The sequence below is a fragment of the Collinsella sp. LCP21S3_C7 genome (genome assembly GCF_052118485.1).
GTDB lineage: Bacteria > Actinomycetota > Coriobacteriia > Coriobacteriales > Coriobacteriaceae > Collinsella.
In genome coordinates, this window is sequence record NZ_JBQKHC010000014.1 from 1 (window position 1) to 54,686 (window position 54,686).

A 54,686-nucleotide genomic window follows, 5' to 3' on the forward strand; every position below is an offset into this window, starting at 1 on the left:
CCTCGCAGTATCCGGTTCTCAAGGTGCACGCCTGCGCCGGTTCCCGGTTCGACCGGGCCGCGCGGCAAGGAGATATATTGCCAGACCGGAGGGGCCCGCGGGGCGGGAATCTGGTTGCACACAACTCCTACACATTTATACCCGCAGCTGACGCTTGCCAGTCGTTACCTACCACTCGCCGAGCATATCTTTATATTGAGCAGTCCCATGGCTAAAGCCGATATGCGCCCCGAGACAAAGCGCAGCCGGCATCAAGCAACTCGTCGCGCTCCTCCACCGAAAAGCCCTCGGCGTACACTCGCACCACCGGCTCAGTGCCACTCGGGCGAACCAACAGCCAGGTATCATCCTCAAATGCCAAACGCAAGCCGTCCATGTGACTTACGCTCTGCGGCGCCTTGCCGCAAATCGACTTGGGATTCACACCGGGAAGCAGCGTGCGCAGCGACTCGGCATCTTCTGCCTCAAGTCGTAAATCTCGACGGCCATAACTTGTTTTTCCAAAACTCTCCTCGAGCTGATCGACCAGCACGCCCAGCGAAGCCCCCGTCTTTGCCATGAGCTCACACAGGAGTAGGCAAGCGAGAATGCCGTCACGCTCGGGCATATGCGCGGCAATGCCGATGCCACCGGCCTCCTCACCGCCCATAAGCACCCCGTCTTTTTTCATCTCGGCGGCTATATATTTGAAGCCAACCGGTTTTACGGTCACACGGCAACCGAGTGCCTCGGCAACACGACGTACAAGCGTCGAGCACGATAGATTGACGACGACTCGCCCCTTCAAATTGCGAAACTGAACCAATTCGCCCATTACGAGCGCCATGATCTGATGCGGATGTATATATCTACCGCGCTCGTCGACCGCGCCAATACGGTCAGCATCGCCATCGGTCACCAGGCCGGCACACGCACCGTCTTCGATAACTGCACGCTCGCAGGCATCCACCCACGGCTCTACGGGATCGGGACAGATATCCCCCCAATCCGATGCTTGCCCCGCATGAATCTCATGGACCTCAACACCCAGCTCGCGCAGCAAATCGGCAAGATAACCTTGAGCCGCTCCCCCCATGGGATCGACCACCACGCGCAGACGAGCGGCACGAATGGCATCGGCATCGACAAACGATGCTACCGCTCGCATATAGTCGGGAATGATATCCGCCGTGCGATACTGCTCCTCGAGCCCCAGAGGTTCGGCGGCCATCGTTGCCTCGAGCTCTTCGATGACGTCCTGGCTTGCCGTGGAACCATCGCCCATGCGCAGTTTGAGACAGAGATAGCCCTGCGGATGATGTGAACCGGTCACCATGAGCGCCCCGCACGCCTCGCCATCGTATGCGGCAGCCCACGTGATGGCAGGCGTGGGTACAAAACGGGCCGCGAGCACGGCATCAAGGCCATGGGCCGCAAGCACGCCAGCTGCAAGTTCTGCAAACTCGCGCGCCCGGGGACGGGTGTCATACCCGATATATACCGTCTTGCCGGGATATGTCTTTTGCCAGAGCTCGCCGGCGGCATCAGCGATACGGGCAACATTGTCAGCGTTAAAATCCTCGCCGACGCGAGCGCGCCAGCCATCAGTTCCAAAATGAATTATCGCGCACACACGCAGACACCTCGCAGTGTTTGGATCATGGTACGCAAGTGGTATACCCGCAACGAGCGCCCGGCAAGCCGCCGGCGCACGCATTCACCGTTTAGGCAAAAGCCATCGAGGGCGCATATAGACAAAAAAACCGCCCCGGTTGGGGCGGTAATTCGAATGTGCTTTTCTTAGGACTCTATATATCGAGCGCGTCTGCCATAGCAGCCGTCGTGATCGCCGTGGTTCCGCAACACCCACCAACCATTGCGGCGCCAGCCCGCTTCCACTCGACGCATGCGCGCGCGAAAGCTTCGGGGTCCTCGTGCCACACGGGCCCATCTTGCGTTTGGACCGGATTTCCCGCATTGGGACGTACAGTAACGGGCGTCGTGGCCATCTTGACCATTCTTGGTACCGCAGCGGTAGCCGCTGTCAGGGTGCAGCAATTGACCCCAACCGAGCTCGCACCGTGCTTCTCGGCATACAAGATGGCACCTTCGATGTTTAGGCCATCGCCCAGCAGGTCGCCCTTGTCATCAATAGCAAAGCTCACCAGAACGGGCATGCCATCAGCGGCATCATGGACACCGGCGAGCACGGGCTGCAGATTGCGGATAGACGTGATCGTCTCGACCAGAATCCCGTCGACGCCGGCGTTGAGCAGGGAGGACGCCTGCTCGCGAGCATTTGCGCGAATCTCTCGATACTCGGAAGAATCCTCGACAAACCACTCAATCGCAATAGGTCCCATGGACCCCAGCAATAGCTGAGGATTTGCCTGGCGGGCATCGTCGACCGCCCCGCGATTAACCTCTGCCATAGATGGAGCGATTTCATCGCGATCGAGCGCAAAACCCGATGCCTGGAACGTATTGGTAATAAGCACCTGTGCACCAGCGGCGGCATACAGTCGGTGGATGCGAGAAACCGTCTGTGGTTCGGCGAGGTTCCAAAATGCCGGCGGAATATCGGCAGCACCGTATTCACTCAGCAGCACACTGCCCATCGGACCCTGTGCCAGCAGCGTCTCGCTGGCAAGTCGGCGCATAAGCTCCTCGCCGCCGAAGCGATTGTAATAACTCGTATCCATATATATGTTTCGCTATTCCTCGATGCTGATTCCCTGCTTTTCGAGATAGGCGAGCCAACGGACCATTGTGTCCTCGGAAAGCGCGTGCTCCATCATGCAGGCCTCGGCATCGGCGCGCTCAAAGTCGACGCCGAGCTCCTGGACCAAAAATGTGCGAATCAGGCGATGGCGATACCAGATAGCCAAACCGACCTCGCGCCCACGGTTGGTCAGGATAACCTTGCCGTAGTGAGACTGCTCGACAAGTTCGGATGCCTTGAGAGCCGAAACCGCCTTGTTGACCGATGCCTTCGAAACGCCAAGGCGCTGTGCGATATCGACCGACCGCACGCCATTAGTCTCCCCATCCTCGCTTTCGATGCGAACCATGCACTCCAAGTAGTCTTCGTTCGCCACCGTTAGATGTAGCTCGCGCGAGCTATTTGTCGTATCCATGAACATCCGTCCCTTCTGCATTCAATGGCTGATTCTACCCCATCCAAGCGTCGCGGTATGCCGCGGCATACCGTGCTAGAGTTCTTGATGCACACGACAACCAAGATTGGAGCGGTCTCTATGGAAAACACCACCACGAACCCCGACGTACTCGAGCGTTTTTTGCGCTACGTCCAGATCAACACACAGTCCGAGGATGCCAACTGTGACCAGGTGCCGTCGAGCACCGTCCAGTTTGATCTTGCCAATGTGCTTGCCGAGGAATTGCGCGAGCTTGGTGCAACCGATGCCCATGTAACCGAAAACGCCTATGTCTGCGCTCACATTCCCGCGAGCGCCGGCTCTGAGAATAAGCCCGCCCTGGGCCTGATCGCGCACCTCGACACCACCGAGGTCGCACCGGGCGCCGGCGTAGCGCCGCACATCGTGCACTACGAGGGCGGCGACCTGGTTTGCGGCATCGTCGACGGCAAGCCCGTATCCATGAGCACCGCCAAGCTCCCCGCCCTCAACAACCTTTTGGGCGAGGACCTGGTTTGCACCGACGGCACCACGCTGCTGGGCGCCGACGATAAGGCCGGTGTCGCCGAGATTATGGCGCTCGTCGCACGCATTGCACAGGACCCCAGCCTGCCCCACCCCACGCTTGGTATTTGTTTCTGCCCGGACGAGGAAATCGGCCACGGTGCCGAGCTGTTGGATATCGAGGACTTTGGCTGTAAGTATGCCTACACAGTCGACGGCGGTCCGGTTGGCGAGCTTGAGTGGGAGTGCTTCAACGCCGCCGAGGCTACCGTTAGCTTTGAGGGCCAGTCCATTCACCCCGGCGACGCCAAGGGCCGCATGGTTAACGCGGGCAATCTGTTCTGCGACTTCAATGCCCTGCTTCCCTACGTGCAGCGTCCGGAATACACCGAGGGCTACGAGGGCTTCTATCACCTCGAGGGCGTTTCTGCCACAGTCGACCATGCCACGGCGCGCTATATCGTCCGTGATCACGATGCCGCCAAGTTCCAGCAGAAGCTCGATCTGATGGATGCTGCCGCCGCGCTGCTCAACCAGCGTCTGGGCGAGGAGCGCGTAACGGTCGAGATCAAGCACCAGTACCGTAACATGGCCGAGATTGTCCGCGACTACCCAGAGCTGATCGATGTCGCTAAGGAATCCTTCCTTGCCTGCGATGTTGAGCCCCAGGTGCTGCCGATTCGCGGCGGCACCGACGGCGCACAGCTGTCGTTCCGCGGCCTGCCCTGTCCCAACCTTTCGACGGGCGGCTACTGCTACCACGGCGTCAATGAGTTTGTTCCGGTCAGCTCGCTCGTTAAGATGACCGACGTCCTCCAGGAGCTCGTCGCCCGCTTCGCATAAGGAACTCGAATAATCTAGGTAAGCAAAATCGCCCCGTCCTCAAAACCGAGAACGGGGCGATTTTTTGGTGCAAGGGGAGTAGTCGGCATCGCTGGTTGAATCAACGTCAGCGAGCGACGTCCAGGGCGAACAAGTTGGCATGAAAAAGGCAGGACATTGATTCTGGTCATGCCCTGCCTTTTGAATGACAAATTGTCGCTCTGGGCGGCGCGCAACGTCGAGCCGTTGCGCGGACTGGCAAGCCCGCGCAACCCTAGTAGTTGGCTTCGTAACCGTTGCCGTCGCCAGTGGGCTCCTCGTAATAATATGAGCTGTAATCCGAATTGTCCGAATAGCTCGAATCGTCCGAATAGCTCGAATCGCCCGAGCTTTCCGACGAACCGGCCGTACCGTAGGCGTAATCGTCAGAAGTATGGTTGCTCAAATCACCGATTGTGGAGCTGGTTCCGTCGGATAGGCCCATGGTGTTTGGTCCCTTAGGATCCTTGCCGGCATCGACGCGCGCCATCATCTCCTTAAGCTCGTCCTCGTAGACAAAGACATAGCTCTGGCCGTCGATCATGGTGGTTTCATCTGCGTAGGAAGGCAGATTCGCCGAATAGATGCCATCGACATCCATGCCGCGCATAGCATTGACCGTAGACACGATGTCCTGAACGCTCATATCGGTCACAAGCATATCGGACAGCGAATTAACCAGGTCGAAGACCTTCGTAGCATCAAAGTTGTTGAGAATCTGGTTGGCAAGGGCACCAAGCACCTGGCGTTGGTGACGCATGCGCGTATAGTCGCCGTCGGCATAGGTATAGCGGCAACGGGCATAGGTGAGCGCGGTAGCACCGTCCATGTGCTGCTGGCCTGCCGTAATCTTAATGTCCAGATGCTCGGGGTCGTCGACATCGTCGGTGGCGTTGATGTCGATACCGCCCACAGAGTCAATCAATGATTGCATACCGTCAAAGCTAACCTCGGCATAGTGGGAAATCTGCACGCCGCACAGCTCATTGACCGCTTGAACCATGGCCTCGGCACCGCCATAGGTATGGCAGGCGTTGACCTTCATGGTTTCGCCGTTATAGACAACCTTGGTATCACGTGGAATGGATATAAGCGTAGCCTGCTTTTGCGTAGGGTCGATGCGCGCCAAGATAATTGAATCGGCGCGATACGTGTCCTCGCCCGGACGACCATCGGTACCCAAAAGAAGCACGTAGAACGGATCCTTGGCCTCATTGGTATCCACCAAGATATGGCGCAGATTGTCGGTAATGACATTGGAATCGCCGAGCTTGCCCATAATGTTGGCGAACCACAGCCCGGCGGCAGTCGTAGCGCTCAACAGCACGCCAAGCACGGCGATAAGCGCAACGCGACGGATTGTCTGGCCGCGGCGGCGCTGACGAGCGCGCTCGGAGTAGCGTGCAACATTATCGCGACTGTAGATCTTGGCCTGTGCGCCGGTTGAAGGTCTTCGACTATCCGCTAAGGGCTTCTTATTATTAAACATAGGCAACCTGCATTAGTAGATGACGGGATCGGGAACAGTGGCGTGCTCGACGTTTGCACCAAGTGCCTGCAGTTTTTCGACAAACTGCTCATAGCCACGTTTGATGTGATGGATGGCCGAGACCTCGGTAACGCCGTCGGCGATAAGGCCAGCAACGACGAGCGCGGCGCCGCCGCGCAGATCAGGCGAGGTAACCTGTGCACCCGAGAACCCCTTGACGCCATGAATCATGGCGTGATGGCTTTCGATGCGGATATCCGCGCCCATACGGACCAGCTCCGACGCGAACATGAAGCGGTTCTCGAAGATATTCTCGGTAATCACAGAGCTGCCATCAGCAAGAGCGGAAAGCACCATGATCTGCGCCTGCATGTCCGTCGGGAAGCCCGGGAACGGAAGTGTCTGAATATCGACCGGCCTGATGCGCTCGACACGACTCACGTGAACGCCATTCTCGATTCGCTCACACTCGATGCCCATGAGCTCCATCTTCTTGAGCACCATGCCCAAGTGAATGGGGCAAAAGCCCGTAACGTCGACACCGCGGTCATCGGCCATCAGGGCACCGGCAACGATAAAGGTGCCGGCCTCGATGCGGTCGCCCACCACGCGATGGGTAACGGGATGCAACTCGTCCACACCTTCGATGGTCACGACGGGCGTGCCGGCGCCAACAATCTTGGCGCCCATCTCGTTGAGCATGTTGGCAAGGTCGACGATCTCGGGCTCGCGAGCCGCATTATCGATAACCGTAGTGCCTTGTGCGCGCACGGCCGCCATGATGAGGTTCTCGGTAGCGCCGACGCTGGCAAATTCGAGCGTAACCGTGGTACCACGCAACCCCTGAGGAGCGTTGGCATTGATGTAACCGTGTGCAGTGTCGAATTCTACGCCCAGCGCCTCAAGACCCAAGATGTGCATGTCGATCTTACGGGCACCCAGATTGCAGCCACCCGGCATGGCAATCTTGGCACGATGGAAACGGCCCAGCAGGGGACCCATCACGGCCGTGGAGGCGCGCATCTTGGCGACAAGCTCGTAGGGAGCCTCCCAGGAATCAACCTGAGAAGTGTCGATCTCGAGCGTATGCTCATCGAGAACGTCAATCTTGGCGCCCATACCCTTGAGCACCTTGCCCATAACATGGACATCCGAGATATCGGGCACGTTCTGCAGCGTCGTCTTCCCCGGTGCCAGAAGCGTTGCCGCCATGAGTTTGAGTGCAGAGTTCTTTGCACCCGAAACGGGCACGGAGCCTCCGATGGTGTGGCCACCTTCAACACGGATAATATCCAAGGTCTACCCTTTCAAAAAGCATGCCCGGGATGGCTGGGCCATCCCGGGCATGATGTGTTCGCAAATGGTCGAACGCCAAATCGTTTGACTATTGGGCAAGCATGAGCTTACACCATGCGATTTCATTATAGAGGTAGGCGCGGCGTGCATCATCCTCCGACAAATTACCCAGCTTCTCTTCAAAACCTTGAATATCAGCTTTAAGCTTGTCGGCATCGACGGTCGCCAAATCGCAAGCGCGCTCGGCGAGGACAATCACGACATCGTCCGCAACCTGGGCATAGCCGCCGTCCACAGCAAACGTGTGGTCGACGGTGCCCATTTGCTTATCACAAACGCGAACGTAGCCGCGATCGATCGTGCAGATCTCGCTAGCGTGACGCGGAAGAATGCCGAACTCGCCGTCCGTGGAAGGCAGGGCGACAAATGCCGCCTCGCCTTCATAGGCGCAGCTCTCCGGACACACGATGCGGATTTGCATAGCCACTACTTCTCCTCCATCTTGGCGGCGCGCTCGCGCACGTCGTCAATCGTGGACGCATAACGGAACGCCTGCTCGGGCAGGTCGTCGCACTCGCCGTCGACAATGGCGGCAAACGAGCGGACCGTGTCCTCGACACGGATGTAGACACCGGGGTTGCCGGTGAACTGCTCGGCGACGTGGAAGGACTGAGACAGGAACTGCTGGAGCTTACGGGCACGGTTGACCGTAAGGCGCTGCTCCTCGGAAAGCTCGTCCATACCCAGAATGGCGATGATGTCCTGCAGGTCGGAGTACTCCTGGAGCAGCTCTTGGACTGCGACGGCCACACGATAGTGCTCCTCGCCGACAATCGAGGGATCCAGGGCGTCGGAAGAGGAAGCCAAGGGGTCGATTGCGGGATACAGACCGAGCTCGGCGATGGAACGCGAAAGAACGGTCGTGGCGTCGAGGTGCGTAAACGTCGTGGCGGGAGCCGGGTCGGTCAGGTCGTCTGCAGGGACGTAGACAGCCTGAACGGAGGTGATGGAACCCGTCTTGGTCGAGGTAATGCGCTCCTGGAGGTCGCCCATCTCGGTAGCCAGCGTGGGCTGGTAGCCAACAGCGGACGGCATACGGCCCAGAAGGGCGGAAACCTCGGAACCGGCCTGGGAGAAGCGGAAAATGTTATCGATGAACAGCAGGACGTCCTGGCCACGATCGCGGAAGTACTCAGCGGTGGTGAGGCCGGCCAGACCAATGCGCAGACGCGCTCCAGGCGGCTCGTTCATCTGACCGTAGACCAAGCAGGTCTTGTCGATAACGCCAGATTCGCTCATCTCGAGGAACAGGTCGGTACCCTCACGGGTACGCTCGCCAACGCCGGTGAACACCGAGGTGCCGCCATGCTCCTGGGCGAGGTTGTTGATGAGCTCCTGAATCAGAACGGTCTTGCCGACGCCGGCGCCACCGAACAGACCAGTTTTGCCGCCACGGATGTAGGGCTCGAGCAGGTCGACGGCCTTAATGCCGGTCTCGAAGATCTCGGTCTTGGTAGTGAGCTCGTCGAAATGAGGTGCCGGGTGATGGATGGGATAAAACTCATCGATCTGGGGCATGGGCTTGCCATCGACAGGCTGGCCCATAACATTCCAAATGCGGCCGAGGGTCTCGGGGCCGACGGGCATCTTCATGGGTGCGCCGGTGTCGACCGCGACGACGCCGCGCTGCAAGCCGTCGGTCGACGTCATGGCGACGGTACGAACGACACCGCCGGGAAGCTGAGACTCAACCTCCAGGATGGTGCTGATGTGACCCATCGGCGTATCGGCCTCGACCGTGAGCGCGTTGTAGATCGAGGGGACAGCGCCATCGAACTTAACGTCGACAACTGCGCCGATGATACGGACGATACGTCCCTCACCGGCCGTCTGACGTGCCGTGGCCTCCTCGACCGCCGCTTTAACGGTGGTATCTGCCATTAGTGTTCCTCCAATGCTGCGGCTCCGCCCACGATCTCGTTGATCTCCGTGGTAATGGAAGCCTGACGCACGCGGTTATACGTACGGGTAAGAGTCGAGATGATCGACGACGCGTTCTCCGTGGCGGAGTGCATGGCCTTACGGCGCGCACCCTGCTCGGCGGCGGCCGAATCGATCAGCGCCTGGTGAATGACGGTCAGGATGTAGCTGGGGACCAGCTCAGCCAACACATGCTGGGCGCTCGGCACGAACTTGAACGAGGACGAGACGCGCTCGGGGCCCTCGTCTGCGTTCTTGCGCGGGCCATGTGCCATGGCGATCATCTCGGGGTCGAGCGGAAGCAAATGCTCGGTACGAAGAACCTGATCGACGCGGTTGCGAGCGTGATGGTACACGATCTCGACGCGGTCGAGCTGACCCTTGGAGTACTCGTCGCAGATATAGCTCGCGATCATGCGGGCATCCTCGAGGCTCGGGTCGGCCGAGGAACCCTCGAAGTGCATGACCGTGTTGGCACGGCTGCGGAAATACTCGCTCGCCTTGCGACCGCATGCGATGATCTCGCACTCGGCGCCATCATGTGCCCATTCGCGAGCGATTTTCTCGCAGGTGCGCTCAACGTTGACGTTGAAGCCACCCGCCAGACCGCGATCGGACGTGATCGCGATGATCAGACCGCGCTTGAACTCCTCATGCGTCTTGAGCATGGGGTTGTCGCCGGCAGTCTCTGTATCGCTCGCAACGGTGTGCATGACGTCGGTGAGCGCCTTCTTGTAGGGCTCAGCCTGCGTGGCTCGATCGAGCGCGCGACGGATCTTGGCCGTAGAGACCATCTCCATCGTGCGCGTGATCTGCTTGGTGCTCGTGACCGAGGAGATTCGCTTCTTAATGTCGCGAAGGTTAGCCATAGAGCTTAGTTCTCCTCTGCGCCCTCAGCTGCGCTCGCGGTGGAGGCATGCTTGGAGGCGTACTCGTTCTTGAAATCGGTGATGGCCTGAAGCAGCTGCTCTTTGGTCTCGCCGTCGATCTTGTTGGTACGGACCTTCTGCAGCAAGCCGCCAAAGCCAGCATTCATGTACTCGAGCAGCTCGGCGCGGAACGGCAGCACCTCGGAAAGGGGCAGGTCGTCGATAAAGCCCTCGTTGCCGGCGAACAGCGTAACGATCTGCTCGGCGACGTCGAACGGCTTAAAGCGCGCCTGCTTAAGAAGCTCGGTCATGTGCGCACCGTGGGTAAGCTGCTTTTGGGTGGCTGCATCCAGGTCGGAACCGAACTGGGTAAAACCGGCGAGCTCACGGTAGGCGGCAAGGTCCAGACGGAGGTTGCCGGCGACCTGCTTCATGGCCTTGGTCTGAGCGGAGCCACCGACGCGCGACACCGAGATGCCGACGTCGACTGCCGGGCGCTGGCCCTGGAAGAAGAGCTCGGACTGCAGGTAGATCTGACCATCGGTAATGGAAATGACGTTGGTCGGAATGTAGGCCGAAACGTCGCCGTCCTGGGTCTCGATGACCGGCAGGGCCGTCATGGAGCCGTAGCCGTTCTTCTTGGACATCTTGACGGCACGCTCGAGCAGGCGAGAGTGCAGGTAGAAGATGTCGCCAGGATAGGCCTCGCGTCCGGGCGGACGATGCAGCGTCAGCGACATCTGACGATAGGCGACAGCCTGCTTGGATAGGTCATCGTAGATGACGAGCACATGGCCGCCGGGGTTGGTCTCGCTGGCTGGCTCGCCGTTCTCGCCGTTGTACATAAAGAACTCGCCGATAGCGGCACCGGCCATAGGGGCGATGTACTGCATAGGGGCCGAGTCGGCAGCGGTAGCCGAGACGATGATGGTGTAGTCGAGTGCGCCGTGCTGGGCGAGGGTCTCACGGATGTTGGCAACCGTAGAGGCCTTCTGGCCGATAGCGACGTAGATGCAGACCATGTCCTTACCGCGCTGGTTGAGGATGGCATCGATCGCGATGGCGGTCTTGCCGGTCTTACGGTCGCCGATGATGAGCTCACGCTGGCCACGGCCGATAGGAACCATGGAGTCGATAGCTAGCAGACCAGTCTGAACCGGCTCGCAGACCGGGGTGCGGTCGATAACGCCGGGGGCCTTGAACTCGATGGGGCGACGGTGCGTGGCGACGATATCGCCCAGGCCGTCGATGGGCTGGCCCAGCGGGTTGACGACGCGACCGAGCATGGCGCGGCTCACGGGAATATCCATGACGCGACCGGTGGTACGGCACTCGTCGCCTTCCTTGATGACGTTGACGGCGCCGAACAGAACAGCACCGACCTCATCGCGGTCGAGGTTCTGGGCAAGGCCGTAGACGGTCTCGCCGGTCTCGGAGCTCTTGAACTCCAAGAGCTCGCCGGCCATGGCGTTGCGCAGTCCCGAGACGCGCGCGATGCCGTCGCCAACCTCGTCAACATGGGAAACCTCTTGCGTGTCGACGGTAGCCGCCAGGCCATCGAGCTTCGCCTGCAGGGCGCGGGCGATGCTTTCGGCATTGAGGGTATCGGACATAACTAGGCTTCACCTCCGTTATTCAAAATCGTGGAACCGAGGGCCTCACGCGCTGCGCGCAGCTGGGTCTTGACGGTAACGTCGCGACGCTGGCCGCGGGCCTCGAGAATCAGACCGCCGATGATGGACGGATCGACCTTCTCGATCAGGAACACCTTGCGCTTTAGATCGGCCTCGCATTTCTCGGTAATCGTGCGGCGCAGCTCGTCATCGAGCGGGACAGCCGTGGTGACGGTGACGCCTACGACGTCCTCGTCGGTCGCGGTTACCATCCGATAAGCCGATGCAATCTGCGGCAGAAGATCGAGCTGGCCGCGCTCGAACACGGTACCGAGGACAGCAAGCACCTCGGGGCTGGCGTTCGCGATGACCTCAAGCTCGTGAAGATCGCGGAACACACGGCCCTCGGCCTTAGCGGCCTCCAGGAGGGTGCGTGCATAGGTCTCGAGAACCCTGTTCTCCATGCGGCTGTTAGGCATTCAGGCTACCTGCTTCCTTGATGTAGCGCTCGATCAGACGACGCTGCTCGTCGTCGTTCTCGAGAGCCTCGCCGACAATCTTGGTCGCAACGGAGACGGAAAGATCGGCGATGGAGCCGGCAGCGGCGGCATAGATGGAGTTGCGCTCGTCCTCGGCGTTGGCGTGGGCCTTGGCAATGATGTCCTCGGCCTCCTCGTGAGCCTTGGCGATAATGCGGGCGCGCTCGGACTCGGCGTCCTGACGGGCGGCGGTCACGATGTCGGCAGCCTGACGACGGGCGTCGGTGAGGAGGGCGTCGGACTCCTTGCGGGCCTCGATGGCCTTGCGCTTGGTGGTCTCAGCCTCATCGAGGCTGTCCTTGATGCGCTTGCCGCGCTCTTCCATCGTCTGCAGAATCTGCGGCCAGGCGAACTTGGCCAAAACGATGAAGATGATGAGGAAGGCAATGAGTGCAGGGACGAATTCCGCCATCTTGGGGACGAGGATCTCGGCCTTGTTCTCAGACTCCTCGGCGAATGCCGACACCGGCATGGCGAGCATGGCGCCCGTCAGCGCAGCAGCGACTTTCGCGTGGTTGAAATGCTTCATGGCGACTACCTTCGTGCTCAATTACGAAATCAGCGTAACGACGAAGCCGATCAGGCCCAGAGCCTCGGTGAATGCAGATGCAAGAATGAAGACGGTGAAGGCACGGCCCTGGACCTCAGGCTGACGAGCCATAGCGCCCGTAGCACCGAGTGCTGCAAGACCAATTGCGAGACCGGCACCGATAACGCCGAGACCATATCCGATAACTCCCACGATTCCTCCTTTGTCGTGCGCGTGTGCGCAGGATAAATACCTATGTTGTAGAGGCGCACGCGGGTGCCGCGCCTCCGAACACCAAATAAATGCGACCGCTAGTGGGCGTCAGCCTCTGCGATCTGAATGTACACGGCCTCGAGGACCGTAAAAACGTATGCTTGAACAAAGGCAACGATCAGCTCGACGGCGTAGATTACCAAAAGAATCAAAACCCACGCCACGCTGGGCAGGGCGCCCACGGCGTTCATGGCCGTAAAGTGCTCCAGCATCGGCTGGGCAAAGAGCGTGGCCATGATGGCGAACGAACCCATGACGATGTGGCCGGCGAACATGTTGCAGAACAGACGGACGGCGAGCGTGACCAGGCGCAGGCACAGCGAGAAGAGCTCGATGACCCACACGAAGACGTTCATGGGGAAGGCGACGCCCGCAGGGGCGAGGCTCTTGAAGTACCCAAAGAAGCCGTGCTTCTTGATACCAAAATAGATGAAGTACACAAACGACACGAGTGCGAGGGCGGCGGTACAGCCGATGGCACCGGTGCCGGGCTTCATGCCGGGGATGAGGCCGATAAAGTTGTTGATCAGGATAAAGAAGAACAGCGAGGCCAAAAACGGGAAGTGCTTCTTCCAGTTGTCGCCAACGACACCCTTGGCGATATCGTCCTGCACGTACTCGATGACCCACTCGACGCCGTTAACGAAGAAGCCCTCGGGGACAACCTTCTGCTTCTTAGTAAACGCGAAAAAGACCACGAACATGACGACAGCGGCGATAAGCAGCCAGAACGAGTACTGCGTCAGGCCCGCGTTAAGGTCACCCACGACCGGAGCCGAGGAGAACTCAGCGACGAGCTCGGCGATCGCGCTGGGTAACTTGGCAAATGCGTCCAAGATTCCACCTTCCCTGTTTGCCCGCACCAAGGTGGGGCAACGCCTTTAATCCTTCATAATCACCATGCAGGCGATCACGATCCAACAAATCAAAAACCCGGCGAGCTCGCCGCACAAAAAGGCGATGAGCGCCACGGGGGCTACCAGGTGCACAATTACGACGCCCATAAAGAGCACCGCAAACGACACCATGATACCCAACATGCCTACCGTCATGTTGGCATCGCGTCGATGCGCCAGCACCGAAGCAAGCGCAAGGTACAACGGCAAAAATGCAACAAGACCGACGACGAATCCCGTTGCGATGAACGGCACGTGGCCTGCCAGCTCAACCGGCATGTGCGTTCCCTTCTCGCGACATATAACCCACATGGAGCCATACCCCGCTCACATCGTCCTAGTATTTTAGGGCGCGTGATTGCAAAATCAATGCACTGTCACCCAACCTTAATCGCGTCTTTAGCCCCTTGGGGTGTCAAACGGACAAAAGGCCGAGCACTGAGGACGAATGGGTCGCGATGGCCGACGAGCGTACTTGACAAACGCCGCCGCACCCGCGTAAGCGCAGCACGACAGCGTTGTTGACTATTGTACGAACCGAATACGCGATGACAAGTGGGAAAACGTAAGTTAATACACAACTGTACATTTTCTTAAGACACTCTTTATACCGTACCTACGGTATAGCGCGTTTTGGGCCCTCGGTGGCTGCGACGACACTCATAAATATGCGTGCAGGCGTCACTCGTACACCCGCACGCACCAATCATGCACGAATGAGCACGTGCAGCTGCCCATGCCCAGCGACTAGAGCGTGCCGTAGATGCGGTCGCCGGCGTCGCCGAGGCCGGGAACGATGTAGGCAGCCTCGTTGAGATGGTCGTCGATGGCGCAGGTATAGATATGCACATCTGGGTCCTTCTCGGTCAGCGACTTGAGGCCCTCGGGGGCCGCGACGATGCACAGCATGCGGATGTCCTTGACACCGCGCTCGCGCAGGTAGCTGATGGCCATCTCGGCCGAACCGCCCGTGGCGAGCATGGGGTCGACAACCAGGCAGATGCGCTGGTCGATATCCTTGGGCATCTTACAGTAATACTCATGCGGTTCGTGGGTAACCTCGTCGCGCTCCATACCGATGTGTCCCACGCGAGCGGAGGGCACCAGGTCGAGGATGCCGTCGACCATGCCAAGGCCCGCACGCAGGATGGGCACGATGGCGAGTTTCTTGCCGGCGAGCTGTTTGAACGTGGCGGTAGTGATGGGGGTCTCGACCTCGACGTCCTCCATAGGCAGGTCGCGCATGGCCTCGTAGCCGTCAAAAAGCGCGAGTTCGCGCACGAGCTGGCGGAACTGATTGGTGCCGGTGTTTTTGTCGCGCAGGATCGACAGCTTGTGCTGGACGAGCGGATGATCGACAAGCGTCACACGGGACGCATCGTAGGTAACGGTCATGAGTTGATTGCCCCTTTCGTTGCGGCCGTAAAACGACCTTGCTGGCATGGCGCGCAGCGATGTTGCCGCCGCGCGCCATACACAAGTTTAGCGGTTTGCTGTATCGAGTGGCCCGTCGCAGCCCTACTGTGCGGTACTGAGCGAGCGCCTGACCGCATCGCGCCAGCCCGCAAGGTTTTGCTCGCGGCGCTCGGCGGACATGTGGGGAAGGAAGGTCCTAACGATCTGGGCATTTTGCTCCAGCTCTTCCAGGTCTTCCCAATAGCCGACGGCAAGGCCCGCCAAGTACGCGGCACCGATTGCCGTGGTCTCCACCGTCTCGCATTGCAGCACGGGGATATCCAGCAGGTCGGCCTGGAATTGCATGATGAACTCGTTGCGCGACGCGCCGCCATCGACAGACAGGCGTTCGATCGAAAGCCCCACGTCCTGCTCCATGGCGCGCAGCACGTCGTAGCTCTGATATGCCATGGATTCGCAGGCGGCACGTACGATGGTCGCACGGCTCGAGGCGCCGGTCAGACCGCACACGATACCGCGGGCACGCGGGTCCCACCAGGGGGCGCCCAAACCCGCAAAGGCGGGAACGAAGTAGCAGCCCTCGTTGTCGTTAATCGAAGCGGCGAGTTGTGCAGACTCGCTCACGCTCGAGATGATGCCCATGTTGTTGCGAAGCCAGTTCATGGTGGAGCCGGCGGCAAAGATGGAACCCTCGAGTGCATAGCTGATCTTCCCGTCCGCGGCGATACCGATGGTGGAGACCAGACCGTTCTTGGATTCGACGACCTCGTCGCCGGTGTTCATGAGCATAAAGCAACCAGTGCCATAGGTGTTTTTGGTCTGGCCGGGATGGAAACAGCAGTGGCCGAACAGCGACGCCTGCTGGTCGCCCGCCACACCCATGATGGGTGGCATGTTGGTCATGATGTCGCTCGCGACGCGGCCGTAGTCGCCCGAGCTCCAGCGAACCTCGGGCATCATGGAACGCGGAACGTCAAAGAGCGCCAGCAGGTCGTCGTCCCAATCGAGCGTATGGATATTAAAGAGTGCCGTGCGGCTGGCATTGGTGTAGTCGGTGGCAAAGACCTGGCTGCCGGTGAGGTTGTAGATGAGCCAGGTGTCGATGGTGCCGAACATGAGGTCGCCCGCCGCCGCGCTCTCGCGTGCGCCGTCGACGTTGTCGAGAATCCACTGCACCTTGGAGGCCGAGAAATACGGGTCGAGCGTAAGCCCCGTGCGGGAGCGCACCAGCTCTTCTGCGCCCTGCTCAACCAAATTATCGATCAGAGACGCAGTGCGACGGCACTGCCATACGATGGCGTTATAGATGGGCTGGCCGCTCACGCGGTCCCAGACCACCGTGGTCTCACGCTGATTGGAGATACCGATGGCGGCGATGCGATCGGAATGAATCCCGCTCTTAAACTGAACCTCCATCATGACCGCAATCTGGCTGGCAAGGACCGCCATGGGGTCTTGCTCCACCCAGCCGGGACGCGGGAAGCTGGTTTTGACACTGCGGCGCGCTTGGGCGACGATGCAGCCGTACTCGTCGACGATGGTCGCAAGTACCGAGGTGGTGCCGCAGTCGAGCGCCATGATGTAGGAACCGCCAAAGTCAAACGAGGCATCTTCCATGCCCAGGCTGCCCAGATTCAACGACATCGCTTACACCTTTCTATGCATCGGGTCGGACAGGACCCGCTCAATCTCTGGCGCGGGAAGTGCGCCTTGGCGCAGGATCTGAAGCCCGCCGTGCTGGAACGACACGATGGTCGAAGCGTCGCGGCACGGCGTCTCGCCCGCGTCGACGGCCACGTCGACCCCTTCTAGAATGCGGTCTTCAACGTCGGCAAAGCTTGCCGGCGCGGGCGCGCCGTGTGTATTGGCGCTCGTACAGGCAAGTGGGCTGCCACAGGTGCGAATGAGCGCCTGTACCACGGGCGATGCCGACGCGCGAAGAGCCACCGTGTCGTCGGCGGCACGCATAAAGGTCGGCACGCAGGGAGCCGCCTTGACCACAATAGTCAGGGCGCCCGGCCAGCATCGTCGGGCAAGTATGCGTGCCTCTTCTGGGATATCCACGCCGTAGCGGTCGAGGGCCTCGGCATCATCGACCAGCCAGGCGACCGTTTGGGTGAGCTCGCGCTGCTTGAGGGTAAAGATGCGACGGTAGCCGGTACCGAGCGCGGGCACCGCGGCGCCGTTGACGGCAGCCTGCGGATCGCGCGGCCACGGCAGAGATTCGCTTGTATCTTGGGGCACGGCGTCCGAGAAGGCGTTGACTGCCACAGCGACGCCATAGACGGTCTCGGTTGGGATCAGGGCCAGGCCGCCACGGCCGAGCACCTCGGCCGTACGCTCGACGGCGAGCCGATGCGGCTCGCGCGCTCCCTCGAATACCCGATAGACCGTCTGCATGTGTATGCCAGCCCCTTACGCTCTGGTGAAAGTTTGTTTACTGAGGGGCATTCTCGCACGAAACGTTTAACCTATTTGTCCACAGCGCATGTTGGTTTGGTGAGCGGCTATAGCAGTCGGTGAAAGTGAAGGGTAATTGAGCCGTGACAAGCCTCTTTACATTTCCGGCGCAGCGCTCCCGCCGCCGCGCCGCCAATACGCTTCGTACTTTACTGACGTTGTATGGGCTCGGTGACGATAGCTCGAACGATGCGGGGACGATCGGTGAGGTCACGGACGATGCGTACGTCCGAAAGGCCCGCCTGGCGGCAGAGCTCGGCCGCGGCGTCGAGGGCGCCCTCATAGAGCTCGCAGGCAAACAGGCCGCCGGCGCGCAGCATATAGGGCGCCGCATTGAGCAGGCGGCGGAAGATATCAAGGCCATCGGCGCCGCCCTCGAGCGCCAAATCGGGCTCAAAGTCCTTGACCTCGTGCGGCAGCGAGCGCATGACGTCAGTCGGGATATAAGGCGGGTTGGAAACGAGCACGTCGAAGGTGCCCCACTCCTCGCGGGGGATAGAGCTCACCAGGTTCGTGAGGCTGAAGGCGACCTCATCGGACGTCAGCCCGAGTGCATCGCGGTTTTTGGTGGCCAGGTCGATGGCGCGCGGCTCGATATCGGTAGCGGTGCAGGCGACATGGCCGCGACGCTCCCAAGCAAGGGAGAGCGAGATGCAGCCCGTGCCGCAGCCGACCTCGAGAACGCGGGCAATGCGGGGGTCGGCAGGCACAGACGCGGCGGCATCCTGCACTAGGGCCGTCTCTTGGTCGACGCCTTCGATGGCAATGCCGTATTCGTCGAGCTCGGGCTCAGCGACTTCCGCGGTCTCGGCCTCAGCTGCCTGCGCGGCGGCTTCCTCGGCCTCACGATCGGCCAGCTCCTCGGCATAAGCTCGGCTGCCCAGCACGTCTCCGCCCAACGCCGCCTCATCGGCAGCCGTGAGGTTGGCGGCACGGCGCTCGGCAGTCGCGCGTTCGTCAGCCAATGCAACTTCGGCTTTACGCGCCTGCTCGACCTCGTCGTTCCATGGCAACTCTACGCGCTGGCGGGTGGCAGCTTCGGGGCTCAGAACCTCGGCATCCAGATAATTGAGGACTTCCTCGACGAGCATCTCGGTCTCGGGACGTGGAATGAGCACGCCGGGGGCGCACGCGACGTCGATCATGCGGAACTGCGTGCTGCCGGTGATGTACTGCAGCGGCTCGCCCTTGGCGCGACGGACAACCGCCGCGTGCATGGTCTCAAGCTGCGCTGCATCGAGCGTTTCGTCCATACGCATATATAAGTCGATGCGCGCTAGGCCCGTGGCTGCGCACAACAGCCACTCGGCAGAAAGACGGGGGTGCTCTTCGCCGCGCTCGGCTAGGTACTCCTTGGTCCACTCGAGACAACGCCTGATGGTCCAGATCTCGTTTGCCATGGGTCCTCCCCTCTTAAGCGCCGGGCGGCGCGCGAATGTCGGAGCAGATTGTACGCGAGGGCGGCACGCGGCGAGAGACGATTGGAAGCGATTATCGAGAATCAGCCCAGAATTTTGCACCGGGCTCGCTCAAAGTGTTCATTCGCCGACGTCTAGATTTGCATTCGTCAAGCTTTTGGCAAGGTTGCCCCAAAACTAACCAATATCTAACCAAGAACTTGCCAAATCACTTGACGTGCGACGCACCAAAAAGGGCCCCGCGACTTCTTGGACGATTTTTCGAGCAATATTTTCAATAGCGGATGCATACCGTTAATTGCTTTAAGCAGGCAAACAGCCTAAAGGCCATCAAGACAGATTGAATAACATCTCAAAGCAATGTGCCCAACCCAGTCATTTAAGAACATCCCCAATGACTACATCAAGGCGCCGCAGGTTGAGCATGCCGCATCAGGAGCAAGGCAACGCCGCAGGTAGAGGACGGACAGCGAGCGGGTCGCATTTGAGACAAGGTGACGTGAAACGAAAGGGCGCTGACCTTCTGGTCGCGCCCTTGAAGTTGAACGTCAGATTGTCCAAATGCGGCCCGCGCAGCGTCGGCTGGTCCGCCGTTCGGTAGAACGGCGGAACCTAAACAGCCTGTGCTAGCTTCTCGGCACGCTCGGCGGCGGCAAGTGCCTCGATGACGGCACCGAGTTGGTCGCCCAGAAGGACGCCGTTGTAGGTGGAGTTGAAACCGATACGGTGGTCGGTCACGCGGTCCTGGGGCTGGTTGTAAGTACGGATCTTCTCGGAACGGTTTCCGTGGCCAATCTGGCTCTGGCGCTCGGCGCCGAGCTCGGCCTGCTGCTTCTCGAGTTCCATCTCGTACAGACGGGCACGCAGCATCTGCATGCAGACCTCGCGGTTTTGAATCTGGGAACGCTGCTCCTGCGACTGCACCACGGTATTGGTGGGCAGGTGGGTAATGCGCACGGCGGAGTAGGTGGTGTTAACGCACTGACCGCCAGGACCGGAGGCACAGTAGGTATCGATGCGCAGGTCGGACTGGTTGATCTGAACGTCGATCTCCTCGGCCTCGGGAAGCACGGCGACAGTTGCCGTGGAGGTCTGGATGCGGCCCTGGGACTCGGTCTTGGGAACGCGCTGGACACGGTGCACGCCGGACTCGAACTTCATGACGGAGTAGACACGGTCGCCCTCGACCTTGAACTCGATGGACTTAAAACCGCCGGCCTCGCTGGGGCTGGAGTCGAGCACGGTGGTCTTCCAGCCACGCGACTCGCAGAAGCGTTGGTACATCTTGTACAGGTCACCGGCGAAAATGGCCGCCTCGTCGCCACCTGCGGCGGAGCGGATCTCGACGATGGTGTTCTTGTCGTCATTGGGGTCACTCGGGATGAGCATGTACTTGATGTCTTCCTCGAGCTGGGGAAGCTTGTCCTCGTTCTCGGAGATGTCCATCTGGAGCATCTCCTTCTCGTCGGCATCGGTAGTGTCACGGAGCATTTCTTTGGCAGCCTCGATGTCGTCGAGCGCGCCGATGTACTCGCGCGCAGCGGCAATGAGGTCGGACTGGTGCGCGTACTCCTTGTTGAGACGCGTGAACTCCTTGATGTCGGAGGCGACGGCCGGGTCGGAAAGCTTCTTCTCGAGCTCCTCGTAGGCCTTGATGATCTTTTCGAGCTTGTCGCGCATGGCGGAACTCCTTTATATGCGTGAAGGTGAAAATCGGCGGAATTGATGGGGCGCATGGCGCCGTTGCGGGGTAAGCCCAGCTAGAACATGTCGATTTTCAGATACATGCGCATCCCTTCGCGTATAGGGTACATAGTTGCGGTCTAACCCATATATGATATCGTGCGCAGGCAAACCTGCATATAACCCGCACGGAATGAGTGGACGTAGTCGTTGGGGACGTTCCTTAACGACGAGTCGTTTAAGAACGTCCCCAACGACTACAACGGCTAACAAAGGGACTGTCGCTTTGTCACATTCTAGAGCGTTTGAAGCAGAGCGATGAAAAAGTGGACACCTTGGAGGTAGGCACGGCGGGTAATGCGCTCGTTGGTGCCGTGGACACCGCGATCGCACTCGTCATCGTCGACCACAAACGCCGAAAAGCGAATGCATTCAGAGCAAATACGCTGATAGTTAGCCGCATCGGTGGCACCGATCACAGTTGAGGGCACAATGCCGACAGCAACCCCGCCCGCCGCATTCGGTACGTTTTCCTCCGCCCCCTTTTGATCACGAAAGTAGCGGGCGGCAATAGCGCGAACGGCCTCGAGCCCCGGTCCGCCAACACGTGGGGACGGCGAAGGTTCTGAGCTGCCGGGGCCAAGTTCGACCTCCACGCGCCCGGTAAGGCCCGCAGCGGCAACGGCCTCGCGGCAACGGTCAACAACATCAGCCACGCCCGTGCCCTCGAGCATGCGGAAGTTAATATTGGCCCACATATCCTGCGGCATCACGTTGGCGCCAGTGCTGCCGCCCTCAATCTGCGTGGGCGCACAGGTAGTGGTCACGAGCGGATAGAGCTTGTTGCTAGCGAGGCAGTCGCGAACAATGACGCCTCCGTTGGCGGCAATCTCATCCGCCGTGTAGAGCCCCAACTCGACAAGCTGCGCGGCAAGCAGATCGGTCACGCGCGTCGGCCACTCGATATCGCAGATTGCGGCGATAGCGCGGCTCAATACCTCGAGCGATGTGCCGCCGTAGGGGTTGGACGAATGTCCGCCTTCGCTCTTCGTCTTGAGCACGATATCGGCATAGCCCTTCTCGGCAAGGTCGGCATGCATAAGCCAGCCCTCGCCCGCGCCGTACTCGGCAGCCGAAACAATACGGTAGTCACCCTCGTCAATCAGGTATTCAAGTTCAACGCCGCGCTCCTCGAGCACGCGGCCGATGGCCCCCGCTCCATACTGCGTGGTTTCCTCGTCCTGGCCAAAGGCGAGCAGCAGCGTCCGCTCGTGCTCCCAGCCGTGCACCAACGCATACTCAACCGCCTCGAGAATACCTGCGACCTGGTCTTTCATGTCGATAGCGCCGCGACCCCAAATGTAGGTGTCGTCCACGTGACCGCTAAAGGGGGCATGCGTCCAGTCGGCCTCGGTGCCGGGCACCACGGGAACCACGTCCATGTGGCCCATGAGCATAACGGGCTTGAGGGCAGGGTCGGAACCGCCAAGTGTCACCAGCAGCGAGTGGTCGATGAGTTCGACCTCGCCCGCCGCGAACACATGTGGCCACGCCTGCTGCATATAGGCGCGCAGGTCATCGAACGGCTGCCAGTTCACCGCCTCGGCATCCATACTCGAAACGGTCGGAAACGACAGCACGCGCCCCAGGCGCTCGCACGCGCCAACTTCGTCCAAATCGGCAAAATCATCCTCATGCGCAAAGAAGCGCCAAACCTCGGCCATGGCATCCTTTCGATTGTGATGACGAGGGCCGCCCCACCGGAACGGCCCTGCCATGCAAACATTTGCGGTTGGTTATTTGTCCTCGAGATAGCGCGAGAGGAACTCGCGGGTACGCTGGTGCTTGGGGTTGCCAAAGAGCTCCGCCGGCGCGGCGTCCTCGAGGACCACGCCCTTGTCCATAAAGACCACGCGATCGGACACGGTGCGGGCAAAGGCCATCTCGTGCGTGACGACGACCATGGTCATGCCGTCGGCAGCGAGCTTGCGCATGACCTCGAGCACCTCTCCCACGATCTCGGGGTCGAGTGCGGAGGTCGGCTCGTCGAACAGCATGATCTGCGGATTCATGCATAGGGCACGAGCGATGGCCACGCGCTGCTTTTGACCACCGGACAGGCGACCCACGGCGGCGTGCGCGAACTTTTCGAGTCCCACGCTCGTCAGATGCTCCAGCGCGACCTTTTCGGCCTCGGCCTTGCTCATCTTTTTGAGCGTGACGGGCGCAAGCGTGCAGTTATCGAGCACGTCCATGTTGTTAAACAGGTTGAAGCCCTGGAACACCATGCCGATGTCCTCACGCAGCTTGTTAATGTTGCAGCGCTCGGCCGTGAGGTCCTGGCCATGGAACCAGATATGGCCCGCGTCCGGGGTCTCGAGCAGGTTGAGGCAGCGCAGAAAGGTCGATTTGCCCGAACCCGAAGCGCCGATAATGGTAACGACCTCGCCGGGGTTAACGGACAGGTCGATGCCCTTGAGCACCTCGAGCGAGCCGAAGCTCTTGTGCAGGCCCTCGACGCGGATGAGCGGCTCATTGGTCTGTGCGGCGGCCGCAGCGCCGGTAGTGGCGGTATCTGCCATGATGATTCTCCTCGTCTTGAGCCTAGTTGGAGCTGGGCAGCGTGGCCGGGGCCTCGGCGCCGAGCTTTTTGCCAAAGGCCTCGAGCAGGCGGCTCGCCACGAGCGTCAGGATTAGGTAGACCACGAGTGCCACGCAGTAGACCTCCATCTGGCGGTAGTACACGCCGGCGACGGTGGTAGTGGCGTACATGAGGTCGAACACGCCGATGACAGAGAGCACCGACGAGTCCTTGATGTTGATGATGAGCTCGTTGGTGAGCGCCGGAATCGCGTTTTTAATGCCCTGGGGAAACACGACTTTACGCATAGCCTGCCACTGCGACAGACCCAGCGAGCGCGCCGCCTCGGCCTGACCGGGATCGATGGACTCGATGCCGCCGCGCAGGACCTCCATCATGTAGGCGGTGGAGTTGAGCGAGATGGTGACGAGGCCGGCGGTAAAGGTACTCCAAATCTGGTTGGCCTGGGCGGTCTCGAAGCCCATGCCGCGCAAAACGGTGAAGCCCGCGTAATAGATGAGCAGGCCCTGGACCATCATGGGCGTACCGCGCACGATGGTGGAGTAGACGGTCGTAAAGCCGCGGCCGATGCTCTTAAAGAAGCGCACCAGGTCGTTGTCCACGCGATCGAAGGTCTGAATGCGCAAAAACACAAAGAGCAGTGCCAGGAAAAAGGCGATGACGGTGCCGAAGGTGGCAAGCGCGATGGTGATCTCGATACCGCGAATGAAGAAGTCTCCGCTTTTGTAGGTCATGTAGACCAGGCTCGACAAAAAGTCGCTGGGGTTGGAATCCGAGACAATGCTCACCTGCACCAGGTCGATAAACGACATGACGCAGCGGTCGATAAAGAAAACTGCCGCGATGGTGACCGCGACGTAGCTGCCCAAGCGTGCTCCACGACGGAAACGCTCGGATGCGAACGGCGACTTTTCGCGATAGTCGCTCCAGTGCATAAGCTTGGTGACCAGCGCCGCCGTCGACACGACGAGCCACGCCCACAGGATCGCCCAAAGGCAATCTTGGAACACGCCCGTGGGGGCCAGGAAGCTCAGCGGCGTGGGGTTGCGCTGGCTAAACGCCAGTCCGAGCGCCGCGATGACGCTCGTGCCCAGGTACACATAACGATGGTCGGCTTTGATAAAGGAGACCAGACGATTGATGGCTTTCATGCTGCCTCCCTATGCCGGCTGACGGTCGAGGCACGCGTCCCACATCTGGTCGCGCTCCTCCTGGCTGACGCCCTTGAGCGTCTTGTCGATGAGCTTAAGCAGCTTGTCCGAGCCCTTGCGGCAGCCGACGTTTGCCGCGACCTCCTGCTTAAAGCCCTCGCCCTCGGCAAAATGAATGGGGACGATACCGGGATTTTGGGCCATGTAGCCCTTTTCGTTTTCGGTGTTGTACGTCACGGCGTCGCAGGTGCCCTGCAGCAGGTTCGAGAACACCGTGGGGACGGAGTCGACCGGGTTTTTGTGAACGACGCCCGGGATCTCGTCGATGACGGTATCGAGCATGGTGTCCTTTTGGCCGAGCACCGTGGCGCCGCTGAAGTCACTGAGCTTGGTGGCGTTTTGGTAGGGGGAACCCTCTTTTACGAACAGGCCGAAGTAGCCAATAAAGTACGGGTCGGAGAAGCCGACCGACTCCTCACGCTCGGGCGTGGCGCTCATACCGGCGATGATGAGGTCGATCTGGCCGTTGTTGAGCGAATCGATAAGGCCCGAGAAGCTCTGCTTGACGGCAACGGGCTCGCCACCGAGGGCCTTGCAGACGATCTTGGCGATCTGTACGTCGTAGCCATCGGCATAGGCGCCTTGTACGTTGTCGATGGGGATGGTGTACTCACTGGCTTCGGAAACCTGCCAGTTGTACGGGGCGTAGGCCGCCTCCATGCCGATGCGGATCTTATCCTTGCCGATCACGGAATCGGACAGGTCGTCGCGACCGCCGCCCGTCGTGGGCTGAACCACCTTGAGCGTGGACGGGCGCTGACAGCCGGCGAGCGCGCCGGCGACGACGGAAGCGCTCGCGGCAAGAGCGCTACCCAAGAAGATGCGACGGCTGCACACCGGCTGTGGACGCACGTCGCGCTGATGGGGAGAATGCATAATCTGCCTTCCCTGTTGAATCGTATGCTGATGACTTAACAGGATACCGCTCAGCGTTACCTCCAGCAGATGCATATATACAAATTAACAAACTGAAAACGATTGGCAGCCGTTGGGGACGTTCTTAAACGACCAGTCAAACAAGTAGTCATCGGGGACAGTCGTTGGGGACGTCGATGATTCGGCAATGCCAGCGAGCGCCACCCAGAGCGAACAAGTTGGCATGAAAAAGGCAAGGCATAGACCTTCTGGTCATGCCTTGCCTTTTGAATGACAAATTGTCGCTCTGGGTGGCGCGCAGCGTCGACCGGTCCGCCGTTCGTTAGAGCGGCGGAACCTCTAGAGCAGCGTAACCTCGAAGGCGCGCTTGTCGGTGGCGCCGGGAGCCAAGGTGATGGTGTTTACCTTGTGCTCGAAGACGTCGTCCTCGGTGTCCATGGTGGTATGTCCGGTCCAAGGCTCGAGCGCCACGAACGGGGCGTCGTTGGCGGCAGACCACACGCCAATGTACTTAAAGCCCTCAAAGTCAATCTTGACGCCGTGACCCGACTTGCGACCGCGCAGCGTGAGCGTGGAGCCCGGGGTATCGGTGAACATAATGGCGTCGTTGTCGAAGCTACGGTGTGTGATGGGCAGCACGTCCGAGTTATCGGGAGCCTTGTAGCTTCCCTCGAACGTCATAAGGCCATCGGGCGTGATGATGGGGGCCTCGTTAGTCCAAGCCTCGGTAAACGCCAGCTCGTAATCCTCGAACGCCTCGTCCTCGGCACCGGGAACGGGCACGTTAAATGCGGGGTGGCCGCCCACCGAAAACGGCAGGTCCACGTCGCCGGTGTTGGTGACGGCAAAGGTCTGCGTAAGAGTGGCGTCGCCAGTCAGGGCATAGGTCATGTTGAGCTTAAAGTGGAACGGGAAGGCCTTGAGCGACTCGGGCGTATCGGTGATCTCGTAGGTAACGGACGAACCGTCCTCCGACACCTCGACCAGCTTGTGCTCCACGATACGCGCGATGCCGTGGCGCGTCATCTCGCAGCTGCCGGCCGCAGACGTCGCCGTGTTGTTGCGCAGCGAGCCCACAATGGGGAACAGGATGGGCGCATGCTTGCCCCAAAAAGCGGGATCGCCCTGCCACAGATACTCGTTGCCGTTGAGGGCAAGGCTCGTGAGCTGGGCACCCATGGAATCGATGGCCGCGGTGAGGCCGCCGCGCCTGATGGTAGTGACGGTAGACATGCTACTTCCTCCAAAAGTAAACAATAGTGTCGAGGACTATTGTCCCACTCTTGGCGGCGGGACGGGACGGCAGGCGATTATTGAGTAGCCATAGCGGAAATGGACGGCGAGCGCCTACTGGGTATCCACGTAAAGGTCAAACCCGCCCTGCGAGGTGGTGTCGACCGTATCGGGCGCCCGCGAGTTAAAGCTCGCGGGAACCATTCTTTTCGAGGCACGAAAACGCGTGCCGTCGGTGGCGACAGGTGGCTCATCGACCGTAAGTTCGTAGTCGCCGGGCTTGAGCTCGATACCGTCACCTTCGGAATTGACGTATTGGTGCTCGTCGATCGCTTGTCCCTTGAGCGTACGGCCCACGATATGGATGAGCATCTGGCTGTCGCCGCGCGCGGTATCCCACGTCGCGCCGTCCTTGACCTCGACCGACACATGCACCGAGCGCGTACGGTTGAGCGATTGTTCGACGGAGATCTCGACCTTGGCGGCGTCTTGGCGCTGCTGCTCAACATGGCTCCAAACGCTGCCGATTGCCGAGCAGGCGATAACGCCGGCCATGAAGGCGATGAGGATGGGGCCGAGCGGAGAGCGCCGGCCCGCGCCTTCCTCGCGAGCCAGATCGGGGCGATGCGTGGGCGCAGGCGCCTGAGCGCCTTGCGCGGGCACGTCGAGAATGCTGAAGGATGCCGTGCTGTCGGGGTCGATAGTGTGACGCGGCTGTGGGGTCCTTGCCGGCGAGATGGACATGTCGGCCGGCTCACCCAGTGTGGCCGTGGCGTCGGCCTTTGCCTCGTCGGCCTCAGCCTGGGCCCAGGCCTGTTCAAAGGTTAGGGGTTCGGCCGAGTCGGAAGCGGCGTCCGTCTTGACGGTGTCGTCGCCGCTCTCGTCCTCGTCGCTCGACACGTCATGCGGCGCGGGCTCGTCCCACTCCTCGTCCGGAACCTCGCCCTCGCTATACCACCATTCAAAGTTATCGATATCCATACGGGGCGCCCCTTAGGCCTCGCAAATAAACACTTGCTAGCCTTATACCCCCAGACGGCACGAGGGCTCGCACGGAATGCGAAAAGGACTGCTCCTTTGTCGCATCGAAACGGATCTGTTTACGTTTAGCCGCGGGTAATCTTATTTCTCAACAAGAAGTCGACTGCCCCCACGATTCTGATGCCATCGATGTCCGTTGGATGGTCGCCATCCCTGACAATCAGGATCTTCTCATACGAATCAGGAATTTTTCCTAGCGTGCTTAGCTTGAGCGGTCGCAGCTCGCGTTCCCTCGTCGCCTCGGCATCGATCCGTTCGGTAACCTGGATATATTTGCGGTCTGATCCCTCGCCGATTGCGACAAAGTCGATTTCCCCCGCGCGTAGATGGCCGCAAAACACTTCGTATCCTTCAAAGACAAGCTGGTTGTAGATGACGTTCTCGAGCATCCTTCCGCTATCGCTACCTCTATATCCGTCAAGATAGCTGCGAATTCCCGTATCAGCTATGTAATATTTACCGCCTGTCTTAAGAAGCTCCCGCCCCTTGATGTCATACCTTTTTACTTTGGTAAACAGGTACGTCTCTTCCAGAGCGTCAATATATGCCGACACCGTCGATGCGTTGGTCTTACCGCCCGCTGATTCGTTGAGCGTCCCTACGATTTTGTTGACCGAGGTTTGGTTGGAGATGTTGTCTGCCAGATACGCACAGAGCCGCTCGAGAACATCGCGCTTGGTGATAGCTCCGCGACCCCTACGCGTCACACGCGACAGGATATCGCGCGCGACGATCGTCTGGTAGAGGCTACGGATATAGTCGCGACACAGCTCACGTCTCGGCTCATCATGGGCCAGAAACGGCATGCCGCCATAGGTTATGTACTGCTCAAGCACGGTATTTGAATTAAGGCGATCGCCCGTCTTGGAAACAAGTTCGACCCTCTCACCAAGCCCTTCAGCGGCGACCGCATCAATCGAGCGAAAATCAAGATATTCGCCAAACGTGAGAGGCTGCATCTTGACCTCGACATATCGGCCCGAAATAAGCGTTGCGAGCTCGCTCGATAGCAAAAAGGCATTGGAGCCCGTGACATAGATATCGCACGGCAAATCCACTCGGAGCGAGTTGACCGCCTTTTCCCAACCTTCGACATTCTGGAGCTCGTCAAAGAACAGGTAGGGATGATCGATGCCGTCGATGCGCTCCCGAACCATACGATAAAACGTCAGATAATCCGTAATTCCCGCGTACTCTAGAGATTCCATCTTAAAGGTCAGCAAACGCTCGGCTGGCACCCCCTGTTGCGCCAGATAGTCCCTCATCATGTCCAATAACGTTGATTTGCCACAACGGCGTATGCCCGTCACGATTTTGATGAGGTCGGTATCCTGAAAAGCAATGAGTCGATCAAGATAACGGCTTCGGCGAACGATATCCATAGAGTCTCCCTAGCGCCCGACCAGACATGAAATCTTATAAACTTGCATTTTTTGCAAGTTTATAAGATGTTACCTTAGAAACTTGAAGAATTTGCAAGTTTCTAAGGTATGGATGTGACAAACGGACTGTCCCTTTGTCACATCGCGAGGGCAGCGCGAATGGAGGGGGCCTCGAGGGCCTCGCGGAGCCAAGGAGCCAGCTGCTCGGGGTGACCCTGCAGGTAGCCGTCGAGCTCGGACGGGGCCACGCGGCGCACCTCCGAGATCTCCTCTTGGTTGATATGCAGCTCGCCCGGCTCAACATGGGCAAGGTAGACCTCACACCATTCGCACTCGCAGCGACCGTCGCCGTGGTCCTCGCGGTACACCACGTGTCCGAGGTGCTCGAGCTGATCGGGCTCGCGCGTAATGCCAAGCTCTTCGTTAATGCGGCGCGCCGTGGCGGCCGCGACGTCTTCCCCGGGAAGCGGATGGCCGGCGCAGCTATCGGCCAGCACCCCGCCCCACAGGCGCTTGAGCGGACTGCGGCGACAGAGCAGCAGGCGCGCGTCTTCGCCCCGGCCCTCTACCAGAAGCGTCAGAAATGCCTGATGCAGAATACCCTCGCCGGCATGGGCCTCGATGCGGCCGGGCTCGGGACGCGGAATGGCCTGTGCCGTGGCGCCCAGGTGCGCGAACTCCGGCGAGCAGGCGTACACCGCCATACCTCGCGGCGTCACCGTCAGCTGGGCCATGAGCGCAAACTTGCCCTCGCCCACTGCAATCTTTGTCGTGTGCACACCCATGGGATCCCCTGTCGCCCGCGATGTACCTGAGACCATCTTCGCCTGTATTGCGACTATACAGGCAAGCGCAGCCTGCGACAAAGGGACTTCCTCTTTGTCACATGAGCTTGGCGCTGCTCATGTACCTGTTCTCGGTGTCATGCATCACGCACTTGCTTTTCTCGAAATTCTCTCTCGAAACTAGCCGACTACCCTATCTACACCGTGCAAAAAGAAATCCGCTTGGGCAGCATGGACCTCGACAGTCGATTAATGTTCTATTACGTTTTCGAATTGATATTTGAGCGCTACTTCAAACTGGCTAAGAAATAAAACTCTGTATGCGCCCGGCTTCGACTCTTTAGCAGCCTTCTATATGAAAGGTATCGCCCTATGCAACGCGTACTGTTTATCTGTCATGGGAACATCTGCCGCTCGACGATGGCCGAGTCGGTGTTTACCGAGCTGGTGCGCCGCGCTGGGCGCGAGGTGGAGTTTGTCATCGATTCCGCCGCGACCTCGACCGAGGAGCTTGGCAACCCGCCACACCACGGCACCGTTGCCAAGCTGCGCGAAGTCGGGATTCCCGTCGTCGCCCACCGCGCACGCCAGGTGCGTCGCGCGGAGTATGGCGACTGGGACCACATTGTCTATATGGACGACGAGAACGCGCGTGGCCTGCGTCGCATCTTTGGCGACGACCCCGACGGCAAGATTACGCGCTTGCTCGATTGGACCGAGCGCCCCGGCGACGTGGCCGATCCCTGGTACACCGGCAATTTCGATGCCACGTACCGCGACGTGCTCGCCGGCTGCACGGCCATGCTCGAGCAGCTGTAGGCAAGCGAGGTCGCGGGCCACGCCTTCGGCGCGAAACAAGCGCGGATAATCTTCCACATGACAAATGAGCGTGGACTTTCTCCCACTTTGAGCGTTCAAGTGCGCTCTAAACGGGAGAAAATCCACGCTCATGAATGTGACAAAGGGACTAGCCCTAGACCGGCTTGACCTCCAGCTTTATCCCCTCGGCGCAGGAGTCGCCCAAAACATCCGAAAGAGCCCAGGTCGCATATAGCGGCAAATAGAGAACTGCTCCGTTGCGCTCAACGTTGCCTCTCGAGAAAACAATCCCGAGCCTTACGCCATATTCAGCCGTATCAAGCACATGACCGAGCGCTGCGTGCGCGTGGTAATAGGAGCCCGATTTAACCTCGATCGGAACAGCCGTCCCATCCGGTCCATCGACCACAAAGTCCACTTCACCGCGCTTTTTTGTCTGATAGTAGTAAAGCTGGCGATTTTGGGCAGCCAGCTGCTGGGCCACCACGTTTTCGTAAATGCCGCCCAGATTGGGCTCCTTGCTATCAAGATACGCCGCTTGGGCGACTCCAACGGGGTAGCGCGCCATCAACATGCCCGTATCCGATTGATAGAGCTTGAACTGCGATGGCCGTGCCGTCTTGAGCAGGGGCGATTTTGGCTCGGTTACGATATCGGCTTTGAGAGCAACGCCGGCATCGACAAGCCATACAAAATCTCGCTGATACTTCTCGTAGTGAGCCTTGGGGTCAATGGAATTGAGCACGAAGCGCTTGTTTTCGCCCTCGAGCATAATAGAGAGCTGATCGTAGATGCTCTGCACCTGAAGGGCTCGCCCGCTTGCATACTTGGAGATATCCCGCCGGTACTGTTCGTTGAGCTCTGACTGCAGCTGACGAACAGAGGCAAGGTCGCCCTGCGTGTCAAGGAAACGCTGCACGACCTCCGGCATTCCGCCGACAACGGTATAGGTCCTGAAGTTTGCCATCATCGCGTCATGAATGTAATCAGGAATGGGCCTCTCGCTGATACACGCGTCACGTATCGTTTGGCGAGCCCCCTCGCTCACCCCGATTGCCCAGCAAAACTCCTCAAAATCGAGCGGGAACATCCTAAGCTCGTGGACATACCCCACGGGATAGGACCTGACGCCCTTGAACTGAGTCCCGAGCATTGACCCCGAAAACGCCCAACGGCACCTCCCGTCCTCAACAAGGAACTTTGCCATCGTCATGATGTCGGGGGCCTCCTGGACCTCATCGATAAACACGAGTGTTTTGCCTGGCGCAATCGACTTTCCCGAAAGAAGCGTCACCCTGCTGATGAAATCATCGGCATCCCGCGCCTCGAGAAGAGCATCTTTTGCCTGGCGGTTTTCCATGAGGTTAAGCTCGATGTAGGTTGCATGGTTGGCTTTGCCAAATGCGCGAATCGAATAGCTTTTGCCAATCTGGCGAGAACCCGTAATGAACAAGGCCTTTTGCTCGGAAGACTTCAGCCAACGCTCCAGCTCTGCCGCTATTTTCCTGCGCAGCATAGGCTCCCCCTCAGTGTCATCAAATGAAATGCAAAGTTTTATACGCTTAATTATCGATGAAACGCAGAATTTTTAGAACCTAAAATCGGATGAAATGCAGAGTTTTGAGATTATAAGCAAAAAGAAGGGGCACCACCGGCGAATGTGGCAAATGGACTGTCCCTTTGCCACATTGCTCTCAACTACTCGTCGACGATCTCGGCAAGCCAGACGTTCAGCGTATCGACCTCGGGGCAGCAGAACTTTGCCGTGCCGGGCTCGTTGCCGGGCACAGTTCCGCCATAGCGCAGAATGTCGATATAGGGAAAGCCAACGTGACAGGCCATGGCGCACATCTTGCCGCGATCGCGGTCGAAGTCGAAGACGTCGCCCGGCTTGTGACCATGGTGGCAGCGGCACGTCCCCAGCTGGTCCACGCAGCTCACGCGGATACGCGGACGCTTGCCCCGCGGCGCACCGAGCGGCTTGTTCTCGCCCGCAGGCCTGATGCCGCCCTCGCCAGCATTACTCATGGTCAATCACATCCAAGCAGGCCTCGATGGGAAGACCGGCCGACTTGTCCTCTTGGTCGGCATTGCGCTCGATAAGCTCGGCCACCACACGCATGGCATCGGACGTCGCGCGCTGCAGACTCCAACCTGCCATAACGCGGCCGACGAGCACTGCCGAGAACGTATCGCCCGTGCCCGGGAAATAGACCGGAATGAGCTCAAAGGGAATCGTAAAGTACTCCCCCGCTACATGGTCGTAACCGATAACCGCGTTCGTGCCATTGACCACGGTGCTCGTAATGACCACCGACTTGGCACCCAGCTCGCGCACGGCGTCCACAAGGGCGCGGGCCTCTTCGGGCGTAATTTGCTCGGCAATAGGCCTATCGGCAAGCAGGCACGCCTCGGTATAGTTGGGCACCGCGTAGTCTGCGCACTCCAGCAGGTGCCGCATAAGGCCAATCGTGGACTCGGGCACGCCCGCATACAGCTTGCCGTTGTCGCCCATGATGGGGTCGACGAACACCTTGGTGCCCTTTTGCGCACGGCGGTGGCAAAAGTCCGAGATGATGCGCGTCTCTTCCTCGGTCACGATAAAGCCGGTCGAGATGGCGTCGAACTCAAAGCCGAGTTCTTCCCAGATGGCAAGACTCTGACGCACGTACTCCGTGGTGTCGTGGATGTAGAACTTGGGATAGTTAAGCGTATCGGACACAAGTGCCGTCGGCAGATTGTGGATACGGTAACCCATGTGCGACAGCACCGGCAGCATGGCGGAAAGCGCGACCTTGCCGTAGCCGCACATATCGTTGATCAGCAACAGCTGAGTGTTCTTCATGAGTGTCCCCCTTGGATCGGGCGCGGCGCAACGGCGCCACAGTGCAACTAAGTGTAGCGCAGGGGACGTTGCGAGCGGAGTCGAGCGGCACGAAGGGCAAATTGTTGCGGAAAGGTTTCGGAAACGAGGGGCTAGCTTGCTTCATTGCGGCTCATTTGCCGCCACTTATTCAGTGCCATTTCAAAACTATGCCGGATTACGGGGCTGAACCTGAATGAGCCAACCACACCCCTTATTTTCAAATCATAGCGAACCTTCTACCTGCGGTTTTCTTTTTACCAATTTCGGCATGGTCGGCAATCCGTCATTCAGCCCCGTAATCCGGCATAGTTTTTAAGTTAGTCGTTGGGGACGTTCTTAAACGACTAGTCAAACAAGAACGTCCCCAACGACTATCCCAACAAGGGCAACGCCGATGTTTTGGCGAAGTCAGCGAAAACCCGCCAGAGTGAGCAAGGTGCCTTGAAACGAGGCGGCATTGACCTTCTGGTCATGCCGCCGAAGTTGAAAGGCAGATTGCCGCTCTGGCGGGTTTGCAGCGTCGAGCCGTTACGCGGTTTGGTAAAACCGCGTAACCACTAGTTTGGTACCTTGACATTGATTTCTCACGCTCCTAAATTGGTTAGGCACAAAACAATTCCACTACCTAACTAAAGAAAGGAGCAGCACTAATTTATGTGCGATGAACCTCTTAGCCTTTGTTCGCACGAGCCCGGCGGAGACCCGTCACAGCCGGCGGATGTATCCGAAGCGGTTAGCTCAGAAGACAAGCTTGCCAAGCGCATCCTCAATAACCTGGGCTTTTGCGGCCATTACATGCATTTTCATGGCGGAGGCGTGTCCGGCAAGGCGCCCATCATCTGCCTACTGGCCAAGCAGCCCGGCGGCGAGATGTCGCAGCAGGAACTCGGCATGCACTTCGGCCTCAAGCCGGGGTCGCTTTCCGAGATCCTGTCCAAGCTCGAGCTCAACGGCCTCATTGAGCGCAGCCGTAACCCCAAGGATCGACGGCAACTCACCATTCGCCTGACCGAAACCGGCCGGGAAAACGCCCGCATCGACCAGGCGGCCCGCATCCGCTTTAGAGAACGGGCCTTTAGCGCGCTCACCCACGACGAGCGCGAGCAGCTCGCCGAAATGCTCGATAAAATCCGCAAAACCTGGGAGGAACTGGATGATTAAAACCCTCATGGGCAGCATCCGCGACTATATGAAAGTCACCGTTGCCACGCCGTTGCTCGTGCTTGGCGAGGTGCTCTGCGAGATGCTGATTCCATTTATCACCGCCAACCTGATCGACGCCATCAAAGACGGCGCCACCGTAGCCGAGATGCTTCCCACCGCGGGCTTTTTGGTGCTCATCGCGCTGACGTCGCTTGCCTTTGGCGCCGCTGCCGGCGTCACCTGCAGCCATGCGAGCTGCGGGTTCGCCAAGAACCTGCGTCACGACCTGTTCTACAAGATCCAGACGTTCAGCTTTGCCAACATCGATGAGTTCTCGACCTCCTCGCTCGTCACGCGCCTGACCACCGATATCAACAACGTGCAGCAGGCCTTTATGATGATCATCCGTATCGCCGTGCGCGCGCCGCTGGTATTGATCTTCGCCTTTACCATGGCGTTTATCATGGGCGGCAGCGTTGCCATGGTCTACCTGGTTATCATTCCGCTGCTGGGCTTTGGGCTGTTCTTTATCATCTTTAAGGTGCGCCCCATCTTCTCGCGTGTGTTCCACAAGTATGACGCCCTTAACGAGTCCGTCGAGGAAAACGTCACCGGCATGCGCGTGGTCAAGAGCTATGTGCGCGAAGACTTTGAGAAGGAGAAGTTCGCGACCGCCGCACGCGACGTCCAGATGGACTTCACCCGCGCCGAGAAGCTGCTCGCCTTTAACAACCCCATGATGAACATCTGCGTCAATGGCGCGTTTGTCGTCATCATCTACCTGGGCTCCAAGCTCATCATCACGAGCCAGGGCACGCTGTTCGACGTGGGCCAGCTCTCCTCGATCTTTACCTATGGCTTCCAGATCCTTATGAGCCTGATGCAGCTGTCGATGATCTTTGTCATGGTAACTATGGCCGACGAATCGGCGCACCGCATTACCGAGGTGCTGGCCGCCGAGCCCACGATCGCCGATCCCGCCGTGCCCGTGCGCGAGGTTGCCGACGGCTCCATCGACTTTGACCACGTGAGCTTTAAGTATTCCGCGCATGCGAAGCGCCAGGCGCTCGACGATATCGACCTGCACATTAAGAGCGGCGAGACCATCGGCATCATCGGCGGTACCGGCTCGGCCAAGTCCACGCTTGTAAACCTGATCGCCCGTCTGTACGATGTCACGGAGGGCACCGTGCGCGTCGGCGGCGTGGACGTGCGCGACTACGACCTGGACGCGCTGCGCCACCAGGTCGCCATGGTGCTGCAGAAAAACGTGCTGTTTAGCGGCACCATCGCCGAGAATCTGCGCTGGGGCGACCCGAACGCCACCGACGAGGAAGTCCGCGAGGCGGCACATCTGGCCTGCGCCGATGAGTTTGTCGACGGCTTCCCCAAGGGCTACGACACCTGGATCGAGCAGGGCGGCTCCAATGTTTCCGGCGGTCAGAAGCAGCGCCTGTGCATTGCGCGTGCCCTGCTGCGTCGCCCCAAGATCTTGATCCTGGACGACTCCACCAGCGCCGTCGACACCAAGACCGATGCCAAGATCCGCGCAGGGCTGGCAAGCTATCTGCCCAACACGACCAAGCTCATCATCGCCCAGCGCATCAGCTCCGTGCAGGACGCAGACCGCATCATCGTCATGGAGGGCGGCCGTATCGCTCAGATCGGCAACCATGACGAGCTGCTCAAGACGAGCGAGATCTACCGCGAGACCTTTACCTCGCAAAACAAGATGTCTGCCGAGGGCGAAGGGGCCGTCGAGGCCGACACCGAGGCATCCGCAACGCAAGCCCAGAACCAGGAAGGAGGCGAGGCACATGAGTAAGGCAACCACCGCCGAGCGCGCGCTCAACCGCAAGAGCGGCACCATGTCGCGCCTCATCAAGACGCTCTTTGGCTTCTACCCCGTGCTTTTGCCCCTCGTCGTCGCCGGCGTGGTGCTCTGCGCCGTCATCAACTCCATCGGCGCGACCTTCCTTCAGAGCGCCCTGCAGATTATTGGCGAATCGTGGCAGTCGGGCGATTGGGAAGCCGCACAGCCCAAGATCGCGCAGCTCGTGACCACCCTCGCCTGCATCTACGGCGTCGGCATCCTGTCCTCGCTGTTCTGGAACCGCACTATGGCCATCATCACGCAGGGCTCGTTGGAAAAGCTGCGCGAGAAGATGTTCAACCGCATGCAGGACCTACCGATCCGATACTTCGACACGCACCAGCGCGGCGACATCATGAGCCACTACACCAACGACATCGACACGCTGCGCCAGATGATCAGCCAGTCGCTGCCCAACCTGCTCATGACGACCATCGTCATCGTCACGGTGTTCTTTATCATGCTGTACTACAGCGTGTGGATGTGTCTGGTGATTATTGCCGGCGTCGCCTTTATGACCTTTATGACCAAGCTGCTCGGCTCCAACTCCGCGCGCTTCTTTATTGCGCAGCAGACCGAGCTCGGCGTGGTCGAGGGCCATATCGAGGAAGTCATGAACGGCCAGAAGGTCGTCAAGGCATTCTGCCACGAGTCTGCCGCCGAGGCCGATTTTGACGAGCGCAACGAAAAGCTCTTCGAGGTATCGCAAAAGGCCAACATGTACGCCAACATCCTCATGCCCATCCTTATGAACCTGGGCAACCTGCTCTACGTGCTGGTCGCACTGGCAGGCGGCATTTTCCTGGCGCTGGGCGTGCCCAACCTGAGCATCTCGGGCATGACGCTGTCCATCGCCGTCGTGGTGCCGTTCCTCAACATGACCAAGCAGTTCTGCGGACAGATCGGTCAGATCTCTCAGCAGATCAACGCCGTGGTCATGGGTCTCGCCGGCGCCGACCGCATCTTTGAGCTCATCGACGAGGAGCCCGAGGCCGACGAAGGCTACGTGACGCTCGTCAACGCGCAGGTCAACCCCGATACCTGGCAGCTCGAGGAGGCCGACCACCACACCGGCATGTGGGCATGGAAACACCCGCACCGTGCAACCGGCGAGATCGAGTACGTACCGCTGCGCGGCGACCTGGTCATGGACAACGTCGACTTTGGCTACACGCCCGACCACGAGGTTCTGCACGGCGTGTCCGTGTTTGCCAAGCCGGGCCAGAAGGTCGCATTTGTCGGCGCCACCGGTGCTGGCAAGACGACCATCACCAACCTCATCAACCGCTTCTATGACATCGCCGACGGCAAGATCCGCTACGACGGCATCAACGTCAACAAGATCCGCAAGGCCGATCTGCGCCGCTCGCTGGGCGTGGTGCTGCAGGACGTGAACCTGTTCACCGGCACCGTGATGGACAACATCCGCTACGGCAACCTGGATGCCACCGACGAGGAGTGCATCGCGGCGGCAAAGCTCGCCGGTGCGGACGACTTTATCACCCGACTGCCCGACGGCTACGACACCATGCTCACCGGCAACGGCGCCCAGCTGTCGCAGGGCCAGCGCCAGCTGATTTCGATCGCACGCGCTGCCGTCGCCGATCCGCCGGCAATGATTCTGGACGAGGCCACGTCGAGCATCGACACCCGCACCGAGGCCATCGTGCAAGCAGGCATGGATAAGCTCATGGAGGGCCGCACGACGTTTGTCATCGCGCACCGCCTGTCCACCGTGCGCAACGCCGACGCAATCATCTGCCTGGATCATGGCCGCATCATCGAGCGTGGCAACCACGACGAGCTGATCGCCAAGCGCGGATATTACTACCAGCTCTATACCGGGGCGTTTGAGCTGGAGTAGCTCAAAACATCCCCTACGCTCCCAACGGAGCTCCCCGAGGGAGACGGGGTGTTTACTCCGTGCTCAAACATTCTCGCTTCGCTGCGGAACCGCGCGCGGAGCAAACACCCCCGTCTCCCTCGGGGAGCTCCTGCGCACACGATCTTTTATCGCAGCCTGAAAAGAAGTGGTGAGGCCCTGGCCGTTTGGCCAGGGCCTCGTTTTGTAAGGAGGGGCTCCACCGTCTCCCGTCCGCAGTCCCGTAGCTAAAAAAGCCCCGTCCCAAAAAGACTGCTTTGGCAGAACGTCGAGTGGTATCCTTGGTAGCCCTGTGCTGCAAACGCACCTTAAACGCAAGGAGTCCCATGGATCTTATCGCCCAGCTCGCCCGCGAGCTCAACCTTAAGGCCGCCAACATCGAGGCAGCCGTCAAGCTCATCGACGAGGGCAACACCATCCCCTTTATTTCGCGCTACCGCAAGGAAGCCACGGGCGGCATGGACGACGTCGCCCTGCGCGCACTCGACGAGCGCCTGTCCTACCTGCGCAATCTTGAGCAGCGCAAAGAGGACGTCATCCTGCTCATCGACGCCCAGGGCAAACTCACGCCCGAACTCGAGCAGCAGATTCGCGAGGCCACGCAGCTCCAGCGTGTCGAGGACCTCTACAAGCCCTACCGCAAAAAGCGCATGACTCGCGCGCAGAAGGCCCGCGAGGCAGGCCTTGAGCCGCTCGCCAACATGATCATCATGCAGGCCTCGGCCAAGGGCAGCGCACTCGACGCCGCCGCGGCATACGTCAACGAGGAGGCCGGCTTCGACACGCCCGAAAAGGCGCTTGCCGGCGCGGCGGACATCGTGGCCGAGACGGTGGCCGAGGACCCCGAGAACGTCGCCGACCTGCGCGCCTTTACGCAGAACACCGCCGACATCGTCGTCGAGGCCACCGACCCCACCGAGAAGACTCCCTACGAGCCGTACTACAGCTATGACGAGCCGCTGCGCCGTATACCCAACCACCGCGTGCTGGCTATCGACCGCGGTGAGCGCGAGGGCAAGCTCCGCGTGCGCGTGAACGTCGACGGCACTGCCGCCACGGAACGCCTCGGCAGCCGTTGGCCCCGACGCCAGGGCGTGTTTGCGCCCGTCTTTGATGCCGCCATCGCCGACGGTTACAAGCGCCTCATGGCCCCCTCGCTGGAGCGCGAGGCCCGCGCCAAGCTCACCGCCCGCGCGCAGACCGAGGCCATCAACGTCTTTGCCAAGAATCTCGAGGGCCTGCTCTCGGCACGCCCCGTACGCGGCGCCCGTGTGCTCGCACTCGATCCGGGCTACCGTACCGGCTGCAAGGTCGCCGTCATGGACGAGACCGGCAAGCTACTCGACCACGGCGTGGTCTACCCCACCAAGCCGCGCCACGACGTCGCCGGCACCAAGCGTGAGCTCGCCCGCCTCGTCAAGAAGGACGGCGTCAACACCATCGTCATCGGCAACGGTACCGCCAGCCGCGAGACCGAGGAAGTCGTCTCGGAGTTCATTGCCGAGCAGGCGCCCGGGCTGCGATACACCATCGTCAACGAGGCGGGCGCGTCGGTGTACTCCGCCTCCGAGCTCGCCAGCCAGGAGTATCCCGATCTGGACGTCACCGTGCGTGGCGCCATGAGCCTGGGTCGTCGCCTGCAGGACCCGCTGGCAGAGCTCGTCAAGATTCCGCCCCAGTCCATCGGCGTGGGACAGTACCAGCACGACCTTGACCAGGCCGAGCTTTCGCGCACCCTGGGCCATGTGGTGGAGGACGTCGTCAACCGCGTGGGCGTCGACGTAAACACCGCAAGTGCGAGCCTGCTGGGATACGTATCGGGCATCACGCCGAGCGTAGCCAAAAACATCGTGGCCTACCGCGAGGAGAACGGCGCCTTTACCGATCGCCGCCAGCTCAAGAAGGTCCCCAAGCTGGGACCCAAGGCATATCTCAACGCCGCGGGCTTCCTGCGCATCAGCGGCGGTAAGAACCCACTCGATGCGACGAGCGTCCACCCCGAAAGCTACGAGGTGGCCACGGCCGTCCTGGAGCGTGCAGGTGTGGCGGCAAGCGAGCTCAGCCGCGGCGGCGTGCCCGATATCGAGAGACGCATCGGCAGCATTTCGGCGCTGGCAAGCGACCTGGACTGCGGCACCCTCACGCTCATCGACATCGTCAACGAGCTCAAGAAGCCTGGCCGAGACCCGCGCGACGACGCGCCCGAGGTGGTCTTTAGCCGCTCAGCACTTTCCATCGACGACCTGGAACCCGGCATGGAGCTCAAGGGCACGGTGCGCAACGTTGTGGACTTTGGCGCCTTCGTCGACGTGGGTGTGCACCAGGACGGCCTCGTGCATATCTCCAAGCTGGCCAACCGCTTCGTCAAGCACCCCAGCGACGTGGTGCGCGTCGGCGACACGGTCAAGGTGTGGGTCGAAAAGGTCGATCGCAACCGCAAGAAGATCTCGCTCACCATGGTTCAGGGCAAATAGCCGCCAAAGCGGACGTCCCCCTCTTCGCGGCGTGCAAAATTGCGAGTATTCAGCATCTCCCGATAGCCCCGCGGCGCTTCAGAGGGCCATAAAAGCAAAAACGGCCCCCGTTTTGGCGTTTTAGGGCCAAAACGGGGGCCGTTCCGCGCTTCAACCAGCTGGTAAAAGTCTTTACCATGCTGAAAACTCGCGATTTTGCACGTCGCTGCAGGGGGTACCCTTGCTTAGGGCAGAATATGGAAACCCAAAGCGGCGATATCCTTGGCAAAACCGCGCACGGTATCGAGCGAGACCTCGTACGGGTCACGGCCGATGTTCTTGCGCTTGGCCAGGATGCTGTTGGGCACCGTGATGATCTGGCAACCGCAGGCCTCGGCCTGGTAAATGTTGATGAGCTCGCGCGTGGACGCCCACAGGACCTCGCAGTTGGGCTTGGCGGCGGCCTTCTTGACTGACTCCGTCATAAACGGAATGGGATCGACGCCGGTATCGGCGATGCGGCCGGCAAAAAGCGAGATGATGGACGGCGTCTCGGCGTCAACGGCCTCGACCATCTCATCGACCTGCGTAGGCGTAAAGATAGTGGTGACGTTGACCTTGATGCCATCGGCCGAAAGCTTGCGGACCAGCTCGGAGGTGGACTCGCCCTTGGTGGTCACGCATGGAATCTTGACGTAGACGTTATCTGCCCAGGTAGCAATCTCGCGCGCCTCGACCTCCATGGTCTCGACGTCGTCGGCAAAGACCTCAAACGAGACGGACACATCGGTGATGTGGGCCAGAACCTCCTTGGCAAACGCGCGGTAATCCGTCACGCCACCCTTCTTCATAAGGGACGGGTTGGTCGTGAAACCCTGAACGTTGCCGTTCTCGTACATGTCGAGCATGCCCTCGAGGTTTGCACCGTCAGCGAACACCTTGATTGCCATCTGCCTGATTCCTTTCGTTTGCATACGGCCGATAAACTGCTAAACACTTTACCTACGTTTATCAAGGCGTGAACTGCGGTTTTTTATCTTCTCGGCGAACGGTATAAACACCTCAGTGTTTGGATTGATAAATCGATTGAGCATGCAAAAGCAAAGAGTCGCAGTTTGAGCAAACGTCAGAACGCGGGATTCATTAGATAAGGCCGAAATGCTGCATCGCTGTAACGGTGCCGTCGTGTGCGACATCGTCGGTCACGTAGTCGGCGACCGCCTTGACCTCGGGCATGGCGTTGCCCATGGCGACAGCCGTCTCGACCGCAGCGAGCATACCCAGATCGTTGCCCGAATCGCCAAAGCCAAAGGTGCGCGCATTTCCTTCGCGGCCCAGATACGCCAGCGCTCGCGCCACGCCCACGCCCTTGTCAATGCCCTTGGGGCTCAGCTCGCGATTCTGGCCACCGGTGTTGCACAGCTCAAACTCGCAATCGATAAAGCCGTCATCATTGGCTACGCGAGCCAAACTGGGCACACTGAGGCATACCTTGCCCACGCGCAGACTGCCGTCGACGCGCATTTCCTCGGTGCTGTGCACCACAGAAGTGCCGATCAGAGACGACTGCTCAACGCCCACAGGCTCCAGGGCAAAAGTAGCCACGTTGGTCTCGAAAAAGGCCTCAATCCCTGCCGCGGCCATACGGCGCGCAAGCTCCTCGATAACGTCCTCGTCAAAGCAGTCCTCGTGTACCACGCGTCCCTCGACCTCGAGCGTGGCGCCTGCCATGGCCACGACGCCCGCGGGGTCGAGCGCACGCAGGCTATCGGCGATAAGCCACAGGGGGCGACCCGTGCAGATAAATGCCTTGTGCCCTGCATCGCGCAGTGCACGGAACGCCTCAACCACCGTCTGCGAGGGGCGAACCGCCGAAAAGTCCTTATCGGTCATATCGTCGGGATCGAACGACGTCAGCGTGCCGTCCACGTCAAAAAAGAGCACGGCGGAATCGGGGCACGCATCAATCATATGGGTTCCTTTCGGGGATGAGGGCAAACGAAGCATCCATCATATAATGGAGCGACGCAACCAGAGAGGTCACCCATGGAATTTTACGCAAGCTGCCCCGAGGGCTTTGAGTCCGCACTCGCCGATGAGCTTAAACGCCTCGGGCTTTCGCATGTCCGCCGGCTGAAGGGCCGCGCTACGTTTGAGGGCGAGCTCGAAGAAGGCTACCGCGCCTGTCTGTGGTCGCGCCTGGCGAGCCGCGTGTTCGTGGTTCTTGGGCGCTTTGAGGCGCAGGATGCCGACGAGCTGTACGATAGCGTTTACGACATCGCCTGGGAGAACATCATCCGCCCCGGCGCAACCATCGCCATCACCGCCCGCGGCGTGACCGAGCAGCTGCGCAACACACGCTTCTCTGCCTTGCGCGCCAAGGACGCATTGTGCGACCGCCTGGCCGAAACCACGGGCCGTCGCGCCGATGTCGATGCCGCCGATCCCGATGTTCACCTGCTGCTTTCGCTGCGTCAGCGCCGCGCGAGCATCAGCCTGGACCTTTCGGGCGACCCGCTGTTCAAGCGCCTGCCGCCCGCAGCGACCCGCGCCGGCGAGGGCGCGCACGTGCTGCGCCCCGACTACGCCGCCCTGGTGCTGGCGCAGGTCGGCTGGACCGCACTATGCGAGCGCAAGTTGACGGCCGATGACTACGAGAACGAAGCCCTGCCCACGCTGATCGACGCCTCGTGCGCCGGCGGCGGTCTGCTGCTGGAAGCCGTGAACATTCTGACCGACCGCGCCCCGGGCGCTGCACGCGAGCGCTGGGGCTTTGAGGGCTGGCAGCCGCACGACGCCGCCCTGTGGGAGCAGCTGCTTGCCGAGGCACGCGAGCGCGAGGCAGCAGCACGCGAGCGCCAGGCACGCATCGTGGCTGTAGACATCGACCCCGCCGCCCGCAAGACTGCCGAGCGCATGGTCAAGTGCGCCGGCTACAAGCGTTTTGTCGACTTTTGCGCTGCCAAGCCAGCCACCGTGCTGGACCATGCAGGCGCTGTCGCCGGTGCCGCCGTGGTCGCAGACACCACCGAGACCCCGCTTTCGCTCATGCACGACGCCATGACGCTGGTCGGCGAGCTGCGCCGCGCGCCCGAGCTTGCCGCAGCGCCGGTCGCCGCGCTCACCCGCGATGGATTGCTGGCCCGCTCGCTCCACGCCGAGCCCGAGCGCTCGATCGCCGTCATGCCCAACAACGAGGAGGCGACCGTCGAAGTCTGGCCGTCGCTCGACCACGCCGCCGCAGCGTTTGAGGCTGCGACCAGCGCAGATGCCGAGGCCGAGGTTGCGGATACCAACGAAGTCAACGACGAAGCCGCCAGCACCCCCATGCCCGAACCTGCCGCCACGCTCGACCTGGGCAACGGCAAGCCGCTGCCCGTGCTCATCCCCGAGTCCGAGCAGTTCGCCAACCGCTTGCGCAAGAACGCCCGTCTGCGCCGCAAGTGGGCAAAGCGCGAGGGCGTGAGCTGCTACCGCGTCTACGATGCCGACCTACCCGATTACTCCGCCGCCATCGATCTGTACGAGGGCTGCCCGCAGACGCCGGGCCGCTGGCTCGTCATCGCCGAATACGCCGCGCCCAAGACCATCGATTCCGCGCTTGCCCAGGCCCGCATGCTCGACATTCTGGCCATCGCTCCGCGCATCCTAGATGTTCCCGCCGAGCACGTGCACGCCAAAGCCCGCATGCGTTCGCGCGGCGGCTCGCAGTACGGCAAGCAGGGCACCGGCAAGGGCGGCTCGGGCGAGCGCGCCAATATCGCACGCCGTCGTCTGCCGCTCATCGAGGAGGGCGGCCTTACCTTTGCCGTCAACTTTGACGACTACCTGGACGTCGGCATCTTCTTGGATCACCGCGTCACCCGCAACCTGGTGCGCGAGCACGCCAAGCAGGCGCGGCGCTTTCTCAACCTGTTCGCCTATACCGGCACCGCTACCTGCTATGCGGCAGACGGCGGCGTCGAGGAAACTGTGACGGTCGACCTCTCCAACACCTACCTGGACTGGGCCGAGCGCAATATGCGCCAGAACGGCTTTGTTGGTCCGCAGCATCATTTTGTGCGCGACGACGTGCTTGCCTGGATTCGCGACCAGCGCCAGACGCGCAACCGCTGGGACCTGATTTTTGTCGATCCGCCCACGTTTTCGAACTCATCAAAGATGGGCCGCCGCACCTGGGACGTCCAACGCGACCATGTTGAGCTTTTGGCCGGCGTATCGCGCCTGCTCGCACAGGGCGGCCACGCCATCTTTAGCTGCAACCTGCGCGGCTTCCGCCCCGAGACGCGCAAGCTCGCGCGCGCGGGCGTCGTGCTAGAGGACATTACGGCGCAGACCATCCCCGAGGACTTTGCGCGCAACCAGAAGGTGCACCATTGCTATATCGTGCGCCGCCTGCCCATCGAGGACGCCATGGCCGAAGTCGGCTTTAGCGCCGAGGAGATTGCAGAGCGAACCGAAGAGCTGCGCAACCCCGAGGCCCGCAAGCCCCGCGCAACGGCGCCCGCGCACGCGCAGGCCGGAGACCGAGGGTCGCGCGGCGACGGCAAGCCTGCCTGCGCCGGCAAGCCCAAAAAGAAGAAGCTCTACGCCAGCAAGCCCAAGGGCAGATAAACCAAGTTGCGGTGGAATACGGACTGTTTTGCCTGGAATTAGGCAAATTTAGACCGTATTTCACCGCAACTCATATTGGGATGGTGGTTGGCGATCTAGCCTTGGGTGACCAGGCGATAGCCGATACCCACGTGCGTCTGGATATAGCGCGGATGCGCCGGATCGGACTCGATCTTCTTACGCAACGTGCCCATAAAGACACGAAGGCTCGCCAGGTCGCTCTTAGTTGCCGTGCCCCAAATCTCGTGCAGGATAAACTGGTGCGTCAGCACCTTGTCGGCGTTGTGCGCCAGCAGGCACAAGAGCTTGTACTCGATCGGCGTCAGATGCAGCTCCTCGCCATCCATCGTGGCGATGCCGGCATCAAAATCGATATGCAGATCACCGGTATCGAACGAGCCCTCGGAGGCAACGCCGCCCGTTTGCGCATACGAAAGGCGCCTGAGCGTCGTGCGAATGCGCGCGAGCAGCTCCTCGACCGAAAACGGCTTGGTCAGGTAGTCGTCGGCACCGGCATCGAGTGCGCGAATCTTGTCCGCATCCTCGCTGCGCGCCGAGACCACAATGATCGGCATGCCCGACCATGCGCGCACCGACTCCACCACCTTGACGCCGTCCATATCGGGCAGGCCCAGATCGAGCAGCACAATACTCGGTGCCTGCGATGAGGCGGCGGCGATGGCGGCATGGGCGGTCTCCACGGCCATATGGCGCAAGCCGTGCGCCTCGAGCGCGGCAACGATAAGGTTGCGGACGGCGGGGTCGTCCTCAACGACCAAGATGAGCGGTTTCATGGCAGAGTTCGACACAGCGTTACTCCTTATCAAACGAAACGTCGGCGGCGGGAAGCCCAATCGTAAAGACCGAGCCGTGCGGGTCCGCCGCGGCAACCTCTATGCTACCGCCATGCGCCAACATAATGGATCGGCAGAGCGAAAGTCCCAAGCCCACGCTACGATGGCTATCAGCCAAGCCATGGTTGACAGTGTAGAACGATTCAAAGATCCGGCCCTGCTCCTCGGGCGCAATACCGGGACCGTCATCGGCGACGGAACATGCCACCTGTCCATCGTTCGCCATAATCGAGATCACGATATGCGAGCCCGACGGCGTATAGGCAATAGCGTTGTTCACCAGGTTCACCACCAGCTGCACCATCAGGCGCGCATCGACGTTGACGAGCGCCGGCTCGTCGCACGGCACCACCTTAAGATCGTGCTCGCGTACAGCCGGATTCACGTGGCGCAGCGCCTCCTCGACGATATCGTCCATGAGCTCGAGCGTGGTCGACAGATGCATGCCGCCTCCCTCGAGCTTTGTGATGGCGAGCAAATTCTCGACGGTGGCGTTGAGCCATTGCGCATCCGAACGAATGGAAAGGAGCATGCCGCGGCGCGTCTGGCTATCGAGCACGGCCGTGCCGGTCGAACCCTGGTCGAGTAGCACGTCGGCATTGCCCGAAATGCTGGTAAGCGGCGTGCGCAGATCGTGCGAGATGGAGCGCAGCAGATTGGCGCGCAGCTGTTCGTTTTTGGCGAGCACCGCCGCCTCCTCGCGGGCCTCCATGGCGCGGGCGCGATCGAGTGCCAGCTCGCCTTCGCTCACGATGGCGTCGGCAAGTGTCCGTTCCTCGTGCGTCAGCACGTCGGGCTCGGCAACGATAGCCAGCACGCCCACCACCGAGGCGGGGTCGCCCGAGCGCACGAGGCCGTCGCCCGTGCAAACCGTCAGGTAGATGCCATAAAACGCCGAGCCGCCATAGGTGGCATCGAGCGGCGTTCCCACATAGGCGGACGCCGAGAGCCGCGGCGGCATCTGGGGCGTCAGCTGGTGCACCGGCGCGGCGTCACCCACGGCCGTGTACGTCGCACGCGGCAGCAAGTCATCATCGTCGGCGTCGGCGCTGTACCACACGACCGGACAGCCCGAAAGACGCGCCAGCTGCGTTGCCATGGCATGCACAATCTGCTGCTGATCGGAACACCGCTGCAGCATGCGGTTGGTCTCGAGCACCATATGCGTGCGACGGTCGCTGGCGGCAGCCTGTGCCAAGGCGCGGCGCAGGGCCAACGCAATCGAGCTCGACACAAGCGAGACCACAAACATGATGAAGAACATGCCGGGATAGACGCGGTCGATAAACGATAGCGAGCAGCGCGGGTCGACAAACAAGAAGTTGTAGAGCGCTACGGCGGCAGCCGAGCTCAGCAAGCAATACAGACGGCTCCAGGTAAAGAATGCGCACAGCTGCACGGCGAACACATAGACGATCATGATGCTCGGCGCGAGACCAGGATGGTCGAGCAGCGCACCCACAATCGTCGCCGCGACCAGCAGCCCCGCCGATACGCAGGCGTCATACAGAGGGCTGCGACGTGTCAGCGTTGTGCGCCGCCACCAAAAGCTATCGGCAATATCGCCGTCCGCACGGACGTCCATCGGCACCCCGCCCCTCTCTTAAAAACAAAAACCACCACAGAGGGACAGCACCTTTGTGGCGGTTTCCCTTGTGGTGGTTCCAAGTTTATAGCCTTTGCAGTCTGCGGTCGTTAGACAAACAGCACGTGCGCGAGCAGGGCGCACACTCTTGTCCATCGAAGGCCAACTCCATGTAACCTGTCGGCGACTACGGGCGCTCGTTGGGGGCCAGGCGCTGCATCTTGTTCACAGCCTTGAACTTGGTGAACAGCGGCACATACTCAAAGCTCACGTTAGAGTTCTCCAGGCCATACCAGCGCGCCGGCGTACCGGCAAAGCGACGGATGATGTACTTGAGCGTGATGGCCGTGCGCTCGCTCGGCTCCACGTCACTCTCGGGCGCCAGGAGCTTGCGGATCATGACGAACTTAAACGTGCCGATGTTGCCCGGATCCTTGTAGACCGAGTAGTCATGCATCTGCGGCGGCAGCTCGCCAGTGGCGGCCAGATCCTGAACAACCTGGCGCAGGTAGGCGTTCACGCGCTGGTTAACCTTGTAGCCCAGGTACAGATGCACGCGGAAAACATAGTCGGTGCCAAACGTCTCGACCGAATAGGCAAAGGTATGCGGTTCGTCCATGGTCTCGACGTTCACGAACCACCAGGCGCGGGCGCGCTTGGGATGCTTGTCCAGAATCGAGTAGACGATATCGCGGTCGATGTAGTCGGTATTGGTGTCCTTGGTCAGGTACACGATGTTGTCGCTCATAAGCTCATAGCGATCGTCGTCGCGCAGGCGCTTGAGCTGCGGCAGATAGCTGCGCAGCGGCAGCAGCGTAAACTGACGCCGCTCGACCGCCGTGCCGTTGTACCAGCACAGCATAACGCCCATGATGAGCATGGCCATAAGAATAGTGAAATAGCCACCGTGGAAAAATTTGGTGAGCGAACTCACAAAGAAGAAGCCCTCGAGCATAAGGAAGAACACAACGAAGATATACGGGACGACCTTAAGGCCGCGATCAACATGCAAGTAGAAGAAGAGCAGCAGCGTCGTGCACATCATGGTCAGGGTGATCGCCAAGCCGTAGGCGGCCTCCATGTGCGCCGAGCTCTGGAACAGCAGCACCACGATGACGCAGCCCACAAGCATGACGTTGTTGACCATGGGAATATAGAGCTGGCCCTTGGTCTCGGCAGGATAGAAGACCTGCATGTGCGGCATGAGGTCCAGGCGGCTGGCCTCGGACACCAACGAGAAAGCGCCGGTGATGAGCGCCTGCGAGGCAATGATGGCCGCGACGGTGGAAAGGCCGACGGCAAAGGGACGCAGGCCCGGGGTAAGCATCTGGTAGAAGGGGTTGAGGTCGGCGATACCCATGAGCTCCGGGTTGCCGGCGTTGTTGATAAGCCACGCGCCCTGGCCCATGTAGGACAGCAGCAAGCAGCACTTAACGAACGGCCAGGTTGCGTAGATGTTGCCGCGGCCCACGTGGCCCATGTCGGAATAAAGCGCCTCGGCACCGGTGGTGGCGAGGAAGCAGCTGCCCAGAATCATGATGCCCGCATGGTTGTTGGGGCTCAACAAAAAGGCGATGCCGCGCACCGGGTTGAGGCACAGCAGCACGGCGGGGTGCTGGAAGACAAAGAACAGACCCGTGCCGCCCAGGAACAGGAACCACAGCGTCATGATGGGGCCAAAGGCGTGGCCGATCTTGGCCGTGCCGATGCGCTGCACCAAGAAGAGCGCAATGATGATGGCAAGCGTGATGGCCACGACGCGGGCCTGATCGTCGCCCAGCACGGCATGGACTGCCGGAATGGTGCGCAGGCCCTCGATAGCCGTAGTCACGGTAACGGCAGGCGTGAGGATGCCATCGGCGAGCAGTGCCGCGCCGCCCAGCATGGCGGGGATGATGAGCCACTTGCCGCAGCGCTTAACCAAGCTGTACAGAGCAAAGATACCGCCCTCGCCATGGTTGTCGGCGCGCAGCGAGATGAGCACGTACTTGACGGTCGTCAGCAGCGTGACCGTCCACACGACGAGCGAGAGCGCGCCGAGCACGAACTCCTCCGTGACGCTTCCGATGCCGCCGTTGCCGGCAACGAGCGCCTTGGTTACATACATGGGGCTGGTGCCGATATCGCCATACACCACGCCCAGCGTGACGAGCATCGCCGAGATGCTCACAGGAATCGCAGCGTGCGAGGCTGCCTCCTTGGCCTTTTGTTCCATAAGCCGGTTTCCTCCCAACTTTAACGTTCGAGGGGATTATAGATAATCGTCCCATGTTTTAATGCACTGTTTTCCCAGCTAGATAAACATTTATACGGCCTTTAGGCCACCGCGGCGATATGGAATGTGACAAAGGGACTGTCCCTTTGTCACAATCGTCATTTTCCGAGCCAGTTTTTGAACCACCACTCCATGGATCGGCTCATCTCGGCCATAAAGGGGCTCGTGTGCTTGCGGGTGTAGATATCCACGACGCGCTCCCCCACCTCGCGGGCATGCGGACGGAACATCGCGTCCATCTCGGCCACCTGCGCATCCATGGTCGCGGCATCGGCGCGGCGATAGCGCTCCTCGTGCACCAGGTTCACCACGGGATGCGCAATCGCCGGGCGCTCCTTGCGGGGCGTGCCGATGATGAGCATCGACAGCGGCATGGTATAGGGCGGCAAGTCCAGCAGCGCAGCAACTTCCTCGGCGTTCTCGACGACATCGCCGATATAGCAGCTCCCCAGCCCCAGGGCCTCGGCGGCGACCACGGCGTTTTGGGCAGCGATCACGGCATCCTGCGCCGCGATGGCAAAGTCGCCTAAACCCGGCGCGCGGCGGGGCGCCTTGCCCGTGCGCTCGACAAACTCGGGCTCAAAGCAACCCACGTGCTCAAACAGATCGATCCACTTGGCATAGTCGACCACAAATATAAGTGCCCAGGGCGCCTTGGCGATCATGGGCTGGTGGTCGCACAGGTCGGCCAGGCGATCGAGCGTTGTCTGCTCGCGGATACTCACGATGGAATACATCATCATGGCGCCTGCCGACGGCGCGCGGCTCGCCGCATGCAGAATCGCCGCCCGCTGCTCGTCGGTCACTGCTACGGGACGGTCGTTGTCATCGCGCGCAAAAGCGCGCGTGGACGAACGGTGCTCCAAAATGTCCAGCACCGCGTTGCCCGTGGTCTCGACCGGATAGCCGCCCGCGCCCATGCCAGCGCCCACGTCGCCCGCACTCGTCATACAAACCTGCTCGTTCATCGCCTCAACCTCGCCATTTCTTTAAGAAGCCTTTACGTTTCCGTGTAATTCCCGTCCATTATCGCGCAGGTCGCCACTACATTGCGCCACACCGCCACACATGCGCGCTAATATGGCTGGTTGTTGTGCGCAGCCACCAATTGCAGCGCATATCTTGGTAACAATCGGGTAAACCCCCGCTTTTGTAGTTTTAAGTTTGTGAGGAGTCTCAGCATGTTCGCAGCCGCCATCTCGCTCGTCGGTCTTGCGGCGACCGTCTTCCTTGTCTTGCGCGAGGCCAAAGCCATTCTCGCGCAGTCGGGCACCGTTGCCAAGGGCGCTCTTGGATGGAGCGTCGCCTTCGGTCTGTTCCAGGTCTTTTTGACCATTTGGGGCGCCATGGGCCTCGTCGCCCAAAACGAGCCGCTCGCCTTTGTAATGCTCATCCTGACCAACGCCATCCTCACCGGCTGCGCCTGGGCCAGCATCGCACGCGACCGCATCGCCCCACGCGTCTTTGCGTTCGCCGCGCCCGACGCCCCCGCCCCCACCGGCAAGCTCGCCCGTCTGCGCGGCGCCTTTGTGGGCAAACCGCTCGTCGCCGCCGTGCTGTGCCTGCTGCTCGCCGGCGTCTTTGCGCTGCTGGGCATGGAGGTCTCGTCCAACCACGACTTTACCTGGGTCTACCCCCTGTGCATACTGCTCGAGTGGGCCATCATCACCACGCTCATGGTCGGCCTGTTCTTCCTGTTCCAGCGCCGCGGCGCAGCTCCCGCCGCCCTGGCCTTCGCCCTCTTTATCCTGGGCATTGCCGAGTTCTTCGTCATCACGTTTAAATCCATGCCCATCCAGCCGGGCGACCTTTCGGCCATCTCCACCGCCGCCGCGGTCGCCGGCAACGGCTACACCTACTCGATCTCGCTGTTCTGCGTGCTGTCCATGGGCTTTACCGCCATCGCCATGCTGCTATGCGAGTACGCCGGCCTGGTAGCACCGCACCGTCAGAAGGGCGCCGCCAACGCCAAGCGCATGCTGCTCACCAACCTGCTCGTAGCGGTGCTGTGCCTGGGCGGCGTGACCGCGCATGTCACGCTTATCGACTACTACAACACCCTCGGCATCACCGTCTACACCTGGCGCCCGCTCGAGAGCTACTGGCGCGAGGGCTATCTGCCTGCCTTTATTAGTGCGGCACAGTCCATCAAGCCGCCCAAACCCGCCAACTACTCCGCCGACGACGCCAAGGCAACGCTCAAAAAGTATGCCAAGGCCTATGACAAGTCCGATGCCGCCACAAGCGACGCCCGTACCGCCGCCCAAGAGCAGTTCGATAGCGAGAAGCCCACGGTCATCGCCATTATGAACGAGACCTTCTCGGATCTTTCGATCTATCAGGAGATGCACGCCGGCTACGAGGGCCCGCAGTACTTTAAGAACCTGTCCGACTGCCTCAGCCGCGGCAAGCTCTACGTGAGCGCCTACGGCGGCGGCACCGCCAATACCGAGTTTGAGTTTATGACCGGCAACTCCATGGCCAACCTGGGCTCGGGCGTGTACCCCTACACCATCTACAACATGGAAACGACCGGGAACCTGGCAGAGCAGTTCAAGTCGCTCGGATATTCCACGACGGCCATGCACCCCAACCACGCAACCAACTGGAACCGCGAGAACGTCTACAAGGACTTTGGCTTTGACCAGTTCCTGTCCATCAACGACTTCCAGGGAGCCGACACCTTGCGCGGCATGGTGACCGACCAGGCAACCTACGACAAAATCCTTGAGCTGCTCAACCAGAACGCCGACCCGCAGTTCATCTTTGACGTGACCATGCAGAACCACTCGGGCTACGATACGGGCCTGCTGCCGGCAGATAAGCAGATGCACCTGAACATCGACACGACCGATCTGGACGCCAAGACCATCGAGGACGGCACACTCTCCGATGTCGACGAGTACGTCTCGTGCATCGAGCAGTCCGACCAGGCGCTGCGCTACTTCCTCGATGCCCTGAGCAAGCTCGACCGTAAGGTGGTCGTGGTGTTCTGGGGCGACCATCAGCCGTTCTTCCCGTCCAAGTTCAACGATAAGTGGTTTACCGGCGAGGACGACGCTACGCATCAGGAGCGCCTGTGGCAGACCGACTACATCATCTGGGCCAACTACGACGTTGCCGGCTGCGACCAGACGAGCGAGGTCGACGACCTGTCCACCAACTACCTGTCCACCCAGCTGATGCAGCTGATCGGCGCACCACTGACCGACTACCAGAAAGCGCACATGACGCTGCGCAAGTCGCTGCCCGCCATCAACTCGGTGGGCTACGAGGACGCTAGCCTGCGCTGGGCGCTCTCCTCCAACGTCACCGGTGACGACGCCGTCGCCGCGGCGGCCACCAAGGCGCGCGAGGATTACGCCAAGATGCAGTACTACGAGATGTTCCGCGACGGTAAGAACGTGTACACCGAACACCTCCAGACCGAGGCCAACGAGACCGACCCCAACCTGGCGCCGGGTACGACCAAGATTAAGTAGCGGCGCGTCTTACCTGGTTCGTCTGCCCGGCGGCACGGAACGTAAGGTTCCCTGCTCGGACAGTCCTGCTCGCACGGAGAGCACATTGAGTGCTCTCCGGCTCGTGCGGAACTCGCGATGAACCTTACGTTCTGCGTCGCCGGGCAGACGCCTCGGTGTTGAAGCGCGGCTTGTCATGAGAGCATCTGCTGAACATATAATAAGTTGAAGGCCACGTCATGTGGCCTTTTTTGCATCCGGAAACCGTGTCCCGGAATCTGCCTTCGGAATGGGACGCAGTTTCCGATTGAGGGCCTGTTGGGAAAGCGCATCCCACTTCAAGAGTAAATTCCGGGTCGCACTTTCCGCTAAGGCTCTCAACCGGAAAGTGCATCCCATTCCAAGCCTTAATTCCGGGACACAGTTTCCGGACAAGGCGTAAAGCGGAAAGTGTATCCCAGTCTGAACGCCGATTCTGGGACGCACTTTCCGAAACCCTGCCCATCTGGAAAGCCCGTCCCACGCTCAATACATCCAGAGGATGCAGGAGAGCGTGTCTTCCAGGACGGCCTCGTCATCGGGGTGATGGAAAATGTCGCCCCACACGCTTGCCACGGTTGCTCCCGCGAGTGTCAAGAAAAAGCCTCGAGGATTTCGGGCTCTTCGGTGGTTTCTGTGGGAGAGATTCCGGCATAGGCCCAGCTCAGCGGGCGAAAACAACGATCTGGAACTGAAACGGCCCCGGGAGGGGCCGTTTCCGCGTCATCC

The 54,686-nt window shown here is 60.4% G+C and carries 44 protein-coding genes; 8 read left to right on the forward strand and 36 right to left on the reverse strand.

Features of this window, described 5'->3' with window-relative positions; all coding sequences use genetic code 11:
* Positions 1-211: 211 nt before the first annotated feature.
* The 3 genes from ACTQ1E_RS06220 to ACTQ1E_RS06230 form a co-directional block, all read right to left on the reverse strand.
* On the reverse strand, positions 212-1,612 hold the full coding sequence (locus ACTQ1E_RS06220; protein ID WP_441565354.1) for a phosphoglucomutase/phosphomannomutase family protein: 1,401 nt from the start codon (positions 1,610-1,612) through the stop codon (positions 212-214).
* 175 nt (positions 1,613-1,787) lie between these two features.
* Positions 1,788-2,681, reverse strand: a complete 894-nt coding sequence (locus tag ACTQ1E_RS06225; protein ID WP_441565356.1) for a homocysteine S-methyltransferase family protein — start codon at positions 2,679-2,681, stop codon at positions 1,788-1,790.
* Between the two features lie 12 nt (positions 2,682-2,693).
* A complete protein-coding gene (locus ACTQ1E_RS06230; RefSeq protein WP_154518396.1) occupies positions 2,694-3,116 on the reverse strand; it encodes a metal-dependent transcriptional regulator in 423 nt (140 codons plus the stop codon).
* A gap of 120 nt (positions 3,117-3,236) precedes the next feature.
* Between ACTQ1E_RS06230 and pepT the strand changes: the two genes are divergently transcribed.
* Positions 3,237-4,484 (forward strand): peptidase T, encoded by a 1,248-nt coding sequence (pepT, locus tag ACTQ1E_RS06235; protein WP_427719695.1) that lies wholly within the window; start codon positions 3,237-3,239, stop codon positions 4,482-4,484.
* Positions 4,485-4,737: 253 nt separating this feature from the next.
* Here the strand turns inward: pepT and ACTQ1E_RS06240 are convergent, their stop codons facing one another.
* From ACTQ1E_RS06240 to ACTQ1E_RS06355, 24 genes are all read right to left on the reverse strand, one after another.
* Complete coding sequence (locus tag ACTQ1E_RS06240; protein WP_441565358.1) at positions 4,738-5,991, reverse strand: LCP family protein; 1,254 nt, start codon at positions 5,989-5,991, stop codon at positions 4,738-4,740.
* A gap of 12 nt (positions 5,992-6,003) precedes the next feature.
* Complete coding sequence (gene murA / locus ACTQ1E_RS06245; RefSeq protein WP_441017009.1) at positions 6,004-7,287, reverse strand: UDP-N-acetylglucosamine 1-carboxyvinyltransferase; 1,284 nt, start codon at positions 7,285-7,287, stop codon at positions 6,004-6,006.
* An 88-nt stretch (positions 7,288-7,375) separates the two neighbouring features.
* Positions 7,376-7,768, reverse strand: coding sequence for an ATP synthase F1 subunit epsilon (gene atpC, locus ACTQ1E_RS06250; RefSeq protein WP_427727755.1), 393 nt, complete (start codon positions 7,766-7,768; stop codon positions 7,376-7,378).
* A 5-nt stretch (positions 7,769-7,773) separates the two neighbouring features.
* Complete coding sequence (atpD, locus tag ACTQ1E_RS06255; RefSeq protein ID WP_427727748.1) at positions 7,774-9,228, reverse strand: F0F1 ATP synthase subunit beta; 1,455 nt, start codon at positions 9,226-9,228, stop codon at positions 7,774-7,776.
* Positions 9,228-10,136 carry an ATP synthase F1 subunit gamma gene (atpG, locus tag ACTQ1E_RS06260; RefSeq protein ID WP_441049241.1) on the reverse strand — a complete coding sequence of 303 codons (909 nt, stop codon included), beginning with the start codon at positions 10,134-10,136 and terminating at the stop codon, positions 9,228-9,230. The genes atpD and atpG overlap by 1 nt, the downstream gene beginning before the upstream one ends.
* Before the next feature lie 5 nt (positions 10,137-10,141).
* Positions 10,142-11,749: a F0F1 ATP synthase subunit alpha gene (gene atpA / locus ACTQ1E_RS06265; RefSeq protein ID WP_441063903.1), complete on the reverse strand. Its 1,608-nt coding sequence runs from the start codon at positions 11,747-11,749 to the stop codon at positions 10,142-10,144.
* Between the two features lie 2 nt (positions 11,750-11,751).
* The gene (locus ACTQ1E_RS06270; protein WP_427727743.1) at positions 11,752-12,228 is read right to left on the reverse strand and encodes a F0F1 ATP synthase subunit delta; all 477 of its coding nucleotides are present in this window, start codon (positions 12,226-12,228) and stop codon (positions 11,752-11,754) included.
* Positions 12,221-12,817, reverse strand: a complete 597-nt coding sequence (gene atpF, locus ACTQ1E_RS06275; RefSeq protein WP_427727741.1) for a F0F1 ATP synthase subunit B — start codon at positions 12,815-12,817, stop codon at positions 12,221-12,223. The genes ACTQ1E_RS06270 and atpF overlap by 8 nt, the downstream gene beginning before the upstream one ends.
* A 21-nt stretch (positions 12,818-12,838) precedes the next feature.
* Positions 12,839-13,030, reverse strand: coding sequence for an ATP synthase F0 subunit C (locus tag ACTQ1E_RS06280; RefSeq protein WP_427727739.1), 192 nt, complete (start codon positions 13,028-13,030; stop codon positions 12,839-12,841).
* A 98-nt stretch (positions 13,031-13,128) separates the two neighbouring features.
* Positions 13,129-13,926 carry a F0F1 ATP synthase subunit A gene (gene atpB, locus ACTQ1E_RS06285; RefSeq protein ID WP_441032000.1) on the reverse strand — a complete coding sequence of 266 codons (798 nt, stop codon included), beginning with the start codon at positions 13,924-13,926 and terminating at the stop codon, positions 13,129-13,131.
* 45 nt (positions 13,927-13,971) lie between these two features.
* Positions 13,972-14,265: a hypothetical protein gene (locus tag ACTQ1E_RS06290; protein ID WP_441031998.1), complete on the reverse strand. Its 294-nt coding sequence runs from the start codon at positions 14,263-14,265 to the stop codon at positions 13,972-13,974.
* Positions 14,266-14,733: 468 nt separating this feature from the next.
* Positions 14,734-15,381, reverse strand: coding sequence for a uracil phosphoribosyltransferase (gene upp / locus ACTQ1E_RS06295; RefSeq protein ID WP_040359658.1), 648 nt, complete (start codon positions 15,379-15,381; stop codon positions 14,734-14,736).
* Positions 15,382-15,504: 123 nt separating this feature from the next.
* Complete coding sequence (gene glpK, locus ACTQ1E_RS06300) at positions 15,505-17,046, reverse strand: glycerol kinase GlpK (RefSeq protein ID WP_441565360.1); 1,542 nt, start codon at positions 17,044-17,046, stop codon at positions 15,505-15,507.
* 3 nt (positions 17,047-17,049) lie between these two features.
* The gene (locus tag ACTQ1E_RS06305) at positions 17,050-17,802 is read right to left on the reverse strand and encodes an L-threonylcarbamoyladenylate synthase (RefSeq protein ID WP_441049233.1); all 753 of its coding nucleotides are present in this window, start codon (positions 17,800-17,802) and stop codon (positions 17,050-17,052) included.
* 209 nt (positions 17,803-18,011) lie between these two features.
* Positions 18,012-19,262 (reverse strand): N5-glutamine methyltransferase family protein, encoded by a 1,251-nt coding sequence (locus ACTQ1E_RS06310; protein ID WP_441565363.1) that lies wholly within the window; start codon positions 19,260-19,262, stop codon positions 18,012-18,014.
* A gap of 630 nt (positions 19,263-19,892) precedes the next feature.
* Complete coding sequence (gene prfA, locus ACTQ1E_RS06315) at positions 19,893-20,960, reverse strand: peptide chain release factor 1 (RefSeq protein ID WP_154518366.1); 1,068 nt, start codon at positions 20,958-20,960, stop codon at positions 19,893-19,895.
* A gap of 299 nt (positions 20,961-21,259) precedes the next feature.
* The gene (locus ACTQ1E_RS06320; RefSeq protein WP_441565365.1) at positions 21,260-22,687 is read right to left on the reverse strand and encodes a M20/M25/M40 family metallo-hydrolase; all 1,428 of its coding nucleotides are present in this window, start codon (positions 22,685-22,687) and stop codon (positions 21,260-21,262) included.
* 72 nt (positions 22,688-22,759) lie between these two features.
* On the reverse strand, positions 22,760-23,545 hold the full coding sequence (locus tag ACTQ1E_RS06325) for an amino acid ABC transporter ATP-binding protein (RefSeq protein ID WP_154518360.1): 786 nt from the start codon (positions 23,543-23,545) through the stop codon (positions 22,760-22,762).
* Positions 23,546-23,567: 22 nt separating this feature from the next.
* Entirely contained in the window at positions 23,568-24,716 is a 1,149-nt protein-coding gene (locus tag ACTQ1E_RS06330) for an amino acid ABC transporter permease (protein WP_441565367.1), read from the reverse strand.
* 9 nt (positions 24,717-24,725) lie between these two features.
* Positions 24,726-25,652 (reverse strand): transporter substrate-binding domain-containing protein, encoded by a 927-nt coding sequence (locus ACTQ1E_RS06335; RefSeq protein WP_441016985.1) that lies wholly within the window; start codon positions 25,650-25,652, stop codon positions 24,726-24,728.
* A 339-nt stretch (positions 25,653-25,991) separates the two neighbouring features.
* Complete coding sequence (locus ACTQ1E_RS06340; RefSeq protein ID WP_441565369.1) at positions 25,992-26,885, reverse strand: aldose 1-epimerase family protein; 894 nt, start codon at positions 26,883-26,885, stop codon at positions 25,992-25,994.
* 114 nt (positions 26,886-26,999) lie between these two features.
* Positions 27,000-27,866 carry a hypothetical protein gene (locus ACTQ1E_RS06345; RefSeq protein ID WP_441565371.1) on the reverse strand — a complete coding sequence of 289 codons (867 nt, stop codon included), beginning with the start codon at positions 27,864-27,866 and terminating at the stop codon, positions 27,000-27,002.
* Between the two features lie 125 nt (positions 27,867-27,991).
* Positions 27,992-29,308 (reverse strand): ATP-binding protein, encoded by a 1,317-nt coding sequence (locus tag ACTQ1E_RS06350; RefSeq protein WP_427719709.1) that lies wholly within the window; start codon positions 29,306-29,308, stop codon positions 27,992-27,994.
* Positions 29,309-29,445: 137 nt separating this feature from the next.
* On the reverse strand, positions 29,446-30,093 hold the full coding sequence (locus tag ACTQ1E_RS06355; protein ID WP_441063894.1) for an isopentenyl-diphosphate Delta-isomerase: 648 nt from the start codon (positions 30,091-30,093) through the stop codon (positions 29,446-29,448).
* A gap of 372 nt (positions 30,094-30,465) precedes the next feature.
* Here ACTQ1E_RS06355 and ACTQ1E_RS06360 point away from each other — a divergent pair, with 372 nt between their 5' ends.
* Positions 30,466-30,912: a low molecular weight protein-tyrosine-phosphatase gene (locus tag ACTQ1E_RS06360; protein ID WP_441565373.1), complete on the forward strand. Its 447-nt coding sequence runs from the start codon at positions 30,466-30,468 to the stop codon at positions 30,910-30,912.
* Positions 30,913-31,066: 154 nt separating this feature from the next.
* Here the strand turns inward: ACTQ1E_RS06360 and ACTQ1E_RS06365 are convergent, their stop codons facing one another.
* From ACTQ1E_RS06365 to ACTQ1E_RS06375, 3 genes are all read right to left on the reverse strand, one after another.
* On the reverse strand, positions 31,067-32,428 hold the full coding sequence (locus ACTQ1E_RS06365) for an ATP-binding protein (RefSeq protein WP_441565375.1): 1,362 nt from the start codon (positions 32,426-32,428) through the stop codon (positions 31,067-31,069).
* A 182-nt stretch (positions 32,429-32,610) separates the two neighbouring features.
* Positions 32,611-32,940 carry a TIGR04076 family protein gene (locus tag ACTQ1E_RS06370; RefSeq protein ID WP_427747806.1) on the reverse strand — a complete coding sequence of 110 codons (330 nt, stop codon included), beginning with the start codon at positions 32,938-32,940 and terminating at the stop codon, positions 32,611-32,613.
* The gene (locus ACTQ1E_RS06375) at positions 32,933-33,757 is read right to left on the reverse strand and encodes a PfkB family carbohydrate kinase (protein WP_441048922.1); all 825 of its coding nucleotides are present in this window, start codon (positions 33,755-33,757) and stop codon (positions 32,933-32,935) included. The genes ACTQ1E_RS06370 and ACTQ1E_RS06375 overlap by 8 nt, the downstream gene beginning before the upstream one ends.
* Positions 33,758-34,432: 675 nt before the next feature.
* Between ACTQ1E_RS06375 and ACTQ1E_RS06380 the strand changes: the two genes are divergently transcribed.
* The 4 genes from ACTQ1E_RS06380 to ACTQ1E_RS06395 all read left to right on the forward strand — a co-directional run bounded on the left by ACTQ1E_RS06380 (position 34,433) and on the right by ACTQ1E_RS06395 (position 41,150).
* Positions 34,433-34,939: a MarR family winged helix-turn-helix transcriptional regulator gene (locus ACTQ1E_RS06380; protein ID WP_154518326.1), complete on the forward strand. Its 507-nt coding sequence runs from the start codon at positions 34,433-34,435 to the stop codon at positions 34,937-34,939.
* Entirely contained in the window at positions 34,932-36,746 is a 1,815-nt protein-coding gene (locus ACTQ1E_RS06385; protein ID WP_441565377.1) for an ABC transporter ATP-binding protein, read from the forward strand. The genes ACTQ1E_RS06380 and ACTQ1E_RS06385 overlap by 8 nt, the downstream gene beginning before the upstream one ends.
* On the forward strand, positions 36,739-38,658 hold the full coding sequence (locus ACTQ1E_RS06390; protein WP_441565379.1) for an ABC transporter ATP-binding protein: 1,920 nt from the start codon (positions 36,739-36,741) through the stop codon (positions 38,656-38,658). Before ACTQ1E_RS06385 ends, ACTQ1E_RS06390 begins: the two co-directional genes overlap by 8 nt.
* 344 nt (positions 38,659-39,002) lie before the next feature.
* Complete coding sequence (locus ACTQ1E_RS06395) at positions 39,003-41,150, forward strand: Tex family protein (RefSeq protein WP_441565381.1); 2,148 nt, start codon at positions 39,003-39,005, stop codon at positions 41,148-41,150.
* Positions 41,151-41,374: 224 nt separating this feature from the next.
* Here the strand turns inward: ACTQ1E_RS06395 and ACTQ1E_RS06400 are convergent, their stop codons facing one another.
* On the reverse strand, positions 41,375-42,079 hold the full coding sequence (locus ACTQ1E_RS06400) for a transaldolase (RefSeq protein WP_441537269.1): 705 nt from the start codon (positions 42,077-42,079) through the stop codon (positions 41,375-41,377).
* Positions 42,080-42,272: 193 nt separating this feature from the next.
* On the reverse strand, positions 42,273-43,100 hold the full coding sequence (locus ACTQ1E_RS06405; RefSeq protein ID WP_441565383.1) for an HAD-IIB family hydrolase: 828 nt from the start codon (positions 43,098-43,100) through the stop codon (positions 42,273-42,275).
* A gap of 75 nt (positions 43,101-43,175) precedes the next feature.
* On the opposite strand from ACTQ1E_RS06405, the gene rlmKL reads away from it, so the two are divergent.
* A complete protein-coding gene (gene rlmKL, locus ACTQ1E_RS06410; RefSeq protein ID WP_441565385.1) occupies positions 43,176-45,743 on the forward strand; it encodes a bifunctional 23S rRNA (guanine(2069)-N(7))-methyltransferase RlmK/23S rRNA (guanine(2445)-N(2))-methyltransferase RlmL in 2,568 nt (855 codons plus the stop codon).
* Between the two features lie 95 nt (positions 45,744-45,838).
* Here the strand turns inward: rlmKL and ACTQ1E_RS06415 are convergent, their stop codons facing one another.
* From ACTQ1E_RS06415 to ACTQ1E_RS06430, 4 genes are all read right to left on the reverse strand, one after another.
* Positions 45,839-46,552: a response regulator gene (locus ACTQ1E_RS06415; protein WP_427795317.1), complete on the reverse strand. Its 714-nt coding sequence runs from the start codon at positions 46,550-46,552 to the stop codon at positions 45,839-45,841.
* 4 nt (positions 46,553-46,556) lie between these two features.
* Positions 46,557-48,182: a sensor histidine kinase gene (locus ACTQ1E_RS06420; protein WP_441565388.1), complete on the reverse strand. Its 1,626-nt coding sequence runs from the start codon at positions 48,180-48,182 to the stop codon at positions 46,557-46,559.
* 187 nt (positions 48,183-48,369) lie between these two features.
* The gene (locus ACTQ1E_RS06425; protein WP_427719648.1) at positions 48,370-50,397 is read right to left on the reverse strand and encodes a KUP/HAK/KT family potassium transporter; all 2,028 of its coding nucleotides are present in this window, start codon (positions 50,395-50,397) and stop codon (positions 48,370-48,372) included.
* 158 nt (positions 50,398-50,555) lie between these two features.
* Positions 50,556-51,425 carry a nitroreductase family protein gene (locus ACTQ1E_RS06430; protein WP_154517858.1) on the reverse strand — a complete coding sequence of 290 codons (870 nt, stop codon included), beginning with the start codon at positions 51,423-51,425 and terminating at the stop codon, positions 50,556-50,558.
* Between the two features lie 213 nt (positions 51,426-51,638).
* Between ACTQ1E_RS06430 and ACTQ1E_RS06435 the strand changes: the two genes are divergently transcribed.
* A complete protein-coding gene (locus tag ACTQ1E_RS06435) occupies positions 51,639-53,939 on the forward strand; it encodes an LTA synthase family protein (protein WP_441565390.1) in 2,301 nt (766 codons plus the stop codon).
* The last annotated feature ends 747 nt before the right edge of the window (positions 53,940-54,686 follow it).

What these genes read in the sequence shown, in the direction of transcription:
- ACTQ1E_RS06360 (WP_441565373.1), top strand. Translation starts at nt 30,466, where the DNA reads ATGCAACGCGTACTGTTTATCTGTCATGGGAACATCTGCCGCTCGACG.
- atpD (WP_427727748.1), bottom strand. Translation starts at nt 9,228, where the DNA reads ATGGCAGATACCACCGTTAAAGCGGCGGTCGAGGAGGCCACGGCACGT.
- ACTQ1E_RS06330 (WP_441565367.1), bottom strand. Translation starts at nt 24,716, where the DNA reads ATGAAAGCCATCAATCGTCTGGTCTCCTTTATCAAAGCCGACCATCGT.
- rlmKL (WP_441565385.1), top strand. Translation starts at nt 43,176, where the DNA reads ATGGAATTTTACGCAAGCTGCCCCGAGGGCTTTGAGTCCGCACTCGCC.
- ACTQ1E_RS06335 (WP_441016985.1), bottom strand. Translation starts at nt 25,652, where the DNA reads ATGCATTCTCCCCATCAGCGCGACGTGCGTCCACAGCCGGTGTGCAGC.
- ACTQ1E_RS06390 (WP_441565379.1), top strand. Translation starts at nt 36,739, where the DNA reads ATGAGTAAGGCAACCACCGCCGAGCGCGCGCTCAACCGCAAGAGCGGC.
- upp (WP_040359658.1), bottom strand. Translation starts at nt 15,381, where the DNA reads ATGACCGTTACCTACGATGCGTCCCGTGTGACGCTTGTCGATCATCCG.
- pepT (WP_427719695.1), top strand. Translation starts at nt 3,237, where the DNA reads ATGGAAAACACCACCACGAACCCCGACGTACTCGAGCGTTTTTTGCGC.
- atpF (WP_427727741.1), bottom strand. Translation starts at nt 12,817, where the DNA reads ATGAAGCATTTCAACCACGCGAAAGTCGCTGCTGCGCTGACGGGCGCC.
- ACTQ1E_RS06370 (WP_427747806.1), bottom strand. Translation starts at nt 32,940, where the DNA reads ATGAGTAATGCTGGCGAGGGCGGCATCAGGCCTGCGGGCGAGAACAAG.
- ACTQ1E_RS06380 (WP_154518326.1), top strand. Translation starts at nt 34,433, where the DNA reads ATGTGCGATGAACCTCTTAGCCTTTGTTCGCACGAGCCCGGCGGAGAC.
- ACTQ1E_RS06350 (WP_427719709.1), bottom strand. Translation starts at nt 29,308, where the DNA reads ATGGATATCGTTCGCCGAAGCCGTTATCTTGATCGACTCATTGCTTTT.
- ACTQ1E_RS06290 (WP_441031998.1), bottom strand. Translation starts at nt 14,265, where the DNA reads ATGCCGGTTGAGCTGGCAGGCCACGTGCCGTTCATCGCAACGGGATTC.
- ACTQ1E_RS06405 (WP_441565383.1), bottom strand. Translation starts at nt 43,100, where the DNA reads ATGATTGATGCGTGCCCCGATTCCGCCGTGCTCTTTTTTGACGTGGAC.
- ACTQ1E_RS06400 (WP_441537269.1), bottom strand. Translation starts at nt 42,079, where the DNA reads ATGGCAATCAAGGTGTTCGCTGACGGTGCAAACCTCGAGGGCATGCTC.
- ACTQ1E_RS06345 (WP_441565371.1), bottom strand. Translation starts at nt 27,866, where the DNA reads ATGGATATCGATAACTTTGAATGGTGGTATAGCGAGGGCGAGGTTCCG.
- ACTQ1E_RS06230 (WP_154518396.1), bottom strand. Translation starts at nt 3,116, where the DNA reads ATGGATACGACAAATAGCTCGCGCGAGCTACATCTAACGGTGGCGAAC.
- ACTQ1E_RS06365 (WP_441565375.1), bottom strand. Translation starts at nt 32,428, where the DNA reads ATGCTGCGCAGGAAAATAGCGGCAGAGCTGGAGCGTTGGCTGAAGTCT.
- ACTQ1E_RS06340 (WP_441565369.1), bottom strand. Translation starts at nt 26,885, where the DNA reads ATGTCTACCGTCACTACCATCAGGCGCGGCGGCCTCACCGCGGCCATC.
- ACTQ1E_RS06240 (WP_441565358.1), bottom strand. Translation starts at nt 5,991, where the DNA reads ATGTTTAATAATAAGAAGCCCTTAGCGGATAGTCGAAGACCTTCAACC.
- ACTQ1E_RS06385 (WP_441565377.1), top strand. Translation starts at nt 34,932, where the DNA reads ATGATTAAAACCCTCATGGGCAGCATCCGCGACTATATGAAAGTCACC.
- ACTQ1E_RS06430 (WP_154517858.1), bottom strand. Translation starts at nt 51,425, where the DNA reads ATGAACGAGCAGGTTTGTATGACGAGTGCGGGCGACGTGGGCGCTGGC.
- ACTQ1E_RS06270 (WP_427727743.1), bottom strand. Translation starts at nt 12,228, where the DNA reads ATGCCTAACAGCCGCATGGAGAACAGGGTTCTCGAGACCTATGCACGC.
- ACTQ1E_RS06395 (WP_441565381.1), top strand. Translation starts at nt 39,003, where the DNA reads ATGGATCTTATCGCCCAGCTCGCCCGCGAGCTCAACCTTAAGGCCGCC.
- ACTQ1E_RS06320 (WP_441565365.1), bottom strand. Translation starts at nt 22,687, where the DNA reads ATGGCCGAGGTTTGGCGCTTCTTTGCGCATGAGGATGATTTTGCCGAT.
- ACTQ1E_RS06305 (WP_441049233.1), bottom strand. Translation starts at nt 17,802, where the DNA reads ATGCAGACGGTCTATCGGGTATTCGAGGGAGCGCGCGAGCCGCATCGG.
- prfA (WP_154518366.1), bottom strand. Translation starts at nt 20,960, where the DNA reads ATGCGCGACAAGCTCGAAAAGATCATCAAGGCCTACGAGGAGCTCGAG.
- ACTQ1E_RS06435 (WP_441565390.1), top strand. Translation starts at nt 51,639, where the DNA reads ATGTTCGCAGCCGCCATCTCGCTCGTCGGTCTTGCGGCGACCGTCTTC.
- ACTQ1E_RS06355 (WP_441063894.1), bottom strand. Translation starts at nt 30,093, where the DNA reads ATGGGTGTGCACACGACAAAGATTGCAGTGGGCGAGGGCAAGTTTGCG.
- ACTQ1E_RS06225 (WP_441565356.1), bottom strand. Translation starts at nt 2,681, where the DNA reads ATGGATACGAGTTATTACAATCGCTTCGGCGGCGAGGAGCTTATGCGC.
- ACTQ1E_RS06375 (WP_441048922.1), bottom strand. Translation starts at nt 33,757, where the DNA reads ATGAAGAACACTCAGCTGTTGCTGATCAACGATATGTGCGGCTACGGC.
- atpA (WP_441063903.1), bottom strand. Translation starts at nt 11,749, where the DNA reads ATGTCCGATACCCTCAATGCCGAAAGCATCGCCCGCGCCCTGCAGGCG.
- glpK (WP_441565360.1), bottom strand. Translation starts at nt 17,046, where the DNA reads ATGTCGTTGAATCTGGGCAGCCTGGGCATGGAAGATGCCTCGTTTGAC.
- ACTQ1E_RS06420 (WP_441565388.1), bottom strand. Translation starts at nt 48,182, where the DNA reads ATGGACGTCCGTGCGGACGGCGATATTGCCGATAGCTTTTGGTGGCGG.
- ACTQ1E_RS06325 (WP_154518360.1), bottom strand. Translation starts at nt 23,545, where the DNA reads ATGGCAGATACCGCCACTACCGGCGCTGCGGCCGCCGCACAGACCAAT.
- atpC (WP_427727755.1), bottom strand. Translation starts at nt 7,768, where the DNA reads ATGCAAATCCGCATCGTGTGTCCGGAGAGCTGCGCCTATGAAGGCGAG.
- ACTQ1E_RS06425 (WP_427719648.1), bottom strand. Translation starts at nt 50,397, where the DNA reads ATGGAACAAAAGGCCAAGGAGGCAGCCTCGCACGCTGCGATTCCTGTG.
- ACTQ1E_RS06310 (WP_441565363.1), bottom strand. Translation starts at nt 19,262, where the DNA reads ATGGCAAACGAGATCTGGACCATCAGGCGTTGTCTCGAGTGGACCAAG.
- atpG (WP_441049241.1), bottom strand. Translation starts at nt 10,136, where the DNA reads ATGGCTAACCTTCGCGACATTAAGAAGCGAATCTCCTCGGTCACGAGC.